General features: G+C 59.7%; 55 protein-coding genes and 2 pseudogenes (1 of these 57 running past the window's edge). 33 read left to right on the top strand and 24 right to left on the bottom strand.

Annotation, left to right across the window (positions count from 1 at the left end):
- The 9 genes from P6U27_RS37485 to P6U27_RS37445 all read left to right on the top strand — a co-directional run.
- Positions 1–85, top strand: partial view of an ABC transporter substrate-binding protein gene (locus P6U27_RS37485; RefSeq protein WP_407194661.1) — the end only. It extends 1,058 nt beyond the left edge of the window; 85 of the gene's 1,143 nt are visible here — the last part of the coding sequence; the start codon falls outside the window, past its left edge; its stop codon occupies positions 83–85.
- 48 nt (positions 86–133) lie between these two features.
- Positions 134–841 carry a CoA transferase subunit A gene (locus P6U27_RS37480; RefSeq protein WP_407123290.1) on the top strand — a complete coding sequence of 236 codons (708 nt, stop codon included), beginning with the start codon at positions 134–136 and terminating at the stop codon, positions 839–841.
- Between the two features lie 22 nt (positions 842–863).
- Positions 864–1,514, top strand: coding sequence for a 3-oxoacid CoA-transferase subunit B (locus P6U27_RS37475; RefSeq protein ID WP_407123291.1), 651 nt, complete (start codon positions 864–866; stop codon positions 1,512–1,514).
- A gap of 27 nt (positions 1,515–1,541) precedes the next feature.
- The gene (locus P6U27_RS37470) at positions 1,542–2,414 is read left to right on the top strand and encodes a branched-chain amino acid ABC transporter permease (RefSeq protein WP_407123292.1); all 873 of its coding nucleotides are present in this window, start codon (positions 1,542–1,544) and stop codon (positions 2,412–2,414) included.
- Positions 2,411–3,379: a branched-chain amino acid ABC transporter permease gene (locus tag P6U27_RS37465; RefSeq protein WP_407123293.1), complete on the top strand. Its 969-nt coding sequence runs from the start codon at positions 2,411–2,413 to the stop codon at positions 3,377–3,379. The genes P6U27_RS37470 and P6U27_RS37465 overlap by 4 nt, the downstream gene beginning before the upstream one ends.
- Entirely contained in the window at positions 3,380–4,144 is a 765-nt protein-coding gene (locus tag P6U27_RS37460; RefSeq protein WP_407123294.1) for an ABC transporter ATP-binding protein, read from the top strand.
- A gap of 1 nt (position 4,145) precedes the next feature.
- The gene (locus P6U27_RS37455) at positions 4,146–5,468 is read left to right on the top strand and encodes an ATP-binding cassette domain-containing protein (protein WP_407194660.1); all 1,323 of its coding nucleotides are present in this window, start codon (positions 4,146–4,148) and stop codon (positions 5,466–5,468) included.
- Positions 5,469–5,598: 130 nt separating this feature from the next.
- Complete coding sequence (locus P6U27_RS37450; protein WP_407123296.1) at positions 5,599–6,960, top strand: MmgE/PrpD family protein; 1,362 nt, start codon at positions 5,599–5,601, stop codon at positions 6,958–6,960.
- Between the two features lie 28 nt (positions 6,961–6,988).
- Positions 6,989–8,152 carry an acetyl-CoA acetyltransferase gene (locus P6U27_RS37445; RefSeq protein WP_407194697.1) on the top strand — a complete coding sequence of 388 codons (1,164 nt, stop codon included), beginning with the start codon at positions 6,989–6,991 and terminating at the stop codon, positions 8,150–8,152.
- A 16-nt stretch (positions 8,153–8,168) separates the two neighbouring features.
- Here P6U27_RS37445 and P6U27_RS37440 read toward each other — a convergent pair whose 3' ends face one another.
- Entirely contained in the window at positions 8,169–8,453 is a 285-nt protein-coding gene (locus P6U27_RS37440; RefSeq protein WP_407123297.1) for an oxidoreductase C-terminal domain-containing protein, read from the bottom strand.
- Between the two features lie 143 nt (positions 8,454–8,596).
- Between P6U27_RS37440 and P6U27_RS37435 the strand changes: the two genes are divergently transcribed.
- The 9 genes from P6U27_RS37435 to P6U27_RS37395 all read left to right on the top strand — a co-directional run bounded on the left by P6U27_RS37435 (position 8,597) and on the right by P6U27_RS37395 (position 17,401).
- The gene (locus P6U27_RS37435; RefSeq protein ID WP_407194659.1) at positions 8,597–8,737 is read left to right on the top strand and encodes a hypothetical protein; all 141 of its coding nucleotides are present in this window, start codon (positions 8,597–8,599) and stop codon (positions 8,735–8,737) included.
- A gap of 182 nt (positions 8,738–8,919) precedes the next feature.
- Complete coding sequence (locus P6U27_RS37430; RefSeq protein ID WP_407194658.1) at positions 8,920–9,720, top strand: IclR family transcriptional regulator; 801 nt, start codon at positions 8,920–8,922, stop codon at positions 9,718–9,720.
- A 727-nt stretch (positions 9,721–10,447) separates the two neighbouring features.
- Positions 10,448–11,224, top strand: coding sequence for a crotonase/enoyl-CoA hydratase family protein (locus P6U27_RS37425; RefSeq protein WP_407123299.1), 777 nt, complete (start codon positions 10,448–10,450; stop codon positions 11,222–11,224).
- Positions 11,225–12,121, top strand: coding sequence for an SDR family NAD(P)-dependent oxidoreductase (locus P6U27_RS37420; RefSeq protein ID WP_407123300.1), 897 nt, complete (start codon positions 11,225–11,227; stop codon positions 12,119–12,121).
- Between the two features lie 60 nt (positions 12,122–12,181).
- Positions 12,182–13,741 (top strand): class I adenylate-forming enzyme family protein, encoded by a 1,560-nt coding sequence (locus P6U27_RS37415; protein ID WP_407194657.1) that lies wholly within the window; start codon positions 12,182–12,184, stop codon positions 13,739–13,741.
- A gap of 40 nt (positions 13,742–13,781) precedes the next feature.
- Positions 13,782–14,075 carry a hypothetical protein gene (locus P6U27_RS37410; RefSeq protein ID WP_407123302.1) on the top strand — a complete coding sequence of 98 codons (294 nt, stop codon included), beginning with the start codon at positions 13,782–13,784 and terminating at the stop codon, positions 14,073–14,075.
- A 48-nt stretch (positions 14,076–14,123) separates the two neighbouring features.
- Positions 14,124–15,242 (top strand): thiolase family protein, encoded by a 1,119-nt coding sequence (locus P6U27_RS37405; protein ID WP_407194656.1) that lies wholly within the window; start codon positions 14,124–14,126, stop codon positions 15,240–15,242.
- A 54-nt stretch (positions 15,243–15,296) separates the two neighbouring features.
- Complete coding sequence (locus P6U27_RS37400) at positions 15,297–16,049, top strand: metal-dependent hydrolase (RefSeq protein WP_407123304.1); 753 nt, start codon at positions 15,297–15,299, stop codon at positions 16,047–16,049.
- Positions 16,050–16,417: 368 nt separating this feature from the next.
- Positions 16,418–17,401 (top strand): hypothetical protein, encoded by a 984-nt coding sequence (locus tag P6U27_RS37395; RefSeq protein ID WP_407123305.1) that lies wholly within the window; start codon positions 16,418–16,420, stop codon positions 17,399–17,401.
- Positions 17,402–17,946: 545 nt separating this feature from the next.
- Here the strand turns inward: P6U27_RS37395 and P6U27_RS37390 are convergent.
- The gene (locus P6U27_RS37390; RefSeq protein WP_407194655.1) at positions 17,947–18,570 is read right to left on the bottom strand and encodes a TetR/AcrR family transcriptional regulator; all 624 of its coding nucleotides are present in this window, start codon (positions 18,568–18,570) and stop codon (positions 17,947–17,949) included.
- A gap of 959 nt (positions 18,571–19,529) precedes the next feature.
- Between P6U27_RS37390 and P6U27_RS37385 the strand changes: the two genes are divergently transcribed.
- The 5 genes from P6U27_RS37385 (at position 19,530) to P6U27_RS37365 (ending at position 24,465) form a co-directional block, all read left to right on the top strand.
- On the top strand, positions 19,530–20,327 hold the full coding sequence (locus P6U27_RS37385) for an ABC transporter ATP-binding protein (RefSeq protein WP_407194654.1): 798 nt from the start codon (positions 19,530–19,532) through the stop codon (positions 20,325–20,327).
- Complete coding sequence (locus tag P6U27_RS37380; protein WP_407194653.1) at positions 20,324–21,037, top strand: ABC transporter ATP-binding protein; 714 nt, start codon at positions 20,324–20,326, stop codon at positions 21,035–21,037. Before P6U27_RS37385 ends, P6U27_RS37380 begins: the two co-directional genes overlap by 4 nt.
- Positions 21,038–21,048: 11 nt before the next feature.
- Entirely contained in the window at positions 21,049–21,927 is an 879-nt protein-coding gene (locus P6U27_RS37375; RefSeq protein WP_407194652.1) for a branched-chain amino acid ABC transporter permease, read from the top strand.
- A gap of 2 nt (positions 21,928–21,929) precedes the next feature.
- Complete coding sequence (locus P6U27_RS37370) at positions 21,930–22,946, top strand: branched-chain amino acid ABC transporter permease (RefSeq protein ID WP_407194696.1); 1,017 nt, start codon at positions 21,930–21,932, stop codon at positions 22,944–22,946.
- A 289-nt stretch (positions 22,947–23,235) separates the two neighbouring features.
- A complete protein-coding gene (locus tag P6U27_RS37365) occupies positions 23,236–24,465 on the top strand; it encodes an ABC transporter substrate-binding protein (RefSeq protein WP_407123311.1) in 1,230 nt (409 codons plus the stop codon).
- Between the two features lie 44 nt (positions 24,466–24,509).
- Here the strand turns inward: P6U27_RS37365 and P6U27_RS37360 are convergent, their stop codons facing one another.
- From P6U27_RS37360 to P6U27_RS37340, 5 genes are all read right to left on the bottom strand, one after another.
- Entirely contained in the window at positions 24,510–24,764 is a 255-nt protein-coding gene (locus P6U27_RS37360; protein WP_407123312.1) for a hypothetical protein, read from the bottom strand.
- A gap of 805 nt (positions 24,765–25,569) precedes the next feature.
- A complete protein-coding gene (locus P6U27_RS37355; protein ID WP_407123313.1) occupies positions 25,570–26,415 on the bottom strand; it encodes a 4Fe-4S dicluster domain-containing protein in 846 nt (281 codons plus the stop codon).
- Positions 26,416–26,430: 15 nt separating this feature from the next.
- Entirely contained in the window at positions 26,431–29,460 is a 3,030-nt protein-coding gene (locus tag P6U27_RS37350) for a molybdopterin-dependent oxidoreductase (protein ID WP_407194651.1), read from the bottom strand.
- Positions 29,461–29,594: 134 nt separating this feature from the next.
- On the bottom strand, positions 29,595–29,837 hold the full coding sequence (locus P6U27_RS37345; protein WP_407194650.1) for a hypothetical protein: 243 nt from the start codon (positions 29,835–29,837) through the stop codon (positions 29,595–29,597).
- Between the two features lie 138 nt (positions 29,838–29,975).
- Positions 29,976–30,980, bottom strand: coding sequence for a VOC family protein (locus tag P6U27_RS37340; RefSeq protein ID WP_407123516.1), 1,005 nt, complete (start codon positions 30,978–30,980; stop codon positions 29,976–29,978).
- Positions 30,981–31,144: 164 nt separating this feature from the next.
- Here P6U27_RS37340 and P6U27_RS37335 point away from each other — a divergent pair, with 164 nt between their 5' ends.
- From P6U27_RS37335 to P6U27_RS37320, 4 genes are all read left to right on the top strand, one after another.
- Positions 31,145–32,320 carry an ABC transporter substrate-binding protein gene (locus P6U27_RS37335; RefSeq protein ID WP_407194649.1) on the top strand — a complete coding sequence of 392 codons (1,176 nt, stop codon included), beginning with the start codon at positions 31,145–31,147 and terminating at the stop codon, positions 32,318–32,320.
- A 54-nt stretch (positions 32,321–32,374) separates the two neighbouring features.
- On the top strand, positions 32,375–34,117 hold the full coding sequence (locus P6U27_RS37330) for a thiamine pyrophosphate-binding protein (protein ID WP_407194648.1): 1,743 nt from the start codon (positions 32,375–32,377) through the stop codon (positions 34,115–34,117).
- A 460-nt stretch (positions 34,118–34,577) separates the two neighbouring features.
- Complete coding sequence (locus P6U27_RS37325) at positions 34,578–35,102, top strand: flavin reductase family protein (RefSeq protein ID WP_407123317.1); 525 nt, start codon at positions 34,578–34,580, stop codon at positions 35,100–35,102.
- Positions 35,103–35,112: 10 nt separating this feature from the next.
- Positions 35,113–35,436, top strand: coding sequence for a hypothetical protein (locus P6U27_RS37320; protein WP_407123318.1), 324 nt, complete (start codon positions 35,113–35,115; stop codon positions 35,434–35,436).
- 618 nt (positions 35,437–36,054) lie between these two features.
- Here the strand turns inward: P6U27_RS37320 and P6U27_RS37315 are convergent.
- A complete protein-coding gene (locus P6U27_RS37315; protein ID WP_407123319.1) occupies positions 36,055–37,218 on the bottom strand; it encodes an LLM class flavin-dependent oxidoreductase in 1,164 nt (387 codons plus the stop codon).
- Positions 37,219–37,867: 649 nt separating this feature from the next.
- Here P6U27_RS37315 and P6U27_RS37310 point away from each other — a divergent pair.
- Positions 37,868–38,731 (top strand): alpha/beta fold hydrolase, encoded by an 864-nt coding sequence (locus tag P6U27_RS37310; RefSeq protein ID WP_407123320.1) that lies wholly within the window; start codon positions 37,868–37,870, stop codon positions 38,729–38,731.
- A gap of 197 nt (positions 38,732–38,928) precedes the next feature.
- On the opposite strand, the gene P6U27_RS37305 is transcribed toward P6U27_RS37310, so the two are convergent.
- The 9 genes from P6U27_RS37305 to mdcA form a co-directional block, all read right to left on the bottom strand.
- Complete coding sequence (locus P6U27_RS37305) at positions 38,929–39,807, bottom strand: LuxR C-terminal-related transcriptional regulator (protein ID WP_407123321.1); 879 nt, start codon at positions 39,805–39,807, stop codon at positions 38,929–38,931.
- A 1,046-nt stretch (positions 39,808–40,853) separates the two neighbouring features.
- Positions 40,854–41,240, bottom strand: a complete 387-nt coding sequence (locus tag P6U27_RS37300) for a RidA family protein (protein ID WP_407123322.1) — start codon at positions 41,238–41,240, stop codon at positions 40,854–40,856.
- A 775-nt stretch (positions 41,241–42,015) separates the two neighbouring features.
- Positions 42,016–42,957: an acyltransferase domain-containing protein gene (locus P6U27_RS37295; protein ID WP_407194647.1), complete on the bottom strand. Its 942-nt coding sequence runs from the start codon at positions 42,955–42,957 to the stop codon at positions 42,016–42,018.
- The gene (gene mdcB / locus P6U27_RS37290; RefSeq protein ID WP_407123324.1) at positions 42,957–43,805 is read right to left on the bottom strand and encodes a triphosphoribosyl-dephospho-CoA synthase MdcB; all 849 of its coding nucleotides are present in this window, start codon (positions 43,803–43,805) and stop codon (positions 42,957–42,959) included. The genes P6U27_RS37295 and mdcB overlap by 1 nt, the downstream gene beginning before the upstream one ends.
- Positions 43,802–44,449, bottom strand: a complete 648-nt coding sequence (gene mdcG, locus P6U27_RS37285; RefSeq protein WP_407123325.1) for a malonate decarboxylase holo-[acyl-carrier-protein] synthase — start codon at positions 44,447–44,449, stop codon at positions 43,802–43,804. Before mdcG ends, mdcB begins: the two co-directional genes overlap by 4 nt.
- The gene (gene mdcE, locus P6U27_RS37280; protein ID WP_407123326.1) at positions 44,442–45,182 is read right to left on the bottom strand and encodes a biotin-independent malonate decarboxylase subunit gamma; all 741 of its coding nucleotides are present in this window, start codon (positions 45,180–45,182) and stop codon (positions 44,442–44,444) included. Before mdcE ends, mdcG begins: the two co-directional genes overlap by 8 nt.
- Positions 45,169–46,083, bottom strand: coding sequence for a biotin-independent malonate decarboxylase subunit beta (locus P6U27_RS37275; protein WP_407194646.1), 915 nt, complete (start codon positions 46,081–46,083; stop codon positions 45,169–45,171). The genes mdcE and P6U27_RS37275 overlap by 14 nt, the downstream gene beginning before the upstream one ends.
- A complete protein-coding gene (gene mdcC / locus P6U27_RS37270; protein ID WP_407194645.1) occupies positions 46,080–46,397 on the bottom strand; it encodes a malonate decarboxylase acyl carrier protein in 318 nt (105 codons plus the stop codon). Before mdcC ends, P6U27_RS37275 begins: the two co-directional genes overlap by 4 nt.
- Positions 46,398–46,404: 7 nt before the next feature.
- On the bottom strand, positions 46,405–48,051 hold the full coding sequence (gene mdcA / locus P6U27_RS37265; protein ID WP_407194644.1) for a malonate decarboxylase subunit alpha: 1,647 nt from the start codon (positions 48,049–48,051) through the stop codon (positions 46,405–46,407).
- Positions 48,052–48,244: 193 nt separating this feature from the next.
- Between mdcA and madL the strand changes: the two genes are divergently transcribed.
- The 3 genes from madL to P6U27_RS37250 are packed head-to-tail and all read left to right on the top strand — an operon-like array spanning position 48,245 to position 50,157.
- A complete protein-coding gene (madL, locus tag P6U27_RS37260) occupies positions 48,245–48,679 on the top strand; it encodes a malonate transporter subunit MadL (protein WP_407123330.1) in 435 nt (144 codons plus the stop codon).
- Complete coding sequence (madM, locus tag P6U27_RS37255) at positions 48,676–49,440, top strand: malonate transporter subunit MadM (RefSeq protein ID WP_407123331.1); 765 nt, start codon at positions 48,676–48,678, stop codon at positions 49,438–49,440. Before madL ends, madM begins: the two co-directional genes overlap by 4 nt.
- Positions 49,441–50,157 carry a GntR family transcriptional regulator gene (locus P6U27_RS37250; RefSeq protein WP_407123332.1) on the top strand — a complete coding sequence of 239 codons (717 nt, stop codon included), beginning with the start codon at positions 49,441–49,443 and terminating at the stop codon, positions 50,155–50,157.
- 257 nt (positions 50,158–50,414) lie between these two features.
- Here the strand turns inward: P6U27_RS37250 and P6U27_RS37245 are convergent, their stop codons facing one another.
- Together P6U27_RS37245 and P6U27_RS37240 are read right to left on the bottom strand one after the other, a co-directional pair.
- On the bottom strand, positions 50,415–50,948 hold the full coding sequence (locus tag P6U27_RS37245) for a LysR substrate-binding domain-containing protein (RefSeq protein WP_407194643.1): 534 nt from the start codon (positions 50,946–50,948) through the stop codon (positions 50,415–50,417).
- A 7-nt stretch (positions 50,949–50,955) separates the two neighbouring features.
- Complete coding sequence (locus P6U27_RS37240) at positions 50,956–51,348, bottom strand: LysR family transcriptional regulator (RefSeq protein WP_407194642.1); 393 nt, start codon at positions 51,346–51,348, stop codon at positions 50,956–50,958.
- Between the two features lie 2 nt (positions 51,349–51,350).
- Between P6U27_RS37240 and P6U27_RS37235 the strand changes: the two are divergent.
- Positions 51,351–51,532: pseudogene (locus tag P6U27_RS37235) on the top strand (acyl-CoA dehydrogenase family protein); the annotation flags it as partial.
- Between the two features lie 138 nt (positions 51,533–51,670).
- On the opposite strand, the pseudogene P6U27_RS37230 reads toward P6U27_RS37235, so the two are convergent.
- From P6U27_RS37230 to P6U27_RS37215, 4 genes and pseudogenes are all read right to left on the bottom strand, one after another.
- A pseudogene (locus P6U27_RS37230) lies at positions 51,671–51,964 on the bottom strand (LysR family transcriptional regulator); the annotation flags it as partial.
- 24 nt (positions 51,965–51,988) lie between these two features.
- Positions 51,989–52,312 (bottom strand): 2Fe-2S iron-sulfur cluster-binding protein, encoded by a 324-nt coding sequence (locus P6U27_RS37225; RefSeq protein WP_407123335.1) that lies wholly within the window; start codon positions 52,310–52,312, stop codon positions 51,989–51,991.
- Positions 52,313–52,318: 6 nt separating this feature from the next.
- Positions 52,319–53,548 carry a cytochrome P450 gene (locus tag P6U27_RS37220; protein ID WP_407123336.1) on the bottom strand — a complete coding sequence of 410 codons (1,230 nt, stop codon included), beginning with the start codon at positions 53,546–53,548 and terminating at the stop codon, positions 52,319–52,321.
- A 227-nt stretch (positions 53,549–53,775) separates the two neighbouring features.
- Entirely contained in the window at positions 53,776–54,345 is a 570-nt protein-coding gene (locus P6U27_RS37215; protein WP_407194641.1) for a MarR family winged helix-turn-helix transcriptional regulator, read from the bottom strand.
- Positions 54,346–54,482: 137 nt separating this feature from the next.
- Between P6U27_RS37215 and P6U27_RS37210 the strand changes: the two genes are divergently transcribed.
- The gene (locus P6U27_RS37210; protein WP_407123338.1) at positions 54,483–55,649 is read left to right on the top strand and encodes an ABC transporter substrate-binding protein; all 1,167 of its coding nucleotides are present in this window, start codon (positions 54,483–54,485) and stop codon (positions 55,647–55,649) included.
- 155 nt (positions 55,650–55,804) lie between these two features.
- Here P6U27_RS37210 and P6U27_RS37205 read toward each other — a convergent pair whose 3' ends face one another.
- Positions 55,805–56,209: a transporter gene (locus tag P6U27_RS37205; protein WP_407123517.1), complete on the bottom strand. Its 405-nt coding sequence runs from the start codon at positions 56,207–56,209 to the stop codon at positions 55,805–55,807.
- Positions 56,210–56,438 lie beyond the last annotated feature (229 nt).

Raw genomic sequence — 56,438 nt, 5'->3', positions numbered from 1 at the left:
GTCCTCGAAAGATCATCTGGGGCTCGATTCGACCGCCTTTCGAATGCTCAAGGTGAGCTCGGGAACGTGGAGTCTGGCGGACTGAACAATCGTCGTTCGGAACGTCTTATCGGAATATGCGGATTGGTGCTCGATGGGAAAAGTATTCAAGAATGCACGCGACGCCGTTGAGGGGTTGATCAAGGAAGGCGCAACGCTGATGGCAGGCGGCTTCGGGCTCTGCGGGGTCCCGGGGGCACTCATCGAGGCAGTGAAGGAAACCGGAGCGAAGAACCTCACGGTCATTTCCAACAATGCTGGCGTGGACGGCGTGGGGCTCGGCATCCTGCTAGAGACAAGACAGATCAGAAAGATGATTTCCTCTTACGTGGGCGAGAACAAGCGTTTCGCCCAACAGTATCTTTCGGGTGAGCTGGAGCTCGAATTCAATCCGCAAGGGACACTTGCGGAGCGAATTCGCGCGGGAGGGGCCGGAATTCCGGCGTTCTACACCAAGACCGGAGTGGGTACTGTCATTGCCGACGGCAAGGAAGTCCGCGAGTTCGGCGGCGAGAAGTATCTGATGGAGCTGGGGCTCCGCGCCGATGTTTCGCTCATCCATGCGTGGAAGGCGGACACTGAAGGAAACCTCGTCTACCGCAAGACAGCTCGCAACTTCAATCCGATGATGGCGACGGCCGGTAGCGTGACCATCGTCCAGGTCGAGCACCTCCTTCAGCCGGGAGAACTCGATCCCGATTCAATCCACACGCCGGGAATCTATGTCGACCGCATCGTTCATATTCCGAACGTCGCTAAGCATATAGAGCAACGTACTGTGCGCAAACGGCCGAGCGCCTAGCCACCGACGGAACGGAGATCAAATGCCCTGGACTCGCGACCAGATAGCCGCCCGTGCCGCCAAGGAGCTGCACCAAGGTATGTATGTCAATCTGGGTATCGGCATTCCCACGCTCGTACCGAACTTCATCCCAGCCGGAATGAAGGTACAGTTGCAGAGCGAAAACGGCATGCTGGGAATGGGACCGTTTCCCTACGAAGGAGACGAAGACGCCGACGTGATCAATGCCGGCAAGCAAACCATCACTGAACTTACGACGACCAGCTATTTCTCGTCGGCGGAATCTTTCGCCATGATCCGCGGCGGGCACATTGACCTGTCCATCCTCGGGGCCCTTCAGGTGGCGCAGAACGGAGACCTCGCGAACTGGGCCATTCCCGGCAAGATCGTCAAGGGAATGGGAGGGGCGATGGATCTGGTGGCAGGCGTGAGGAAAGTCATCGTGGTGATGGAACACGTGAGCAAGGACGGCCCAAAGCTGCTCCGCGATTGCGGTCTACCTCTTACGGGATCGAGGGTCGTGGATATGGTCATCACCGACCTTGCTGTCTTCGAGATCGACAAGATCGGCTCGAACGGCATGGGTCTCATTGAGATCGCTGATGGAGTGAATCTCGACGAGATTAAGAGCAAGACCGAGGCGCCCTTCGACGTTCGCATCGCTGGCAACTGAACGCGGCACATCGCGAAAAGGACGTCAATGTCTCAATTCTTGCAGTTCGTATCTTCTGGACTGACAGTGGGCGCGATCTATGCACTCGCCGCGCTCGGCTTTTCGATCATCTACAACGCCTCGGGCGTGATCAATTTCGCCCAGGGCGAGTTCATGATGATGGGTGGCATCGTAGGCGCATTCTTGACGGCTGCAGGCATCCCGCTGCCGCTCGCAGCGCTCTTGAGCGTCTTGGTTATCGCACTCGTCGGCCTTCTCGTCGAAAAACTCGTCGTCGAACCTGCGAGCGGCGCGGATGTCGTCAGTCTCATCATCATAACGCTTGGAGTTGCGATGATATTGCGAGGCATCATCCAGGTGACGTTCGGCAAGGCCAATCACTCCCTGCCTGCATTCTCCGGAGACAAGCCTATCGCGGTCTTTGGAGCGACCATTCTGCCGCAGAGCATCTGGATCCTCTGCGTTTCCGCGGTTCTGGTGGTGGGACTAGGTGTCTTCTTCGGTCGTACGCGTATCGGCAAAGGCATGCTGGCCGCGGCATATAATCGGCTTGCCGCTGAGCTCGTCGGCATCGACACCCGCACCGTCTTGATGCTGAGCTTCGTTCTATCGGCGGCGATCGGCGCCATCGGCGGCATTCTTGTCGCCCCTATTGCGACGACCTCCTACGATTCGGGCGGAATGCTCGGATTGAAAGGGTTCGTCGCGGCAACGCTGGGCGGCCTTGGTAGCGGGGCGGGTGCTGTCCTGGGCGGGCTGTTGCTGGGCCTCCTCGAGGCGATGACCGCCGGCTACGCGTCGTCAGCATACAAGGATGCGGTCTCATTCGTTCTCGCGCTCTTGATCCTTGGGCTCAGGCCGCAGGGTTTGCTCGGTGCCAGACAGACGGATCGGGTATGAGTACAAGCGATTCCTTGCCGGACGTTCTCCTGCCGCGGAGCAGAGCTCCGGGGCTTCTGGCCGCGACGATCGTTCTCCTGCTTTTGCCGGCGTTCTTGCCGAACGCGTTCTATCTGGACGTCGCGATCCGGATCGCGATCAACGCGGTGCTTGCCATCACGCTGAACCTGCTGATTGGTTACACGGGCCAGATCAGTCTCGGTCATGCGGGCTTCGTAGGTATCGGGGCCTACGGGTCGGCCATTCTGACGTCCCGTTGGGACGTGCACCCCAGCCTGGCCCTCGTGGTCGCAGCGATAGCTGCGGGCCTGCTTGCCTGGGTCGTTGCTGGCCTGATCTTGCGCTTCAAGGGCCACTATCTGGCGATGGCGACGCTCGGTCTGGGCATCATCATCTCGATCGTCATCACGAACGAGACCGCCTTGACCGGCGGTCCGGACGGAATGTCGGTCGGCGACTTCGTGGTATTGGATTGGCGCCCCTTCGGCGAAGGGCAATGGTACTGGATATTTGCCGTTTTGCTCGTCGCGACGATCGCACTTGCCCAGAACCTCGTCGACTCGCCGGCAGGACGGGCCCTCCAGGCTTTGCACGGTTCGGAGGTCGCGGCGCGAGCAATGGGTATCGACACAGCCAGTTTTAAGACGCGCGTCTTCGTTCTGTCGACGTCGTACGCCGCCGTCATCGGAAGTCTCTTGGCGCACTACTTGGGCTTCATCACGCCCGGGCTAGCCGCCTTCCCGCATTCGGTCGAGCTCGTCACAATGGTTGTGGTCGGAGGCATGGCATCGGTCTGGGGAGCCGTGTTCGGGGCCGTGCTGCTGAGCCTTCTCCCCCAGCTTCTCGCAAGCTTCGAAGGATGGGAGACCATTACGTTCGGCGTCATCCTCGTCGCGACGATGATCTTTCTGCCGCGCGGGATCGTACCGAGCCTTGCGGACCTGTTCGGGCGCCGGAGAGCCTGAATGCTCAAGGTATCGCATCTATCGAAAAGCTTCGGCGGCGTCCATGCGATCGAGGACGTCTCCTTCGAGATTCCGCAGGGGGGCGTCTACGCCGTCATCGGACCGAACGGCGCAGGCAAGACGACGTTGTTCAATCTGATCACCGGCCTTTACGTTCCGTCGGCTGGATCGATCGCTCTCGCGGGCAAGGAGATTTCGGGCGTTTCGCCGAATATCCTCGCGAGCCGTGGCATGAGCCGCACGTTCCAGAATCTTCAGGTCTGCATGAATCTGAGCGCGATCGAGAATGTCATGGTGGGCGCCCATCTCAATCTCAACTCGAGCCTGCTTGCCGGCATGATCAGGTCGCCGGGGTTGCGGAGAGCCGATCGGTCCTGCCGGATGAAGGCGGCCGAGTTGCTCGCCTTCGTCGGCTGCGAGAAATTCGTCGCGGCTGATGCCAACGCGATGCCGTACGGGGCTCTGAAACGTCTCGAAATTGCCCGTGCGTTGGCGATGGAGCCGAAGATTCTGCTGCTCGACGAGCCTGCGGCCGGACTGAACCATACGGAAACGCACGAGATCGAGGAGCTTATTGTCAAGCTCGCAAAGTCCGGCATCACGGTCGTTCTCGTCGAACATGATATGAGACTCGTCATGAGCATCGCTGAATGCATACTGGTGCTCGACCACGGGAAGCGCCTCGCAGAGGGCACTCCCGACGAAATTCGTGTCAACCGTGATGTCATCGCGGCCTACCTCGGCAGCGAAGTGGGCGAGAGCTGAGATGCGGTCGCTTGACATCAGCCGGAGCGAGCATCGCACGATGTGGCAGCTTGCCACGGCGCTTTCGATGCTCGGCACGCGCCTCAGCGAGAACTGGGACACGCATGATCTGCATACGGTCGAGCTCATCCTCGACTATTTCGAGCAGTTTACCGAGCGTTTTCATCACCCCAAGGAAGACGACCATCTCTTTGCGCGGCTACGTCAGCGATCGAACGAGGCCGACGGCGTTCGTACGAAGCTCCATGACGAGCATGAGACAAGTCCCGAGCAGCTCGCTCGAATTCGCGCTCTGGTAAAGGCAGAGCCGGGGCCCCGGCGCGGGCAAGCTCTCGCGGAGTCGATCGAGAGTTTCCGCGCCCATCTCGACGCCCACATGAAGCTAGAGGAGGAGGGCACGTTCGCACTCGCGCGCAAGGTCCTCACGCCTGCCGACTGGGCTGAGATAGATGCGGCTTTCGAGTCCCATGCCGACCCGTTGACCCAGGCCGATGCTGCCGGCGAGATGGCTTTGCTGCGCCAACGCATCATCCAGCTCCTGCCCGCGCCCGAGGGGCTCGGCGGCGACGAGGACCCCGGGCCTGCCCACGCGAGTTTGACGGCTCCCCGTGCTGGCCGCGATCTTCTTCAAATACGGGACCTTCGCACCCGCTACGGCCGCATCCAGGTGCTTCATGGCATCTCCATCAGAGTAGGCGAGGGTGAACTCGTCGCCTTGGTGGGGGCCAACGGCGCCGGCAAGACGACGCTCTTGCGCTGCATTTCGGGTGTTCAGCCCACGAGCGCTGGTACGATCCTGTTCGGGAAAGAAGCGATCACTTCGACGAGGTCCGCCGCGCGAGTCCGGTCGGGGATCTGTCATTCGCCGGAAGGGCGACAAGTGTTCGGACCGATGTCGATCGAGGACAATCTGATCATGGGCGCCTACACGCGCCCATCTAAGGACATCGCCGCAGGACTGAGTGAGGTCTACGATCTCTTTCCGATTCTGCGCGAAAAGCGGGCTTTACCGGCGGGCACGCTGTCGGGCGGTCAGCAGCAGATGCTGGCGCTCGGCCGCGCCCTTATGGGTAGACCGAAATTGCTCTTGCTGGACGAACCGTCCATGGGATTGGCCCCGCTCATCGTAGAAGAAATCTTCCGGATCATCCGGACCTTGAAGCAGAGTGGCATGACCATCCTTCTGGTCGAGCAGAATGCACGCGCGGCGCTTTCCATCGCTGACTACGCCTATGTGTTGGAAACCGGCAAAGTGACGCTGGAGGGACTCGGCCATGAGCTACTCGCGAACGACGATGTTCGTCGCGCTTACCTAGGCATGTGAGTTCTCCCCGCGGCCGGCAAGCGCTCGCGTGATGATTGGCGTGGGAAGGCAATGGAAGCGAGTACATCGGGCGGATAGCGAGGGCCGGCCTCTGTAGAACTCGCTTCTGAGGCGTGTAGGAGAAGGGCATATGAGCAGCGAACAGGCATTGGCTGATTTCGTCTTGAAGGCGAGCTTCGAGGAATTTTCGGACAGCGCTCGTACGATCGTGAAGCAGATCGTGCTTGCCGTGATCGGCACGGGAATGGCCGGCGCTTCCGAGCAGGGTTGCCGCGAAGTCCAAAAGTATGTTCTAGAGGCGGGTGGCAAGAGCGAAGCCACGGTCTTTTTCACAGGCGCCAAAGTCCCGGCGCGTGCGGCCGCGTTCGCCAACGGAGTCATCTGTCGCGCACTCGACTATTGCGACGCAATGGCGCCGGGTCTGCACATGGGCTCTTCGATCGTGCCCGTAGCGTTCGCCATGGCCGAAAGCATCGGTGGTTGCAGCGGACGCGATCTGCTCGCAGCGATCGCGGTGGGCGCCGAGATCGGATCGCGCTTCAATCTGTCGGAAGCGGAGTACCATGGTTTCGATCCCACCGGCGTTGCCGGTGTGTTTGCAGCAACGGCGACCGCATGTCGAATAAGGCGGCTCCCGCCTCACGAGACGCTTCATGCACTCGCGTTGGCGTTCAATCGCGCGGGCGGCAGCTTCCAGAGCAATGTCGACGGTTCGCTCGCCGTGCGGGTCATCCAAGGATGGGTGGCCGAGTCCGGAGTGCTTTGTGCCGACTTGGCTGCCGTCGGCATCACCGGCCCGAAGAACTTCCTGAATGGCGTCTATGGCTATCGCCGGCTTTTCGCCGGCGACGCAACAGACGACCGTTTTACACACGCGCTAGGCGAGGAGTTCCGCCTCGAGCGGACCGTCTTCAAGCAGTTTCCGAGCTGCGGTCTGACGCAAGGCATCACGCAACTGACTCTCGAGGCCGTTCAGAGGCACGGCGTCCGTGCAGATCACGTGAGATCGATCTCGGTCCGGGTGCCGCCCTATGCCCATAAGCTGGTCGGCCATCAGTTCGTCGTGGGCGAGAACCCGCGCGTCAACGCGCAGTTCAGCATACAGTTCTGCGTGGCGAACGCTTTGCTTCACGGCTCGTCGGAGCTCAGTCATTTCACGCCCGAGTCGGTTGGCCGGGATGAGATCGTAAAGCTCGCACGGAATGTGGAGGTGCGAGTGGACCCGACGCTGGATGCCCGAGGACATACCGCAGTGGATCTCGACGTTACGACCGCGTCCGGCGAGTCCGTCAGCTTGAAACTGGATCACCCGGACGGATTTCCGGACAGTCCATTGAGCGCGGCGGCACACCAGCGCCGGTTCGAAGACTGCGTACGTTATTCTCCGGTCAAGAACGCGGAGGCGAGGGGCCAGGCGATCGCCCGAATGATCGAGAATCTTGAAGAGCTCGGCGATGTCCGGCACCTCGTCGGCCTGCTCGCCGCCAACTGATCGCGAGTTCAATCGAAAGGACGCATACATGGACGCTTATCTTATCGGATGGTCGCACACCGCATTCGGCAAGCTCACGGAAGATACGCTTGAGTCCCTTTTGGTCCGGGCCGTCAAGGAAGCTGTCGCCTCCGCGAAAGTGGATTTTGGCGCCATCGACGAGATCTTCGTGGGAAACTTCGGCGCCGGGTTCGTTCCCCAGGGATTCCCTGCGTCGCTGGCGCTGCAGGCTGATCCGGCTTTGCAGTTCAAGCCGGCGACGAGGGTCGAAAACGCATGCGCCACAGGATCCGCAGCTATCCTGCAAGGCATCCGCGCAATCGAGTCCGGAGCCGCACGCCTCGTCCTCGTCGTAGGAGCCGAAAAGATGACGTCGGCTTCCGCTGAAGAAGTCAACCGCGGCCTGATCAGCGCGAGCTACGTGGCCGCGGAAGCAGGAGCCGGGTCGTTCGCGGGGCTCTTCGGCCAGATCGCAAACAACTATTTCCAGAGGTTCGGTGATCAGTCGGACGCGCTCGCGCGCATCGCTGCCAAGAACCATCGCAACGGCGCAGCCAATCCGCTCGCCCACATGCAGAAGGATCTCGGCTACGAATTCTGCAGGACGGTGAGCGACAAGAATCCGCTGGTCGCCGGTCCCTTGCGCAGGACGGATTGCTCGATGGTATCCGACGGCGCGGCGGCCCTGCTGATCGCCTGTCCCGATATTGCGCGCCAGGCCGAGAAATCGGTTCGGATCCGATCGCTGGTTCAAGTGAACGACTTCCTCCCGATGAACCGGCGCGACATGACGCGTCTGGAGGGATGTTCGAAGGCTTGGCGAATGGCCCTGGATAGAGCCGGGCTACAGCTCATGGATCTCTCGTTCGTGGAGACTCACGACTGCTTCACGATTGCGGAGCTAATGGAGTACGAAGCCATGGGCTTGGCGAACCCGGGGGAGGGAGCGCGCGTCGTGTTGGATGGTGTGACGGAGCCCGGAGGCAGGTTGCCGGTCAACCTGTCCGGAGGCCTGAAGGCCAAGGGACACCCGATCGGAGCTACCGGAGTTTCCATGCACGTCATGGCCGCGATGCAGCTCGCCGGCGAATATCCCGGTGTCAAAGCGCGAGATCCCCGGATCGGCGGCGTATTCAACATGGGAGGCAGCGGCGTCGCGAACTACGTTTCGATCCTCGAAAGAGAGAGCTGAAATCGGTAGGGCGCCCTCAACTGGCCGCGGCGGTCAGCCGCAGGGCCGCCTTCAGGTCGAAGGTTATGTCTCCTGCTTCTTCAGGGGTGATCGCGCAGCCGGACTCCAAGAGCCTTCTGGCGGCGATGTGGTCGCCAGGCCGGTTCACCGATTCATCGCATCGCAGCGTTCCATCGGCGAAGCCGAATACCGAAAAAGCCGATGTTTTGGGATCGTCGCGTGAGACACACGTATCGCAGCCTCGCACGAGCCCGGCGATCTGAAGCTTGAGGCTGCCCTGGTTGCTCCAGAACCACGGCAAGCTATGGAAGGGCGCCGGCTTCCCGACCAGCCTGCGCGCTACGCATTTGACTTGGTCAGTGGCGTTCTGAACCGATCCCAGCCGGATCGTCGCGCGTGCGAAAGATTAGGGCGCGGGGCGCAATCGAGTGTGAGGTGACTCACATGTTTGCCGACGAAACACACGTCACCGTGCCGTGCACTTCAACCGCACGTTGGCGCAATGGCTCCATAGCTGATTACCGCGTGTTTATCGATCTTGAACCGGTGCGAGCGATCGAATCGAGCCTCTCCACACAGCGATAGCCACATCCAATAGGCTTACTGCAGCGAGAAGGCTGCCTCTGCTATAAGAAAAGAGCGCGCTGCCGAGCCAAGCGCCACTGGAGCGCCGTCCGCGCGACAAGCGGGCCAAACTTTTCAACTGGCAGAATCTCGTTCGACGGCATAAAACTCCCCAGGATATCAATAAGTTGGGGCGCTGGCGAATGAGTAGCAAGAAACGTCAAACCGGTGGTCGGCATCATGAGCCTTTGGGCGTCAATTCAATCGAAACCGGAATGCTCCTGTTGGAGGCGCTTGCTGCATCTTCTCGCCCACAGAATCTGAAGGCATTGTCTGCGTCCACTCGCATGCCGGCCCCTAAGGCGCATCGCTATCTCGTAAGCTTCATGCGGACCAAATTCGTCGAGCGCGAACCGAACGGAGCATACCGTTTGGGGCCGGCGGCATTGCGGGTTGGCATGTCCGCGCTTGGAAGCCTTAATATCGTGCGGCTGGCGGGGCAGGAATTGTCCAGCCTTCGTGACGAACTTGGCGTCACGGTGGGCCTAGCAGTCTGGGGTACGCATGGCCCATCGTACGTTTTAGTCGAGGAGGGAAGCAAGGCTGTTACTGTGAATGCCAAACCGGGAAGTGTTTTGCCGATTTTCGAATCAGCGACAGGTCGAGTCTTTGCAACCTTCTCAAGTGATAAGAACGTGCTTCAATTTGTTGATTGGCAGTTGAAAAGCCTTCCCCACTCCGCTCGGAAGCAATTCGAATCGATAAAGAAAGAGACCAGGGCCAACGGCGTTGCCCGCTCATTAAGCGAGTACGCGCAAGGAATCGACGGCATCAGCGCGCCTGTTTTTGACCATCAGCAACAACTCGTCGCTGCCATTACGGTCATCGGCGCACGAGGGGAGTACGACACTGCTATTAACGGACTTCCGGTGACGTCACTCTTACATACAACTCGGCGTCTGTCAGCGAACCTTGGCTATGTGAGACCAGATTCGGCTGATTGACCAACAGTCGGACAGCCCGGCTACATATTAGCGATTTGGCGAGCGCCCCATTCGTACGAATGCACCGGTTGTGAGCGCCTTCTGAACAATTCACCGCCCGGATCTGAATACATGGGGAACAGGCTGAGGCATGGCGGCGCCCAGACTTCAAGTGTTCACTATTGCGGACTATGCGGCGGGTGTACGTGCCTTTGGCTTCTGGGGTTGAGCAGGTTGAAAATCCCCTTGGCGTCCTTCCGGCATTGCGGCCTGTGCGCGAGGCCGGGAGGCCTTCCTTGGCTAGGGGATCCTATCGCGAAAGATCGCCGCGCCCCTGGCGCTTCGAAGAGCTTCCCGGCATCCGCCTAAGGGAGTTTGCGAGCAAAGCGATCTTTATGAGGTGGCAAGTATGAAATTCCGTACTTTGTATCCCACGACGCAACTAGGCCGAGAAGCTCCCGCGCTTAAGAGGCCGCGCGGAAGAGTCTGGGCGCTTTTAATACCGAAGCAGCTGGCGAGTATGTTCTCCTGGCTATTTCGCAAGAAGTCGCCGCGCCCCCAGCGCTTTGAAGAGATTCTCAGCCAGAGAGTTGCGAGAATAGCAATCTCCACGAGGCTCATCGGCCAAAGATGAAATTCCGCTATTCGTAATTTCGTCACGTAATCATTTTCCGATTATATACTTGTCGATTGATCAACAATGAAGTAGGGTGAACAGAGAAGCCTAAGCGCCTTTAGGGGAGGCAACGTGGAAGAGTCTGGGTCGCTCTTAGTACTGGAGCAGCCGCGCGAGCATATTCTCGTCGTCACCATCAATCGCTACAGCCGGCGAAATGCCTTCGACGGTGCGACCGCGCGTGCAATGGAAGCGGCGATGGATGCCTACGATGGCGATGACAAGCTGCGGGCAGCCGTAATCACGGGCTCCGGGGGGGTATTCTGCTCGGGTCAAGACCTGATCGCGGCGGCGAAGGGCGATCTCGCCGAATCGCCGCGACGAGGTGGCTTCGGAATCATGAGGGAGCGGCCGAAGAAGCCGGTCATTGCGGCGGTTGAAGGGCACGCCCTCGCCGGCGGCCTCGAATTATGCCTGGCCTGCGATCTCATCGTATCGTCGCGGACTGCGACGATGGGGTTGCCCGAAGTCACTAGAGGATTGGCTGCCTTAGGCGGCGGGCTAGCCCGGCTGCCGAAGCGGCTTCCATATCACGTCGCTATGGAATTGGCGCTTATCGGTGAAGCTTGGCCGGCAGCCGAATTGCACCGGCTTGGGCTCGTGAACAGACTAGCGGAGCCAGGCAAGGCACTCGAGCTTGCGATCGATCTCGCGGAAAGGCTAGTGGCCAACGGTCCATTATCCGTCGCTGCCGGCGTTCAAATTGTCCGACAAGCTGCGGACTGGCCAGATGCGGAATTCTGGGAGCGGCAGCGAAAATATCTCGACCCAGTCATAAATTCAGAGGATCGCGCCGAAGGGCTGCGCGCCTTTGCCGAGAAGCGTAAGCCTGTCTGGAAGGGGTACTAAGTGCAGCCGAGTCCAACTCTCAAATCGAGCCTTCTGGAAGATCAGGTTGCCGTTGTCACGGGAGCCGGTCAAGGCATCGGCAGAGCCGTCGCCCACACGCTCGCCGCAAACGGGGCGCGCGTCTGCTTGGCGGATGTTGACGCCTCGGCCGTTGAAGCGGAGGCCGCGAATATCGGCGTCTTCGCGACTTCATTTGTGGGCGACTTGGTTGAGCCGGGCGTCCCGGATCTGCTCATTAAGCACGCAATCGACGCGTTCGGACGACTCGATATCATCGTCAATGCTGCTGGATATTATTGGAATTCCGTCGTTGAGAAAATGACGGATGAGCAGTTTCAATCCATGTTGGATATCCACGTCGTGGCGCCATTTCGCATTTGCCGTGCGGCAGCGCCCTACATGTGTGAACCCGCAAAGACCGAAGCAGCCACCGGCATAGAGCGATTTCGCAAAATCGTCAACGTCTCCGCGATCGCGGCAACTTTCGGCTCCTTCGGAGGGACGAACTATGCGACGGCGAAGGGGGCTTTGAACGGCTTCACCAAGTCGCTGGCGCTGGAGTGGGGGCGCTTCAAGATCAACGTCAACGCCGTCGCGTTTGGCGCGATCCAAACGCGTTTCGGCGCTCCGCTGACTGCTGCTCAAACTGTGAAGACTGGCGGTCGAGAAATCGCGCTGGGATTCAACGAAAAAACGAGCCAACGGCACGGCATTGCCCAGCAGTACGATCCCGCAAAAGTATACGAGCCCCGGCCGATCTCGTCCAACTTGGTGGGTCGAACAGGAACAGTCCAAGAGGCTGCAGATGCAATCTTCTGGCTTTCATCGCCCTTGGCCAACTACGTCACCGGTCAGATCGTGACCGTCAGCGGAGGCGAGCGCGGCGGGCTTTGCTAATCGGCTGCGTTCAATCCACGGCTCGTATTTGGCAGGGCTGCGTCGGAATTGGGGTACATCATGGCAATAGGGAAGCCTCCTTTTTCTCCCGAAGATCTCTCTACGATCGTTGCGTGCGAGGGAGGTCGAACACTTAGCTTCGCGGAATGGGAAGAACAGGCTGGTCGGCTTGCGGCGGGCCTCTCGGACCAGGGAATAGGTGCTGGTGATCGCGTAGCCGTCCGTATGCACAATAGGCTCGAGTGGCTGGTTACGAATCTTGCCCTCGCAAAGCTCCGCGCCGTTCATGTCGCCATTAACTACCGGCTGACCGCAACGGAGATGAAGGACATATTCAACGACTGCGGAGTCGTCGCGCTTGTTTGCGATGACGATGACCCAGCATCGCTGCGGGAGATGTGCCTGGCGCTGCACTTACGTGCAACGGTTTGCTTGGGCGACACGAAGCGCTTTGGCATTGCGTATTCTGACCTCCTTGCCTCAACGAAGCGGGTCACAGAGGAAGCGCGCGACTTTGCGCAGATGATCATCTACTCGTCGGGGACGACGGGCACCCCCAAGGGAACCCTGCGCACGCCTCCGCGGGACCTGCGGATCGCTGCAGAATACGCCAATTCCGTAAACTTCAACGGCGCGGCTGGAGGGCCAGGAGACCGAGCGCTGGTCAATCTCCCACTTCATCACGGTGTCGGGCCCGCGTTCACGCGGATAGCCCTGTCCACTGGCGGGATGGTTGTCTTTCAGCGCAAGTTCGATCCCGAACAAACGCTCGCCCTTATCGCATCCAAGCAGATCACGCACTGGGGCAGCGTGCCGACCATGATCCGCCGCGTGCTCAACCTGCCCGACGCAATTCTGCGTAAGTATGACGTAAGTTCGCTCAAGTGCTTGCAGTTTGGTGGCGCCCCGGCTGGGCCTGAGTTGAAGTTGCGGGCAACGGAGGTGTTTGGCGAGTGCCTGTATGAAAGCTACGGCACCGTCGAGGCCGGCATGATTGCTGGTGCCACGCCCCTGGAGCAACGCAAACGTCCCGGAACGGCTGGCCGCGCGTTCAAACACGTGTCCATCCGGATCGTAGATCAAGACGGCCGTGCATTGCCGCCGGGGCAAAATGGCGAAATTCGTGTTCACACGCCTTCGATCATTACCGGCTACATCGGCAAGGGCAAGCTGGGCTCGGATAAGATCGACGCTGACGGCTACTATCGGACGGGAGACGTCGGCTATCTCGATGAGGAAGGCTATTTGTTCATCACAGATCGCCTCACGGACATGATCATTGCTGGAGGAAGCAATGTTTACCCTGCCGAAATCGAACGCGCACTGTCGCTGCATCCGGCGGTGGCTTTGGCTGCGGTGATCGGCGTCCCGCATATGGACCTAGGAGAGCAGCCCGTTGCTTACGTTGAACTTAAGCAGGGGGCTGCGGCGAGCGAGAGCGAATTGATAGCCTTCTGCGAGGGACAATTGGCAAAGTACAAGTGGCCGCGCCGCATCTTCATGTTGCCGGAGATTCCGGTGAACACCGGCGGAAAACTTATCAAGAAAGATCTTCGCAAACTCTGGATGGATCATCAGCAACAGGACCGAACCGCAATCGGAGCTCAACGCAGCCATTAATGACAGTGCTGTTGGTATACGCATCGTCGTTGGAGGACATATGAGTATCGCAACCCTGCACGCCTCGCACGATCCCGCGACCGGTGCGGTTTACTACCCTCCGCGCCGCTTTGCCGCCGACGGAAGCCTTAGGGAGTGCGAGTCTCTGGAGATCGCGGCCGAGGGCGTCCTTGTAGCGTGGACCGAATATCTGGACACCGTGTACGGGCTACTTCGGCTGCCGATCGGGATCGAATTGGAAGTCGTACTTCAAGAACCTCCAAAGGCCGCAGGCGGCCATTTCATCGGAGTACGTGCCGAGAACGGGCGCCTCTTTTTTGAGAAGTCGACCTAGGAAGGCGGCACACTTTTGCGTCAGAGGCAGACGGCGGACGGAGAGTTTATGACTGACGTTTATGTGGTAGGCGTTGGGATGACCAACTTTGGTCGGCATGAAGTCGGCTCGGGTAAACGTCTGGCTGTCGAGGCCTCGTTGAGGGCCCTTGGCGACGCTGGACTGACATTCGATAAGATCGACGCAGTCTATGCGGGCACAGCTCACCCTCTCAGTCCGCGCGGTGTCTTCGTGGCCGAGGAACTGGGACTGACCGGCGTTCCTGTCCAGCATCTATCGAATGCATCGGCGACGGGCCTTTGCGTTGCGCATGAAGCAATCAGCGCAATCATGTCGGGGCGGGCGGAGACCGTCTTGGCGATCGGATATGATTGTCCTGACACAGAGATGTCGACCCTCAGCGTAATCGCAAACGAACGACAGGCGCCGCCAATTGTCCCGTTCGCCCTTCTCGCCGCGCGGCGGCTGCAAACCGGCGCCGCCGGCGAGCAACATCTCGCGGCGATTGCGGCGAAGAACTGGAACTACGCTCGAAACAACCCTCATGCGGCGCGTCGTGCTAGCGAGCCTGTGACGGCCGAAAAGGTTATTCGGAGCAAGATGGCAGCCGCCCCGCTGACGGCGATGATGTGCACCACTTGGAGTGAGGGCGCCGCTGCCGCAGTGTTCTGCTCCGGCTCGGCGTTGAAGCGGACGCAGTCCGTTCCCATACGGGCCGTCGCCAGCGTGTTCCGCACGACATCGCACGAGGGGGGGCGCGGTGGAGCGCTTGAAGAACAGATGGCCGCAGCCCGATTGGTTGGCACAACGGCGCTGTCAAAGGCTGGATTGCGCCCTGCCGACGTGGACATCGTCCAAGTTCACGATGCTTTCGCTATCGAAGAGATGTTGTACTACGAGTCGCTCGGCTTCTCGGATCCCGACGAGACCCATTTGCTTATCGAACGTGGTGCGTTTGGTCCCAGCTCAAAACAACGGTTTGGCCTTCCCGAGTTCTCGACCGATGGCGGTTTGATAGCGCGAGGGCACCCTGGCGGACCGACGGGACTCGCCCAAATCTGGGAAACTGCTCGACGACTGCGTCAAGCGAACTCCGACCGTGTCGGCCTATGCCATCTCATCGGCCTCGGAGGATTATCCATTGGGCAGGTGTATGCAAGAGACTGAGCGTGAGGAACGCTCATCCGGAAAATCGTTTCTGAAGTTAGGTGGAGAGATCGCATGGATATCACCTGGTTTGGACATTCAAACTTTCGTATCGCATTTTCCGATGCGGTCGTCTTGATCGATCCGTTCTTTTCCGGAAATTCTCTATTTGCAGGAAATCTCGAAGCGGCGATTGACGGCGTTACCCACGTTCTTGTGACGCACGGTCATGCCGATCACGTGGGCGACACCATACCAATTGCCGACAAGACCAATGCCCTCGTCATCGCAGGTTACGAACTAGGAAACTGGCTCGCTGCCAACGGCGTGAAAAGAACCGACCTCTTGAATGTCGGAGGCACGATCGACGCGGGTGGGTTTCAGGTGACCGCAACGCGCGCCTATCACTCATCAGCTGAACTCGCAGTGACGATGCTGGCTCTTGCTGGTCGAACAACTTCACAACTGTCCGATCTTGGCGTTTCCATAAGCTTTGGCAATCCCAACGGGTTCGTTATTCGCTCAAAGGGGCAGCCAACAGTATATCACATGGGCGACACCGATGTGTTTTCGGATATGTCGCTTATCAATGAACTGTACAAGCCGGATGTTGTGATCGTTCCCGTCGGGGACCGCTTCACGATGGGTGCGGAGGGGGCCGCTTTAGCGGTGTGTCGCTATCTCAAGCCGCGCATCGCCATACCGTGTCACTATGGTGGATTCCCGATCCTCGAACAGACACCTGCCCGCTTCGTCGAAGCCGTTGCGCGACAGGATCCGCGTATCAAGGTCATCGTTCCGAAGGTCGGTGACGTCGTTCACGCCTAAGTAGTACAGGCCAGTTTGCAGATGGTGAGCCCGAAAAGATCACAAAAAATTGGTCGGGCTTTTCAAGGGGGAGGGAGGACGAGCATGCAAATCGAATGAGCAAACTCGCCGCGAAGGACCGATTTGTCAAAGACACTTAGTGCTTGAACTCTGGTGCTCGGAAGCGCGCGGCGGCATGTAGCCAGGGACTGCTACGTACAACATCCAACTTTCAGATCTATTCAATGTTCACGTCCCGCAGTGACCTCACTGCGGAAACGGATACGTCATGCTCGGGCTGCAAATGCACCAGAGCGTCCACAACATAGTAAAACGGGGAAAAGGAAATGCATCATAGATGGCTCCATGCATCGATAGCAGTGGCTCTCGTGGGGATGCTGCAATCAGTAGAAACTGTTTCAGCAGCGGACGTTCCACAGCCGCCGGTCAAAGTTATTCCGCCGAAGAAAGCGGCCAATCCGTTCCCATTCTTCTTCATCAATGACAATCGCCTTACATTCGCCTACGCGCCCGACGGAGCGTCTCCAGGCTTTCCCGGTCGAACGCCAGAAATGACATTTGCCTTCACCCATTTCGACGCGTGGAATTACGGAACCAATCTGATCAATGTGGGGCTTGTGAAATATTCGCAACATGCCCCGGCGTCCCCCTGCACGGTCTCCTATCAGGGATGTGCCGGATCAGTTCTCGACTATGCATCAATTCGAAGCACATTCGGGTTCAACGAGATCTTCGACACCAAACTCTTTACAGCGGCGCCGCTGAGAAACGTTTCGCTTGAGGTGGGCGCCGACCGTGGAATGCGAGATGTCGCATCTGCGCTGAACGTGACGGCGGTCACCGCTGGCCTCCAGTTCGCGTTTGATCTGCCGTACAAAGGCTTCCTGAATGTGGCGCCTCTGGTTTACAAGGAATGGATCTATTCTGGGACCATAACGCCGTTTGGACCATTCCGGCCCGGGGTGCCCGATGGCGTGCTGGAATTCCGCCCGACCTGGGCGGTCGAAGCAAATTACTACATGGATCTTGGCTTTCTACCAGAAACGATTCCGCTGGCGGTAAGCGGCCGTATGCTGATCATCGGCGAAATGGGCTCCGGTTATCCTGCCGGCGCTCTTCCATCCAAAATCTTCGTACCGTCGGCGACGCAAATTTACACCGAGCCGGTCCGACTAACTCTCGATGCCAGCAAACTGCTCTGGGGCAAAACTTACTCGCACGCCTTGGATCTGTGGGTCGCTTACAAGTGGAACCAGAATGTCCTAGGTCTCAACCATGAAACAAGTCCGTCATGTATAGGGGGCGCTTGTACAGCTTCGACGGTATACACGGGCGTGACTGTCAAGTTCTAATGGCCCGTCAGCACGCCTCCAACATTCTTGGATTCCTCCCAAACTTGAATCTCCGGCATGCCCGCCGGAGATTTCCTCTTCTCGCGTGCGCGGAGCAGGGCGGAAGATGGTCAACTCAAGGCCGGTGGTCGTGAATTGCGATCACTTAACGAGATCAATGCGGAGATAAACCATTTCGCGGCTTGTCCATGAGTAGTTGGCTTGATCGCTAATAGCCGACTCGGCGAGCAGCTTGCGGTAGCTGGAAGCGAACCAGGTCGGGCGAAGGAATTACAGGTCGACCAATGCAACAGGCGAAATTCGGCGCTAAGCGTAGGTTTTTCAGGTTACCTCCCGCTGTCGTCGGGGTGCGCAATCACCTGGTCTCCGGTACGTCGATCGTTCAACGAAATAGCGATGAGGACAGATGCGTTCCAAGTTGGACGGATTTCTGGTTCGGGAAGATCTCCGTGCGGCCGACGCCTTGTGATCCTATTGGCGAAAAGCACGTAAAGCCGAGCCGCACACTTTTCACGTCCGACCCGAAATGAGTGCTTGACCTTAGATCAGCGCTTTTTCGCGAGACGGACAGGAGCGTCAATTTGTGAGCGGATCATCGACTGTGCCATACGGATGACGGCTTGCAGGTCTATCGAATCAGGGTCCGCCAGCCATTGTAAGGCGACGCCGCGTAATATCCCCTCGATCACGACCGCTAGGCTTTGCACATCGACTTTTTGGGCTGAAGCGGACGCAGCCAATTCGGCATTGATAGATTCAATGATACCCGCCCGAATAACCGCGTTTGTCTCGGCAACAGCTGGTCTGAGGCCCGGGGTGGCTGTGACGGCTTCAACCAAAATGGTCAGCATGGCTCGTGCATTGGCGTCGTCGTCATGAAGCATCTTGAGCAGACCTAGAACCGACTCCGGCGCGCGCTTACCTTTGTTCGGGGGGAACAATCGTTCGGTCATCTCCTCCCTGATCGTCGAGACCACCGAACGCATGCAAGCTTCTTTCGAGCCGAAATGATGGCCTACCAAAGCGCGGCTCAGCTTCGCTTCCTTGCCGATCTCAACTAACGAAGCCTTTGCATAGCCGCGCGTGCTCAATAGTCTAATCGCTGCCTGCACGAGCCGAGACCGGGATTCAGCGCTCCTCTCAGCTTGCGTTCTTCTTTCTTTCAACATTCCCGCTTTCGTCCCATCCATTGTCTGATTTAACGAGCCAACCCGCGTGATCGATGAATCTCGTTCTAGGCGAAACCATCTCTGAAAACCATATTAGCTGCCCAGGATATTTGGCACAAACGGCACTACTGGTCAGCCACTATGCACTTCGCGATAACGCGATCCGACATCTTGGATCGTCCTTCGTCTCACTTCCAAAGCCTGATTCGGCTGGTAGCTCTACCGTGGACACAAGGGCAGAAACAATGTGGCGCAACCAGTGTGCGGCGATGCCGGAGAGATGGGAGGCCCGCATGAGATGGCAGATCAAGTGTCGCATCCAGTCGTTCTGGAATTCCCGCTAGTCGGAAATATGCTTGTACGAGACGTTCGGCGCATTCACCGGTGGGGCCCCGCGTCCGGCCGATCGATGCTCTTGACCCTTGCGGGTGGCTTGGAAACCACTCGTGTACGTCAATGTGTTGCTCAATGAGCTCATTGGAGCCAATGAATGCGATAGAGCCGTCCGAGGTTGGGCAAAGATTATAGGACGCTGCGGCCACTTGCGGTCGCGAGCCACTGGGCGCCAGGAACTTGCTGATTGACTGACAAGTAAATCTGATAGAGAATAGATTGTTCATAAAGCTAAAAACAACGAACGGAGGTCGCTCAATGTACAGCTCAAAAGCCAATACGTGGCGGTCAAGTACGACAGGTTCGCAATCATTTGGCCTCGAAGAGCACGTGCACGGCTGGCTTTAGTCTGCAAGTTGTCGTTGAGCCGCCTCGCGACCGCTCGATCATTGATCAATAATGTGGGGAAGTGCCTAAAGCGAGGTGCACTGCGTAGCTGTGTCGTTGCCGAAACAGCGTGAAAGGAAGCGGGCGAGGGGAGGGCTTTCGTTGAACCTGAAACGCATGGGGCCGTGCACCCGCGCGGGTTTCTTGTTCTCACCGCCCGAGCACGCAGACGAGACGAGATGACGCGGGCACAGCTGGTGCAGGGGACATCGCCTTTGCTCGCGGTTCGCGACGTCAGCGTCGTGTTCGGCGGCATCGTCGCGCTCAACGGTGTGTCCTTTGACATGCACAAGGGCCAGATCCTCGGATTGATCGGCCCCAACGGTGCCGGCAAGACCACGCTCTTCAACTGTCTCTCGCGGCTCTACCAGCCGTCGTCCGGCGACATCCTGATGGAGGGCGCGAGCATCCTGTCGCGGCCGCCGCACCGGATCGCCGAGATCGGCATCGGCCGCACCTTCCAGAACGTGGCGCTGTTTCCAAACCTGTCGGTGAGGGACAATGTCCGCGTCGGCACCCATGCCCGCACCTCCTCTGACATCATCAGCGACTCGCTGCGCCTCGCCTGGATCCGCCGCAGCGAAACCGACATGAACAAGAAGGTGCACGAGATCCTCAGCTATCTCGATCTCGAGGACGTCGCCCACACCACTGTCTCCGGCCTGCCGTTCGGCACGCAGAAGCGCGTGGAGCTGGCGCGGGCGCTCGCGGCCGATCCGAAGATCCTGCTGCTGGACGAGCCCGCCGGCGGCCTCAACCACGAGGAAGTCTACGTGCTCGGCGACCTGATCCGCCGCATTCGCGACGAGCGCCACATGACCGTGCTGCTGGTCGAGCACCATATGGGCCTCGTGATGTCGATCGCCGACCACGTCGTTGCGCTGAATTTCGGCAAGAAGCTCGCCGAAGGCACCCCCGCCCAGGTGCAGGCGGACCCCGACGTCATCAAGGCCTATCTCGGGAGCAAGGACCAATGACTGTTCTGCTCGACGTCAAGGACCTGCGCGCCTATTACGGCCAGGTCCAGGCGCTCCACGGCCTGTCCTTCTCGCTCAACGAGGGCTCGCTGACGACGCTGCTCGGGGCCAACGGCGCCGGCAAGACCACGACGCTGCGGGCGATCTGCAACATGGTGCGCTCCACCGGCGGCATCGAGTTCGACGGCAAGCCGCTGAACAACCGCTCGACCGAGAGCATCGTGCGGTTCGGCATCGCCCATGTGCCGCAGGGCCGCGGCACCTTCACCAACATGACGGTGGAGGAGAACCTGCAGCTCGGCGCCATCACCCGCAAGGACGGCGCCGGCATCGTCTCCGACATCGAACGCATGTATGGGCATTTCCCGGTGCTCAAGCAGCGGCATACCCAACAGGCCGGCACGCTCTCCGGCGGCGAGCAGCAGATGCTCGCGGTCGCCCGTGCGCTGATGCTGCGGCCGCGCCTGATGCTGCTGGACGAGCCGTCCTTCGGCCTTGCACCCTTGGTCGTGCGCGATCTCTTCCGCATCCTCGGCAAGATCAACCGCGAGGACAAGGTGTCGATCCTGGTGGTCGAGCAGAACGCCCAGCTCGCGCTCGAGCTGGCCGACCAGGCCTATGTGATCGAGACCGGACGTATCGTGATGTCGGGCAAGGCCAAGGACATCGCGAACAACGAAGAGATCCGCAAATCCTATCTGGGTTACTAGGAGCCGGCACGATGGAGCTTTTCACCAACCAGGTGCTGGCCGGAATCGCCACGGGTGCGATCTATGCCTGCATGGCGCTGGCCGTGGTCATGATCTACCAGGCGATCGACCATCTCAACTTCGCGCAGGGCGAGATGGCGATGTTCTCGACCTTCATCTCCTGGCAATTGATGCAATGGGGCGTGCCCTATTGGGGCGCCTTCGTCATCACGCTGGCCTTTTCCTTCGTCGCCGGCATCGCCATCGAGCGCATCCTGTTCAAGCCGCTGGCCAAGGCCCCGGTGCTGACCAACGTCGCGGGCTTCATCGCGCTGTTTGCGATCATCAACTCCTCGGCCGGCCTGATCTGGGACTTCACCATCAAGCAGTACCCGACCCCGTTCGGCTCCTCGCCGTTCCTGGGCAGCCAGCTGATCTCGACCCATCAGGCCGGCATGATCGGCGTCACCGTGCTGCTGCTGCTCGGGCTCTACTTCTTCTTCCAATACACCAGGATCGGCCTTGCCATGCGCGCCGCCGCCTCGGTGCCTGAATCGGCCCGCCTGGTCGGCATCAATACGAGCTGGATGATCGCGCTCGGTTGGGGCATGGCGACTGCGATCGGCTCAATCGCCGGCATGCTGATCGCGCCTGTCGTGTTCCTCGAACCCAACATGATGGGCGGCGTCCTGATCTACGGCTTTGCCGCGGCGGTGCTCGGCGGGCTGACCAGCCCGTTCGGCGCGGTGGTCGGCGGCTTCCTCGTCGGCATCTTCGAGAACCTTGCCGGCACTTACATCCCCGGCGTCGGCAACGAGCTGAAGCTCCCGATCGCGCTCGCGCTGATCATCTCCGTCCTGGTCGTCAAACCCGCCGGCCTGTTTGGCCGGCACATCGTCAAGCGAGTTTGATCATGAGCGCTGCAGAAGAAGTCGTTGCAGAAGGCCACCAGGCGGTCGAGGCCGTGCCGAAACGCGCCATGACGCTCGGCACCGGCACCTCGCTGGTGGTGCTCGCCGCGCTGCTGGTCGCCCCCGTCTTCGTCAAGAACTTCATCATCTTCCAGATGACGATGCTGCTGATCTACGGCCTGGCGGTGCTGGCGCTCAACATCCTCACCGGCGGCTCGGGCCAGTTCTCGCTTGGCCAGAGCGCGTTCTATGCCGTGGGCGCCTACGCAACCGCGATACTGATGGATCGTTACGAGCTGCACTATGTTCTCTGTCTACCTGTCGTAGCCGTATTTTGCTTTCTGTTCGGCTTCCTGTTTGGTCGGCCAGCGCTGCGACTGTCTGGCATTTACGTAGCATTGGCGACTTTCGCCCTCGCGACAGCCATGCCGCAGCTTCTCAAACTCAACGCACTCGAAAACTGGACGGGAGGTGTTCAGGGCCTCGTTGTGACGAAGCCGAACGCACCGTTTGGCTTGACGATTTCGCAGGATCTTTGGTTCTACTACGTCACGCTGGTCGTCGCCATTGCAATCTATGTGCTCTCGTCAAACCTGTTGCGCTCCCGCTCGGGCCGGGCCTTCATGGCCCTCCGCGACAACGATATTGCCGCTTCCGCCATGGGCGTCGACGTCGCACTCTACAAGACGCTGGCGTTCGGCATTTCTGCCGCGATCACGGGTATCGCCGGCGGCCTCGGAGCGATCACGATTCAATTTGTGGCACCGGATTCCTACACGATTAACTTCGCAATCTCGCTGTTCCTAGGGATGGTCGTCGGCGGCGTAGGCTGGTTGCCCGGCTCCCTTGTTGGAAGCGCCTTCATCGTATTCGTCCCAAACATCGCGGAGAGCATCTCCAAGGGACTCTCGGGCGCGACATTCGGCATCATCTTGTTCCTAATCATTTTCCTGATCCCGCACGGAGCCAAGCAGATTGCTTTTCTCGCTTGGCGTTGGGCCGACAATCTCCGCGGGTGAGCGGCGAGCGGATCTTTATTCTCGATGAGAGGCATGACGATTTGTTTGGATCCCTTTCCGCCCGCCGAGCCCCGAATGCGGTCAAATGATGTGCCGGAGGAGCGCAAGAGGAATGGAGTTGGCGCGACAAGTCAGTGCAGCAAGCGGCCTGATATTGGGGAACATCACAAAGTCAGTCGGTGAACCACGATTAAGCGCAGCACCGAGTCCGCATCCGAGCGGAGAACACCGGTACTAATTGTCGCCGCGGCGTGCGGCATTGAAAAGCTTGGAATATGGGAGGCAGCTCATGAGGATTGGTCTGATGCAACTCGTTAGGGGAGGAATGCTATTAGGTGCCATCGCGATCGGTGTGGCACACGTCCATGCAATCCAGGCGGCGGAACAGTATGGTCCAGGATACACAGAAACAGAGATTCGCCTGGGAAACTTGATGCCTTATAGCGGACCCGTATCAAGCCTTTCGGCGATAGGGAAAACCGCTGCGGCCTACTTCGAAATGATCAACAAGCAGGGGGGCGTGAATCATCGCCTGATCAAGTTTATCTCCTACGATGATGCTTATAGTCCTCCCAAGGCGGTCGAACAGGTTCGTCGGCTGGTGGAGAACGACGACGTCCTCGCGCTTTTTCAGAGTCTCGGGACACCCACAAATGCTGCGATCCAGAAGTATCTGAATGCGAAGAAAATTCCGCAGCTCTTCGTCGCGACCGGCGCCTCCAGGTTCAATGACCCTAAGGCGTACCCCTGGACTACGGGCTTTACTCCCACGATTGAAGCGGAAGCAGCCTTCTATGGGAAGTTCATTCGTGAAACCCGACCCGACGCAAAAGTGGCAATAATCTATCAAAACGACGATTCGGGTCGTGAGGCGATCAGAGGTCTCGAAATCGGATTGGAGGATGTCGGTTCCGAAAAGATTGCTGCGAGAATTTCGTACGAACCGACAGATCCTGTCATGGATTCACAAGTCGTTAGAGCAAAAGCCTCAGGCGCAAACGTGCTCGTAGCGTTTGGAACGCCAAAGGCCGGAGCCCAGGTTATCCGTAAGGTTGCCGAACTCGGATGGAAACCGCTCTTCATCGTTTCGAGCTCGCAAACGAATATTGCAACAGTGCTTCAGCCGGCCGGACTCGATAACGCCAAGGATATTTTCTCGATAACATATACCAAAGATCCCACCGATCCGACCTGGAAGGACGACCCAGATGTCGCCGAGTTCCGCGAATTTATGACGAAGTACAATCCCGACGTAGACTTGGCGAATCCGAGCGCCGTGATGGGATATATGGCGGCGCAAACGATGGTTTACGTCCTGAAGCAGTGCGGTGACGACCTCAGTCGGTCGAACGTGTTGAAGCAAGCCACAACTATAAGGGATTTCTCGCCAGGACTTCTCCTGCCCGGGCTGAAGGTAAATACGTCGCCGAACAACTACGTAGGCATTCGCGAATTTCGAATAGAACAATTTGATGGAGCGCGCTGGCAATTGCGAGATCCAAGATCTTCGCCTCTGTGACCGGCAGCCGATGCGCTACTTGCCGTGGCTCGCGGCCCGACGAATTATGAGGCGCTGTCTGAAGTGCGCATTTCGTATGTCCTTCGAATCGCGAGCGTCGCATCTGATATCCAGTCGATGACCTTGCCTGTGATCTGGTGAGCTACATCGACGATACGCTTGGCGCTTTGATGTTTAAACCTTGCAGCAAGCGTTCCGCCGCACCAATCTGGTGCGGCGTGTGGATGTTTCAGTGTGCAGCACGACGGGATGCGGTAGTTGTCGTGATCTAGGCTACCGCAAGACTTGGTCTTGTTCATCGTGCGACCCGGTTTCCAGGCCTGTCCGTAGATTCGGCGACGCTTGACCGAAGGGCCGCTCTCAAGAGCGGGTACCTCAAATCGAAGGGGTTTGACCCAAGAGGATCAAAAATGCCTGCGGGATCGACTGACACTCTGTTCCCCCTTACGCCCGCCCCATCCAACAAGCTCGGCATCTGCGGCTTGAAATCGAGGGCCACGAGACCGGATCTCTGCTCTTAATTGAGCTCCGCACTTGTCCGCGGTCGATCTTCTCTCCCGGCTGGCAGCGCATGCGCCCGCTCAGTTCAGTGGCCGTCAGCGGCGTATGGTGCAGCGGTTGGTGACGAATTGGCGATCAAAGGCCCCTCGAGAGCTCATCAGAAGCACAGAAACCATACTATCGGTCCAAGCTTCGTGGCTCGGTCTGTAGATGCCACGGGTTGCTTCGCCGAATCACCGGAAGCCGCTCGCTCGCTACGGCGCTCTGGAGGGCGCGCTTCGCGAGCGTGCTCGGAGCCGCGGCGTCCAACTTCGGCGACAGCTGGGGCGCTTCGGTAACATTGTTAACTGAGGCAATGCGAGGGGCCGTTTTCCATGGCACGCGACGGGTGGCACCAGCGGATCTATTCCCAACTACACGCAAAAGACATGTTGTGGCCCGGTGGGTTTCGACATTCGAGGTCGACATTGATCAAATGGCTCGTTTGACTGTGGTCTCAGCGCCCGGATACCCAAGAGAAGGCGTAAGAGCAAAAGTCCGAATTTTCGGCAAGGCTATCGCTCTCAGCCGGGCAAAAACACAATGGCAGGTGATAGTTGCGGCCTAGGTCGTTTCAGCCAACTGGATTACGCCAAGATAGAGACTCTGTTCGAGCTTGAATCGTCGTGATACAACGTCACTGTCTCCCAAACACAAGACTAATTCAGCGGGACTGGGATTTAGATTTTGAATCTTGAAGTCTCCGAACACATCGGATTCAGTTTGGCCAACCAAGACGCCCTCTTTCAGCAGACGCACAGGCACGCCCGGCTTGCATTCCTCCACGCCCCCGACGTTTTGCACGATAGTCCCTCCCACAAACGCTGACGTAAATCGCTTCAAGTTTTGGTACAGGACACGAGGGCGCGACTTCAGGGCCGGCCGCAGATCGGACACGGTCCCGGTTGCAAGTAGGCTTTCGTATTCCTGATCAGACATTTTGAGCGCGCGCATAGCTCCTGTTGGACACGCTTGCGCTGCCCTGGGCGCGGTCCACCCCTGATCAATCAGATGCGCATCAAAGTTCCAGTGTTGAGGCACCTCCTCAATCTCGTTCCAATGAATGGCTCCATAAGGGCAGGCCTCCACCATACTCTTGCATCCGCGGCTTAGGTCTGGATCAATCAATACGATCCCGTCGGGCCGTCTCCGTACGGCTCCCGGCGGAGCAGCCGCAGCACAAGGAGGATCAGCACAGTGCTGGCACATGACGGCGAGATAGGCGACGTCGACCATATCTCCTTGCCCGCGCTCATTTGTGTGTATTTCTATCCACGCATGGCCGTTAGCGGCCATAGCGGCGGAATAACCGGGAAAGCTATTTCCGACGTGCTCATCTTGCGTAGCGAGCCGGCAGTTATTGCAGTTCGTGCATCGCCCGACGTCAAATAAAAGCGTCCACTTGTCCATGGCAAATATCCTGAGTCATCGGCAAACGGTTGATTCAGCGAATGCAGCCTCAATCTCGGCCAGGTCGCACCGTTCAATGTCAACTAGGCACGCACTGGCGGCAATAGAGTGCGAATTTGCGATCATGGGGCGCTTCGACGTCAGCGTATTGAGCGAACCGCCGCGGTCAATGATACCTGCCTGGCTTACAATCGGCTCGTAGCGCGCCGATGATTCGTAGCCATGGACCATGCCGCGTCCCAGCCGCGCCGTCGGAACAGCGACGCAGATAACGCTACCTCGGTCATTATAGACGCGGACCAAATCATTTTCCTGGATGCCGCGTTCGATCGCATCACTGATGTTGATCCTCAACACCAAGTAATAAGAATTGCCGACCTTTCTGCGGTGATCCCTCACTCCATTGAGAAAGCCACTCTTGCCATCGTTATGCGAGTGGAAGCTGAAGCGTGGATGGGGCGTGATCAGCTGAAACGGATAACGTTCATGCCGCTCGGAATGATAACCTTCCCACGAGCGCTGATACTTGAGAATCGGTGAACGCTCCTCGTCGTGAGGATCGTACGTTGCAAGACTCTGACATTCGAACTCGAATTTCCCGCTCTGAGTCTGAAAGCCGTTTCTGAATTGTCCGGCATATTCGCTTGCAAGCGGAGAAGGCTCAGGTGTGTCCTTTGGACGTCCCTCATAGAACCATCTGAACGCGACCGGAGGCCGGTGTTCGGGGCTGGGTGGCGGAACGACATAGTAACCGCGCTTTAGGAACCTTCGCCACGTTATCTTCTTGGACAAGTCGGACGCCTCGAACATGCGTTGGACCCAGCCGAGTTCATCCATGCCTTCGGAGAAGAGGGCACCTAAGCCGAGTTTCCTGGACAACGCATAGAAAATTTCATAGTCGGATCGCGATTCACCCAGGGGCTCTATGCATTTGTGCTGGAGCGTGATCACTCGATGGTTGACTTGGGCATGGCCGTGATGTCCATATCCAGCCATGTTGGCCCACTCACTGATGTCCCAACGTTCGAAGCTGGTGCAGGCAGGGAGAATGATGTCAGCGAAGCGGCTCTCCCCCTCATTCCAGATTGATTGATTGACGACGAACTCCAGGTTGGGAGAACGATACATCTCAACGTAGCGATTGCTTCCGGACATAGTCCCGAAATTGGAGCTCCCGTATTTGTAGATCATTCGGATCGGAGAAGCGCCTGGTGCTGGATAGCGAATTTTGGCGAACTGCCCGCCGATCGACCGCCCATCGCGGGGGAAACCTTCTGCCTTCCCCGTAAGTATAGCCTCGGGCAACTGCATTCTGGGCACTTGCTGCTGCACCGAATTCATCGTCGGCAGATGAGGCATGCGCTGATACAGCGCGATGGCTGCGCCCGTATTAGTCAAGTCCCCAGAGATGCCGCCGTCCGCGTATCCCGGGAACCAAAAGGTGTGGTCGATAGGCGTTCCAAACTGAAGGTTTCCGAAATTGACCCCCTCGCGTCCAAAGCCTTGTAGGGCAAGAAGGCAAACCATCGAACGCGCCCATTGCACACCTGTCGGTGCCCGTCCGGCACCTCCAAAGCCGTTACCCCAACCACCAGCTGCGAGATATGTGCGCTTGCGCCCCCATTCTCGCGCCAAGGCGCGAACGGTTCGCGCTGGCACGCCGGTCTCTTCCTGCTGCCACTCGGGAGACTTTGCGACACCGTCCGTGTAACCGAGGATGTAATCCTTCCAGGTTTCGAACCCCTCGGTACGACGACGCACGAAATCCCTATCGTAGAGGCCTTCCTGTATCCAAATGTAAGCGATTGCGAGTGCCATCGCCGTGTCAGTGCCTGGCCGGGGCGAGATCCACTTTCCGCCAAGGAAGGCGGCGGTGTTGTTGAGGTAGGGGTCGATGTGGACGGTCGGGATACCAAGCTCTCGGATCCAAAGTCGCCGAACTGTTCCCTCCTGCCCACCGTAAAGGCCGTTCGTAGCCTCCGGATCGCTCGACCAAAAGACCACCATCTCCGCGTGCTTAAGTAGATCCTCTACAGTGCTGTAGGGCTCCGCTGTTCCCAGGCGCATGCTTTGGCCCCAATGATGCATCGCGCCCCAAAACCAGCCCTCCCAACTGTCTGGATTGTGATTGACTTTGGTATGGCCGACTAGGTTCGCAAAACGATAGAGGCTGCTGAGCCAGTATCCAATATTTCCCCAATTGTGGTGTGCGGGATGATTAAAAGTGATTGCACTGGGACCATGCGCAGACTTCAGGCGGATGATCTCTGATGTAACAATATTGAGCGCTTCATCCCACGAGATACGCTCGTATCCAGACAGTCCGCGTTTACCGGGATTGCGTTCGCCATGTGGATCAAAATCAATACGCTTCATCGGATGAAGCAGGCGATCGGGGGAATAGACGAGTGACTTCCAGGTCAAGGTATGAGGCGAAATCGTTGCCTGCCTGGGCGGCACGAAACGCTTCCCGCGCGCTTCGATAGCCCACGATGGGCCGTCTTCAGCCGTGAGATCGATGGGCGTGATACGCACGATTCGCCCGTCTCGTACCCAGACGTGGCAAGGTCCACCATTGGTCATGGAAGTGAAGCGACGCGATCCATCCATCATTGCCTCGCCAACAGGCCAAGGAACCCGCGCCGCGGCCATGATCAATTGCACAAACCAGCAGGCAAACTCCTCCGGCCCATCCAGGGTCAGTTGGAAGTTCTTTTGGGCGTTAACCTGTTCCAGCCAATTGATAGGCGGCATCATCAGTCTGGCCCCGAGTGAGGCGGTCTCAAGCGTTAACACCGCGTCAGGATTTGCATGGAGTCCTGCATGCGTCCGGACATCCTTTCCGGAAAAGACGAAATAGCGTGCTACGCGGCCGTCCCTTGTTCGGATCTGCGCAATGCCCTTCTTTTCCCGAGTTCGCGCTCTGAAACTGCGATCGACTGCCGAGCGGCTGCGGAACAGCAAGGAGAGCGCGCGGAGGATCGCGCTAAACTTGATCTCATCTAACGCACCGGCTGCCCGGCTAAATCCGCCTCCCGCTGTCATTGGTGGCACCGCCTCTAGTTACTCAGGATGTAATCCGATTATGGATCGTGAAATCGGCTAAGGATGTCAAGGGTGGTGGCTCCCATCTTCTGGTCGGGGACAGGTGCGCTAAGAACAATGTCTGGGGGGACGCGTCAAACCATGAAGACGATGGCATCGGCGGCGAGTTCGATGAGCCCTGATGGACAGGGCGGCGTAGTTTCTATCTCAAACAGAAAAGGGCCTGCTGACGGCTTCGGCCAAGACGTGACACCTGCACATAGCGCGCTTGTTTGGCGCGCGAGCATCGACCGGTAAGCGCACCAATTTTTGACGCCCAGAGCCAATTGGTCGAGGCCGTAAGCATTGTTGATGTGGTGGGGAATATAGTCGTTCAAATGACAGCGGGCCCGCAACATCGCTTTTCAATGTGATGCGCCGCCTCTCCCACAGCTTGGGGCGCAGCCCAAAGATTAGCCAGTCAGTTCAGAAGAGCGACCTCCCACCCTCGGCACGAACGCGGGGAATTAGGCCGTTCAACTTCGTTCTTCGAGGAGTGTTTTATCGACCCAGGGACAAACCCCTGGGCTGAGCCGATAATTGCCGTCCATGACGTTAACCGGGTGACGTATACCGTCACGCGCAGCCTGCATTCGCATCTCGCGCGCCTCGGCCTGGCGTTCGGGCGGCAGCCATGTTCTCTCATGGCCCCACAAGCTGGGTCCCTCGGGGACTTCTCCGCCTGTCCAGTCAGGGTCGACGATCCGTCCACCCCACCCATACTCCACCATGAACCGTGAAGGGCTGAAGGAGTAGAACGAAGTCATGTAGTCATTGCTGTGCCGACCGAAAGTTGCGCCGATGCCCTCAGGTTGCGTGAGCTGAATGTCATAGGCTTGGCCTACATCGTCCAGATTGAACAACTCCATCATGATGTGGTGTATTCCGTTTGTGCCGGTCTCTAGCAGCGCCAAACTGTGATGTCGCTGATTGACATGAAAGAAGTAAATCCGAAATGGGCGTGTGAAATAGTCACTGAGCTTAAAGCCCAGGAGATCTCGATAAAACGGGATCACCGCGTCAAGCCGATCGACGCTTAGCACGATGTGGCCCATTCCCAACGCTCCAGTCACAAAGCCGGACAAATTTCTTCCAGGTACGAAATTGTCTTCGGCGACCTGCGGTCCGTAAAACGCTTCCAGCCGGTTTCCAACGGGATCACTGAATTCGATTAGTCCCGTGACGAACCGCTGCATCGCCAAGCTCTTGCTCCCCATGCGAACGGTCACGCCGGCGTTATCCAGACGCGCAGCAAGATGATTTAAGGCAGTCGCATCCGCAACTTCCCAACCGAAGAAGTCAAGCCCTTCGCCGCTTGTCTCATTAACGATGAGCCGCTGACGGCGATCATCCATCCGAAAAGCGCGGGTTGATCGACTCCGGTCAACTTCCTGTAAGCCCAGGAGATTGAGCGCATACGACGACCAGTTTTCGAGTTGTTGTGACCGAATCCCGACGTAGCCAAGTCCAGTAAGCGCCATAGCGAATGCTTTCGTTGGTCCCTGCCGTTCGCGTCCCTCCATTCGGAAACGCGATGCCGGTCATTTAGGGGGTTGACGTAAAAATTATATATAGCGTAATTGGATTACGGATTTGAGTCAACGATGCCTTTCTTTGAGATGAGCCGCAGTTTCGGATCAAGCGAATGAAAATCATTGCTCTCGCAGCAGCCTTAGCAATCATCGGCGGCCCGGTGTCTGCAGGCCAATCATCTATCAAGATCGGAATTCTTAATGATCAGAACGGTCCGTTTGCCGACTTAGGCGGCCCGGGGACCGTCCTGGCGGCCCGAATGGCGGTTCAGGACTTTGGCAACAGCGTTCTTGGAAGACCCATCGAAGTCGTCACGGCCGATACACAAAACAAACCTGACAATGCAGCGAGCATCGCCGCTCGCTGGATCGACGTCCAGGCCGTCGATGTCATTGCGGGCGTTCCCGTCACTTCCGTCGCGCTCGCAGTAAAGAATGTCACCGAGCGGAAGGGGCGGATCTTGTTGGCCACTGAACCGGCGTCAACTGAGATCACCTCCGATTGCCCCAAATATACTGTGCATTGGATGGACAATACCGATGCGCTTGCGTCTGGGACTGTTGCAGCAGTTGTAAAGGATGGCGGAAAGAAATGGTTCTTTCTCACCGCGGATTTTGCATTCGGCGCGACGATGGAAAGCGCCGCTCGCAAAAAGATCGCTGAGCTTGGAGCCCAGGTTGTTGGCGAGGTAAGATATCCTGTCGGAACTTTTGATTTTGCTTCATTCCTACTTGTTGCGGCAAACTCCCCAGCTGATGTGGTGGGCGTGACAAGCGTTGGGGCGGACACAGCTAACGCGGTTCGCCAAGCCGCCGAATTTGGTTTGTCGAGCTACGGCAAGAAGGTCATCGTATTTCTCACGTTCCTAACTGAGATCAACGCGATCGGCCTTGATCACGCGCAAGGCGCGTATGTTACGACCGGCCTTTACTGGGACGAGAATGACGCCACACGCAGTTGGTCAAAGAGATACTTTGCCAAGATGTCGAAGATGCCCACGCAGGCGCAAATGAACACTTATGCGGCCATCATGCATTACCTCAATTCCGTCAAACAGGTGGGATCCGACGATCCACTCAAGGTTATGGGGGCCATGCGCGCAAGCCCTGCCGACTATTTTGGAAAGCGGGCCTCGGTTCGAAAAGACGGGCGCGTGCTGTACGATCTCCAATTGTTTCGGATCAAGGCTCCTCGTGAGTCAAAGTATCCCTGGGATTATCTCCGGCCGGTCCGGACCATCAACGCGGACGAAGCCTTCGGTGATGGACCTCCAGGTTGCAGAGAGTGACGACATGGCGTTGTCAAGCCTGTCGCTGTTTGTCTTAATATGAGGAGTGCCGAAATGGCTGGAGAGTTGCCGACCTCTGATAGATCTATTGCCGCCGACCCCGGTCCTGAGCTCAGCAACGCCGAAGTCGTAGCTCGAACAATCGAGGCTTACGGCGCGAAACACCTGTTTACCCTGACAGGGCATCCGCAAGATCCACTTGCTGCCTTGTCCGAAGCCAAGCAGACCAAGGTCGTGCTCGCGCGCAGCGAGAGATCTGCCGTTTTTATGGCTGATGGCTATGCAAGGTTCAGTCGAAAGCCGACGTTCACTTACGCTCAATTCGGACCCGGCGTCACCGCTACGGTCGGCGGCCTGTCGGACCCATACTGGGGTAAGAGCCCAGTCGTCAGCCTGAGCAGTTCGGTGTCCACTCTGACACGAGGTCGGTTCGCCTATCAAGAGATTGACCAGGCCGCCTGCGTCGCTCCCGTTACGAAATGGCATGGCGAGGTTGCTGAGGCAAAGCGCATACCGGACATGATAACGCGCGCCGTAATCGAGGCCATCAGCGGAATACCTGGTCCGACACATCTCGACATTCCTGCGAACATCCTGCAGGGCAAGTTCCCCGGAAAGCCTGATTTGCGTGCCGCAAAGCGCTTTCTCGAGTTTCCCGCGTTTGCCGTTGCACCGTCGACCGCAAGTGTTGAGGCAGCCATTCGACTTCTTGTGGCGGCGAAACGTCCGGTAATTTTGGCAGGGGGCGGGGTTGTTCTGGCAAACGCGCATCATGAACTCACGGAGCTTGCCGAACTTCTCTCGATTCCTGTCCTGACAACGATACCCGGGAAGTCGGCTATCCGAGGCACCCATCCTCTCTGTATAGGTGTAGCGGGCGTGTATTCGCGTAAGGTGGCAAATGACGTTCTTGCGGAAGCGGACGTTGTGCTGGCGATTGGCACCAAGCTCGGCGTCATGGGCACAGCGGATTTCACTTTGCCGACCCAAGGCACGAAAATCATTCACGTCGATCTCGATGCACGGACGTTGGGCCGAACGTTTGTCGATGAGGAATTATCGATCGTCGCGGACGCCAAATCCGCTCTCCAAATGCTCATTGAAGCCGCGAGATCCACTCCAGGCAAGGAATGGACGTTGGGTGCTCAGGCGCGATTGCAGACGTGGCAGCAAGAGTTTGCGAGGCTGGCAAGCGTCCAGATGATAGACGGTGCTATCAACCCGCGCTTTCTCATCAAGCAGTTAGACGATTTCCTCTCGGAGACCGATATTGTGGTGGCTGACACCGGCTTCGCCGCAGCCTGGGCCGGTGCATTGCTCGATCAGAAAGGCGTGGGGGACGTCTTCTACCGAGCCGCTGGCTCACTAGGGTGGGCGTTCCCCGCGGCCATCGGGACACAAATAGCAGCCGGCTCGTCTCGGCGGGTCGTGTGCCTAACCGGCGACGGCGGCTTGGGGTATCATCTCAGTGACCTGGAGACGGCGCTGCGCGCCAACGTACCGACCATCACGGTAGTGTTGAACAACTCCTCCCTGGGCTTCGAATATATGGGTCATAAATTGCGGCACGGACACGTTGAGGATGATCTTCATCAGTTCCGTACAACCGACTACGCAGCAATCGCGCGCGCCTTTGGTGCGTTTGGCGAACGAGTGGAGAACCCGGCTGATATCACACCGGCGCTTCGCCGCGCATCGGAGTCGGGAAAACCGGCGATCTTGGACGTGGCGATTTCGAGGGAAATTGCTGCTCCGACCCGTCGGTTCGAAGTCTTTGAGGGAATTCGACCGATATAGTTTCAGGTACTTAGGTTGTCCCGGATCTTACATCGGATTGTCGAATGCGGCCTAAGCTTTTGGTGCGCGCCACGGCGAAGTTGTGACGCACCCGAATATCGCCGGCAAACAGCAAGCCGGCGACCCCGAAGGCGGAGGCACGACCACGCATGTCCGCATCCGAAGCGACACAAGATAGGATGCGTCGAAATCCAGGTCTGTTTTGACGGGACGGCAAGCAAGTTCGGATCGCCTTCAGCGCGCGATCATCACTTGGTGTCGTCCCTGAAGGTGGGGACAGCGCCAGTCGAGACACTATCTTATAGTGGTCCTCGGCGGGACTGCCGGAAGCGGGGGTGGGAATATCGGGCCGCGCTCGAGGGTCTTCCTTCCCCAGTTTCGGCGCGGACAGCACGCGAGCGCCAGTGCCCTTCGGCACGAACGTGGGCTACGACTTCGAATGATTGGGGGAGGAGGACACATGGACTCCATTGACTACAAAGCGGGCATGCGTAGGCTCGCCGGGACCGTCTGCGTGGTGACCACCGACCGGTCATCGGAGGACCCCGCGCCTCCAGCGGCGCCGGGTGGGCTTGGCGGGCTGACGTCCACGGCCGTGTGCAGTCTCAGCGCCGACCCGCCGCGGCTGCTCTGTTGCGTAAATCAGAACAGCAATACGGCCGCCGCCATACGGGCCAACGGCGTTTTTGCGGTCAACGTGCTCGCAGAAGAAGACGAGGAGGTCGCCAGGCAGTTCGCAACGGGTCTCCCAGCGCACCTGAAGTTCAAGGCAGGGGCATGGCGAGTCGGGCTGACCGGCGCGCCTGTGCTGTCCACGGCATCGGCAGTATTTGACTGCCGCGTGCGTCGGATTACCGAAGAAGGCAGTCACTTGCTCGTCATCGGTGACGTTGCCGCGGTGCACGCGGCCGGAAACGGCAAGCCGCTACTCTACGCCCATGGCGCCTATGGCCGCTTGGCGCATGTATCTGCCCTGGTCGGCTGACGAGTCCTAGATGGACGATGCGGCCGTGACGAATGCTCCGGAAGGCGCCCTTCCGTTGCTGGCGACTAGGTGCCCACTCCGAAATCAACCTATTCCATCCGAAGTTCAGTTCTGCTCTGGCGCAAGCTGGACGATGCATGCAGCCTTGAGGAATTCGGAATGGTGTGCTTCCCAGCACGTGTTGTTGGCCTCAAATGGCGTCGCGGTTCAGACGGCCGACGAGCGTTGCGACGAGCGCGCGCTTCGTGATTTAATCAAAGCGCTGCTGATGAAGCCTTTTAGCCTTTTGACGGCTCAAGCGACGCAGAATCCGCGCCAACAAACTCAACCGTGAGGCCGCGTCCATCCTGAGGGCACCGGCGATCGGCGCGGAATCAGTGCCATGAATAAGTCCGGCTCGCAGCCGCGGACCGGCATCGACACGGCGGTTGCGCTGACCGGCGAGATGTCGTGCGGCTGGCCACGGTCGAGGGCGCCTTCAGGGCGGTGAAGGGTGAAGGCACAGGCTGAACCGATCATCCCGGCGGTTTGGAACGAGTCCGAGCGGCTAGCCGCTCCGGTCCATGATGTCAGGCGGTAACGTCGCCCACGAACTTCTCTCCATCCCAGCGTGTGCTGCCAGCGCACTCCAGAGCCCCTTTCTTCTGTGCCTTTCGGCCAATCGCGATGAGCGCCATTGATCTCACTCCCCGACGTCTCCGGTGTCACCGGCAATCTGCACGACAACCTGAGCTGGGGCATAGCGAGCAACTAGGGCGCGCGGGTCGATCGGTCAATCTGGTTCAGATCGAAAACGGAGACGGTCCCTGTGTGGCGCGCCACACGTCTGATGGACAACGGCCGCAGAGATTTGGCAAGCTCGCGGTGGACGCGCGTCCACGCGTTTGTCGTAATGTGGTCGAACTGGATAGAGATAAGGCGGCCAGGCGCTTTCGCTTGACCGCCTCGATCTCTAGGCGGACGCCGCCAGACCCTTGGATGGGATGAAATCAGGAAGGACGTCGGCCGACTTGAGGATCGGGATCACTTTCTTCCAGAGTTCGGTGTGGTGCGACAACTGCTCTCGATTCAGAGCCACGGACTCGTAAACCGCGATGTTGGCGGCGCCCGTCTTACGGCATTGCTCGATGATGATCTCGGCAACGGTCTTCGGAGAACCGAAGATGTACTCTTCAGGCGAGATCCTCTCTGCCAGGGAAGGCGCGGGCTTAGGCGAAGATCCTGCGCTTGGAATGAATTGGGCGTCTTTGACCCCGGAGGCGATCCCTTCTTTTGTGGGCAGCTGACCGCCGATTCTCTCCAAAACCTTGGCGACCGGCTCCTCATACATTTTGTGCAGGATCTTCGCGGCGACCTCCGAGCATTCGCTGTGCAAGGCTGCGGCTTCGGCATCCGTATCCCAGATCATGACCTGACGCCGGATCAGTATGTCGTCAGGCGTGGCCGGGTGGTTTTCGGCCGCCATCGCCTCGCGATAGGTCTCGCAGAGGCGAGCCAAGCCTTCCGTCGACTGGAAGCCTAGAGCCAGCTTGGCGTTGCGCTTCGCGATCGAGACGACCGATGATTCAGTCTGGGCCGTCGCCCACTCGCGCCGGTAGCTGACCTTCCTGGGGCGCGGCATGGACAATACGTCCTCATAATTGAAATGGTCGCCGTGGAAGGTGACGTGCTTGTTTTGCTTGGCCAACTCGATGAAGCGGGCGGCTTCCGCATGCATCGCCCTGACGTCCTGAGGTGCGATGCCAAGAAACGCGAACTCCGGAGGTATGCCCACTGCGCTGCCGATTTCCAGGCGGCCATGCGTCAGATAGTCGAGCATGGCTAGCTCTTCGGCAAGTCGATGCGGCTGGTGCATGGCGAAGACGTTCCCCAACACGCCCAGCCGCAGCCGCTTCGTCCGCTGAGCCACCGCGGCGACCAGGAGGTTGGGGCAGGGGGAAAGCGTATTGACGAAGTGATGCTCGCTGAAGAACACGCCATCGAAGCCAGCGTCTTCCAAATCGACAAGATGATCAATGTTCTTGTCGAAGGTTTCTTGAACGACGCCTTCGTCTTCGTAGTCGGAATTAAGGCCGTTTCGGACACTCCAGAACTCGAACTGCCACGTCTTGATCATATTCTCGGAACCTCTGTCATCGCGAGCGTCAACCGGCTCTGATTTGTGACGATACCCAAGCGCGCCGGCGGCCACCCGCCGGTGAACGGTATCCAAGCGAGACTAGCGCGCACAATTGGGCCAAAGCCTTGATAGGACCCACCATCTCGGCATCCGTACTGAGGTATATTCCGCATACCGTCCCTGCCCTGTCTGTCCTCCTCCAGGGGGACATCCGAGTGTCCGAGCAACGGAAGCGCATGCGCATGGGTGGGACACTTGCTCGATACGGCTGGCCAAACCCGTCGGTGGCGCATCCTGAGGCGAACACGCTCGAGTTGGCCCGGGAGGCTCCGGCCGGGTCCCCGCGGATGGGGACAGAAGCCTCAATGGGGTCCCACTATTAAGGGGCTCAGCGTGGCCGCGGCGGAAGCGAGGCGCGAGCTGGGCAGCGGGCCGAAAGACCTCGCTACGAACCTAAGTTGGAACGTCTGGTCGAGCTCATTCGCATTCCGGCGAGTCGACTCGGCGAATTCGCAAACCAAAGCGTCGGCCGGAGCTTTATCGTTGACGGCGGCGTGCATCATTCGAATCTTGTGGACGCCGTCTGCAAACCGAGGCGGCGGAGCGGGCGGCACGACTTGACGGATGAGATGAACGGAGCTCTGACATGGACTTTGTAACCGAGACCATCGCCAGGTCCGACCAGCGCGCCATTTCCGTGGACGTTTTCCGTCCGGCCGCGAACGGCGCCGGCGCGACTGTGATCCTTCTTCACGGCGGCGGCTGGAGGTTCGGGGACCGTTCGGCTATGCATGGCTATGCGCGGTTGCTGGCCGAGAAGGGCTTCCTGGCCATCGCCGCGCAGTATGGCCTCCTTCCCGATGTCCGCTGGCCTGGCCAGCTTGAGGACGTCCGCGCCGTGATCCGCTGGGTTAAGGCCAATGCGCCTCGCCTGAACGTCGATCCGGCCAAAGTAGCAACGATCGGCTTTTCAGCCGGCGGCCACCTCGCGTTGTTGGCCGCAGGGACCAGCGACGGATCCGGCTACGAGCAAGTCCTTGGCAACGGGGCCGGCACGTCCGTGGCTGCGGTGGTTTCGTGCTTTGCTCCGCCGAGCCTGACATCCCGTGACTGGCAGGGTCGCCCACCTCAGGTCGACATGCTCCTGGACGGCGGGGGCGAGGAGAGGGCGCGCGCGCTCAGCCCGATCACCTACGTCAACCCGGCCTTTCCCACGCCGTTCCTTCTGGCCGGCGCTGCCGACATTGGGCTTCCTGTGACCGCGACGTTGGGCCTATACGCGGCGTTGAGCGAAGCTGGAGTCCATCCTGAACTGCACATCCTGCACGCCCAGAACCACGAATTTTCGGCGCTGCCGAGCATGATCGGTGGCTTCGTCGACGAGGTAGCGTTCTTCCTGCGCCGCGTGGTTGTCGAGCCCGAGCACTTCGCTGAGGAGGACCGGCGCCTGAACCTCTTCTCCCAACCCGAAAGGCTCAAGGCGTTGCTCGCGGGAAAACCGGCCGTCTGAAGCGCCCTCGACCTGTTCATCGCGCGAACAGATGCAAGAGCTTTCCGGCTTCGGCTCGAGCCTCAAGCGTTTAGGCCCCCGTCTGCGCCGTGTCAGCTACCGGCGAACATTCCAGGCGGTCCGCCAGTCGCGCAAGCCGACCTCAACAACACGCGTCCTGTCTCGCGCGCAGCGATCGAGACAAGCGGAAAGTGCACCTAGTGCCCCAGCGCACCCCGTTTGCGACGCCCATTGAAGGCGCCCGCCATCTGCAACCCGTGCCGCATGCTCCATTCATGCAGATACCACACGAGCAGTTCGCGTTGGCTGCCGATCGACAAGCGCTGATAGGCGCGCTTGCGATAGGTCATTGCCGTTTCCTCGCTGATGCATAGGTCGAGGGCCATTCCGGCGCTCGAAATGCCGTAAAGGATGCGAGCGCAAACCTCGACCTCGCGCCGGGGCAGCTTGATCGAACTCGCTTGCAACGTGGCTTCGATCTCGGACAGCGACGTCAGCGCGAGCGAGGAGTCGATTTCGTCCGACCTCGTCCTCACATGTCGATCAAGAATCGAGAATAGCGTGCCCGCAAACTGCTGGAGGCACTGCAGTTCTTGCGAAGTAATCTCGCCCTGTTCCTCCCGGCGCAAGATGCTCAAGCCGAGTTCCTGGTCCTCCATGCGGCCGCAGAGCAGGATGCGTTCGCCCACATTGGTAACGCCGTAGATCCGATCCCGCAGTTCGGCTTCGGGCATTTTCGCAGTCGTGATATGGCCGAGCGAGTAGCCGTGCGGCCCGATCGCCTTGCGCGTCGCAGCGAGGAAGGAGTCGCCGCGCCAATAGTCTTCGGTCAAATATTGCGACAGCTGGCGATGAGACGTGTCCGTGCCGTCACGGCTGACGGCGACCACCAGTGACGCAGATTCCTTGGTGATGCTGGACAACGAGCAGTGTTGCGCATCGCATGCCACGGCAAGCAGCCCGAGCAGCTCCTGCCCGAATTGCGCCTTACCGATCGCGGAGATCACGTGGGGCAGCTGGTTCAAGGTTACGGTCAACAGTTCCTGGTGCGCCAGGGTAGCATCGCGCCGGACCATCGCATCTCCATCCCGACGGGTCGCAATCTAAATCACGTCCCCCCAGATGGGGACATGCGTCGGACTCCGCCCTGGTATCCTAGCCAAGCCGCCGGTTTCGCTCAAGCGGGCGACAGGTTTTGGCGCTGTGCACCCCCTAGCGGCAACGGGGACGCTCCTGACATGCCGAACGGTCGCTCCATCGTGCTGGAACGTCGACAGGGAGGGGCCGCAGCGGAGGGCTTTTGGTTCGAATCTCAGCGGCTTCTCGAGATCGAAAAAGGCGATGGGACGATCGTGGATTGAGCGAGTTTTCCCGAGCAGCCCAATGGGGCGGCCCGAACTTGAACCCGGCACGCCGTGCCGGGTTCACTTTTTTACGCTGATGGACGCGGGGGGATCGATCTCTTGCTCGCAAGCCCGGCCCTTTAGGGACCGCTTTAGGCCATCACCGATGCCGGCCATACAAGCGCGTGATTAACCGAACGCGCCTCGTGGGCCGTATTAGATGTTATCCCATCGGATCTTAGGAAGGGTTTTGGTGATCGGGCGCCACGGGTAGATTAGGCGCAGGTCTCGCCACGATATTTTAATGAACCAGCCAGCTCAGGTGTCTCAACCGGAGCAGATCAGATGTGGTGATAGGCGACGATCCAGATCAGGGAATCCAAGACGGCCGGCCCGCTGCCGACGAGACCGCTACAATTCGTGTCTAGTTCCTCGCGAAACCCGTTAGCGAAGCTTGGCTGCAAACGTCCATCAAAGTTTGGCTCCCGAGTTTCACCGCGATGCCGATCATGGTGATCGGACCGGACCACGTCGCGACGGTGCTCTTCCCGCGATCCTGGCGCACAAATTTCCATTGAAACTATTGCGGGCAGCGGTGCGGATCCCGGGATACCGAGAGAGCCTGCATGGCCTGCGTCGTTTCACTTGGACCCTGTTTGCGGGAGATAGTCTCGGAAGTCCGAGATCGATCGCACGCAGCCCTCGCGGATGATGTTTGAGTAGCGCGGCCATCCCGGGACGGGACGGCTTTACGCCATTGCCAATGGCGCCCGCAGAGATCAGCCGTCGTGGCCGATCACCGCAAGGATTTCGCACTCGATTAGCTTTCCCTGTTCAAGAGGGCGGTTGAGTGTCAGGCGTGCCGGCCTTGCATCGGGATCGGGGAACATCGCAACCCACACCTTGTTGATCTTTTCGCGGAGCATGCGATCCTCGACCCAAATCGTAATCCTCACGATGTCGCCGAGATGCCCGCCGGCCGCTTCGACGACCGCCTTGACGCCCGCAAACATGATGTTGCATTGCGCATCGAAAGATGGGGGGAAAGAGCCGGTCGCCGGATCACGCCCCGTGATCAGACTGGATGCCAGCAAATTTCCCACGATGCTTGCGGAAGGGATAGGGTTGGTGTGCGCGGCGTCCGGAGCGTGAATGCTTCGACTCATGAAAGTACTCCTTGTCTTCTACTGAGGCATAATTAACCTGTTAACAAACTGAGACCAAGAGGACTGGTGCCACAGGCGATGTTTGTAAGGATGGCGATCGATCCGGAGGCCGCCAAGACAGGTGTCGGTAGAGGAGAGCTTGCACAGCAAGTGTTAGGTCTTGTCCTCGTCGGGGGGCACAAGGTCTTCTAGAAGATTGAGGAGCAGCTCGACTTTCTGACGTCCCAGTCGGCGGTCGAGCTCTCGATCGGTGGCGCGGCCCTCGGTTGAACCTGGTGGATAAGATCGTGTCACTTTTTTGGGGTGATCGAGCGTAGCGAGACTCTGCATTATACGGGGCAGACTAGGAGCGGGAGCAGAACCGCCGAATCCACTGAAGGCTTCTTCCTGCTGGTCCCTGGTCCCGATAAGGCCCGCGATACACCGCAGCGTAAGCTCGGTGGGAGCCGGGCGAGTTATATTTGATGGTTGAGATGCTCGGGGAAGCCCTAATAGTCGCGGACCATCCCGGGAAGGCGCCGAAAATTCCCTCGTCTGCGGTGAGGCGTTGCTAAGGCGATCCGACGTCGGCCAGAAGGCCGCCGCTGACACAGCGAACTATGCGTTGGGGGACTAACCCTTTTTCATTGCGCCCGCTCCAAGCGACAGTGCTTCCATAAGCGCTTGAGCATAGATTGCCTCCTGCGTGCTTCCGCCAAGCATTTGGCGCGACGCGGCGGCTTGGTGACACTTTCGTAGCGATCAATAGCAAAATTGGCGGACGGCGGCCGCTCGGCTATGTTTGATCGCGCGCCGGCTGCTCGGAACTGACCCAACTCCGCAGACCCTGCACAGTACGAAATCCATCGGCTGCGTAGCAGCGGAGGTCCGGAAGAAAGGCCTGCGTCATCTCGGCGAGCGCATGTCCCGGACCGAGGTCCAGGACCCTGCTGACGCCCAGCTCCGCCAGGGTCTCCAGCGTCGCCGACCAGTCGATGGGGTGCGCGACCTGGCGGGCGAGCTTCGCTGTTGCATCGTTCGCGGAGAAGATGCGCTCGCCGTCACCTCCGGCGAGCAGGACTCGCTGGCTTCCGACCGGAAAGCGCCTGCTGGCGTCGAGCGCGTGTTGCAACGGTTTGCAGGCGCCCGCAAGCCGTGAGGTGTGCGAGGCGATTTTCACGGCGAGAAGGCCGCTGCGCGCGGCGCCTTGTCGCATGGCCTCCTGGCAGAGGTCGATCACGTCCTGCTCCGAGCCTCCGAGCACGACAAGACGTTCGGGGTTCCTGATCGCGATCTCGCAGCGGTATGTTTCGAGCAGGCGTTCGAGGGTGCTCTGATCGAGGCCGCGGACATAGCCGAGGCGACCATCCGGTCCCGCGGCGTCTTCCATCAGGCGGGCGCGCACATCCGTGAGACGCAAGGCTTCATCGGCTGCCCATATTCCTGCAACGCTCCAGGCCGCCATCTCGCCGACGCTGTAGCCCGCGACGGCGGTTTGCTCCGTCAGCAGGTCGGCAATGCAGGCGTGAATCGCGAGGGCCGATGTGACGGTCAGGATCTGGCTGGAATGATTCGCGGTCAGTTCGTCCGCACTGCGAGACCTGACGAACTCCCGGGGATCTTCACCGAGACAAGCCGTCGCCGCTACGAAAACCGGCTCTGCGGCCGGCTGGTCCGCGACAACATCAAAAATCTTGTCCGACAGCGTACCTTGTCCGCCGCAGAGCAGGGCAAGCATCAGAAATCCAGTCGATCGATGAACAGGGTCATGGCAAGCAGGTCAGCCGAGCCGCCGGGGCTCAGATTGCGCGCCACGAACGCGTGATGAATGTCCGCCGCGCGCCTGCGCCATTCCGGATGCCCGACGCTGCCCGCAGCGAGGAAGGCTGCCGCGCTGTCTTGCGCAAAGCGCAAGCCCTCCGCGCCGCCCCGGTGCAGCAGGTTGGTGTCGGTGACCTCAGTGATCAGCCTCATGCAGGTCTGAACGCGCACGGCTTCCTCGTCATGGGAGGCAAGCTTGCGCGCCGCATGTAGCGCGGGCAGGGCGATGTCATAGACCGACCGAAAGCCATCGGCAGCTTCCGCCCTGGCGCCGCCGGCGCCATAGCGCCGCGCGGCCACGGCGCCGTGGCTGCGAAGTGATGCCGGGCCGGAAAGGATGTCTTCGCCCCAACGTTCCGAAACCAGCCTGCCCAGCGGTTTGCTGATGCCGACGACGTTGCGATATCCGGCCGCGGCGCAGAGCAAACCCAGTCCGAAGATCGCGCCGCGATGGGTGTTCACACCTGAGGTCGCCGCCAGCATCGCGCGCTCCGCCGCAACCCCGATCGCGCGCAACCGCTCCATGCCGGCGCCCTCCGCGCCCGCGGCCGCGAGCTCGCCGAAGAACGGCGCCAGCGTTTCGGCGCTCCGGCGGAGGAGGGGGGCGTCCATGTCGCGATGCGAGCCGTTATCGACATGGCTGACCAGCCCCGGCTTCGGATAGGTCTCGACTTCGAGCTTGAGACAAAGCGATGCAAGATGACCGAGCTGCTCCGCACGGAGCGCGCGTTGCCGCGGCGCCTGCCATCTCAGCGCAAGGTTCATGATGCGGCGCCCGACAGAAACGCCGCGCGCGTGATGTTCGCGACGCCGGCCGGACTCTTTACAAGGACTTCGTCCTCGTCGGCGCCGGTCAGCTCCCGCCATTGCACGCCGCCGGCGGGCCCGGTGATCTCGCCGTCCACCCGCATCGGCGCCTGCTTGGCAATCCCGGCAATGTCGAACGGCAGAGCGTTCGCTTCTCTCGCTGATGACAGCGGCCACAGCAGGTCGAGGTCCGACCCCTCAGTCAGATAGGGAAGGCCGGTGAGGTGCTGCCAGGCCAGGCTGCCGAACGTGCGCGTCTCCGGCATAAGCTGAAGCAGCAGGTCGATCGTTGTGCGCCAGTGCGCAGGCGCTGCCGCGGCGGCGTCGGCCAACAAGGGGGGCGGGGCGGATGCGACGATGTCGGTTGCGGCGAGCGAGACCGCAATGCGTCGTTTGCCGTGGCTGGGCGGCAGTGGCAGGCCGAGCGGAATTAGTCCGGCGACGTCGCTGCATCCAGGCCGGCGCACGATGAGGGGACGGCCGGCGTGAACCCAGCCTGCGACCATCGGCTCGCCGGCAAGCTCAGGATAGCGGTTCATCACCGCGGTCCATCCGGATGCCGAAGCCTTCACCATGCTGTGGCGCGCGAGGGTTTTATCCATGTTGCGCGTCCTGATGTGCGGCCGCTGCGAGAGCGACCACGCGATCGGCGATCTCGGCTGCCTTGCGCCGGCCGCCACGCGCGGCGCCGAGACGGCTGCGATCGTCCTGTCTCTGCGGCCGACGCAGCACGGCGGCAAGCTGCGGCGCCAAGGGAGCGCTGTCGTCCCAGACGACATGAATGCCGCCCGTCATCACCATGTTGTCGAGCCCGGGCGCGAACACCGGCGTCGCTTCGGCCTTAGCCTTCAGCACATCGATCGACAGCTTGGTGACCCGCGCCATCGACGGCAGATCCATCACCGCGGGATGCGCGCCGGGAAGGGCCACCAGCGTGCCGGTGGCAAGCGCGGTGGCGATAAACGCGCCGGCCGCGCTGCCGCCATAGAGCAGGCCGACGGTGCGGTGTCCTTCGGCTTCCGCCAGCAGCAGCGCCTTGGCGAGATGCGACAGATACTCGCTGAGGCCAAGCAACTCATCGCGCTTGCTCATGCGCTGACTGGCGGAATCGACCAGAACCAGGATCGGCGCCCGATCGCCTGATTTCACGATCTCGATCACACGGCCCGCGAGCACGATCGCTTCGTCCACGCCGAGCGGCTCCCCTTGCGTGATGCCGAGCACATGGATCGGACCGCCGTCAGGCAGCGTCGCCTGTCCCGCGATCAGCACGCCCGTGGTTTCGATCTTGCGACCGTTCGGGAACAGGCTCGCCAGGATGTCATCGAGCGTCATCGGCGTTCTCCCTGTCGTTGGCGGCGCGAAGAAAGGCGCCGGTCGGAAGTGCGGGAACATCGGTCGGATCGTCGATGCCGAGCGTCTGCCAGATCTCGACGGCGTCCTCGGCCTCGCCGAAGCGCTGCAACCGTCGCTCGAGGCGCTTCTGTTCTGCTTCGAGAGTCGCCGCGTTGCAGCTTCGCTTGGTCCCAAGCGCTTCGATCGCGGCTTGCCGAAACGCCAGCGCCTCGTCGTCGACGAAAATGTCGGCGCCGCCGATCAAATAGCGGTTCTTGCCGCCCATGGTGCGCCAGACCAGCGCGCGGTCGCGCGAGTCGAATTCCTCGATACCCCTGTTGGTCTCGATCACTTCGGGGCCGCTGACGCTGAGCCGGCCCTGTTCGGAGATGATCAGGCGCGAGCAGGTGCCGGCGATCAGGCTGCCGCCGCCATAGCAGCCGGCGCGGCCGCCAATCAGGCCGACGACGTTAACCCCGGCGCGGCGCGCCTCGATCACGGCGCGCATGATCTCCGCGATCGCGAGCTCGCCCGCATTGGCTTCCTGAAGCCGCACGCCCCCGGTGTCGAACAGGATCACCACGTCCTGCCTGAGCGCGCGCGCCGCGCGCAACAGCCCGGTGAGCTTGGCGCCGTGGACTTCGCCGAAAGCGCCGCCCATGAAGCGTCCCTCCTGCGCGGCGACGAGCACCGGCGCGCCGTCCAGGCGCCCGCATCCGACGACGATGCCGTCATCGAACTGCTCCGGCAGGTCGAAGATCGCCAGATGCGGGCTGATCTCGCGTAGCTCAGGGCCGATGAATTCGGCAAAGCTGCCGGTGTCGACCAGCGCGTCGATGCGCTGCCGGGCGCTCGCCTCGTACCAGCTCAGCGCGACAGTGTTGGCTGTAACGGCTGTCATCGTTCCGGCTCCTCGATCTTGCGGACGCCTTGTGCGAGGCGGAGCGCAACCGTGTCGGGCCGGGCCCCGCCGTCATTGACGGAGATGCGCAAGCCGCCGGCCGAGCGGCGCGCGACGAAGTCGCGGACCACGGCGTCCCACACCGTGCCGAAGCCATGGGCCGCCGTTGCGATGTCGATGGTACAGACATCCGCCGGGAGGCTGCGCTCCAGCAGGACTTCGAGATTGCCTGACGCGACCACGCCTACGATCGCCTGCGTGCGGGTGCCGGCGGCGCGACTGGGCGCAGACAGTTTGAAGCTGAGCTTTTCCATGCAAACCTCACCAATTGCGGAAACGGCTGGGCGGGCGGTAGAGGCCGCCGGAGGCCAGCATGAGATCCTTGATCGAGCGGGCCGCGAGCAGATTGCGGTCGGCGTCGAGCGGATCGATGCCGAGATCTTCGGGACGCTGGATCACGCCGCGTTGCCTGAGCTGCTCGACCAGCTTCGTATCGCGCGCGCGGCCGATCTCGGTGTAGCCGGCAACGCCGCGGATGGCCTGCTCGCGCTCGTCCTTGCTGCGGCACATCAGGAGGTTGGCGATGCCTTCCTCGGTCACGAGGTGGGTGACGTCGTCCGAGTAGACCATCACCGGTGCCAGATCGAGCTTGAGCTCTCGCGCCAGATCGAGCGCATCGAGCCGCTCGACGAACAAAGGCGTGTTGCGCTCGCCAAAAGTCTCGCCGATCTGCACGACCAGCTTGCGGCCGCGGCGCAGCGCGGCGTTGGTATCAGGATCAGCTTCTGCGCCGGCCTTGAGCCAGGGCTCGCTCGGATGGCGGCGGCCGCGCGGATCGGATCCCATGTTGGGCGCACCACCAAAACCGGCGATGCGGCTGGTCGTCACCGTCGAGCTGTGGCCTTCGAGATCGATCTGTAGCGTCGATCCGATGAACATGTCGCAGGCATAGAGGCCGGCGGTCTGGCAAAACGCGCGGTTGGAGCGCAGCGATCCATCGGGTCCGGTGAAGAAGACATCGGAGCGCGCCGCGACGTAATCCTCCATGCCGACCTCCGATCCAAAGCAATGGATCTGCTCGACCCAGCCGGATTCGATCGCCGGAATCATCGTGGGATGCGGATTGAGCGCGAAATGGGTGCAGACCTTGCCCTTGAGGCCGAGCTTCTCGCCATAGGTCGGCAGCAGCAGCTCGATCGCGGCGGTGTTGAAGCCGATGCCGTGGTTGAGCCGGCGCACGCCGTAGGGCGCGTAGATGCCCTTGATGGCGAGCATCGCCGTCAGGATCTGGGTTTCGGTGATGGCGGCGGGATCGCGGGTGAAGAGCGGCTCGACATAGAAGGGCCTGTTAGCCTCGACCACGAAATGCACGAGGTCGCCGGGGATGTCGACGCGCGGCACCTTGTCGACGATCTCAGTGACCTGCGCCACGACGAGACCGTTCTTGTAGCTGGTCGCCTCAACGACGGTCGGCGTGTCCTCGGTGTTCGGTCCCGTATAGAGATTGCCATCCTTGTCGGCGCTGACAGCCGCGATCAGTGCGACGTTCGGCGTGAGATCGATGAAGTAGCGCGCGAACAGCTCGAGATAGGTATGGACGGCACCGAGCTCGATCTTGCCGCCGAACAGCATGCGCGCGATGCGCGCCGATTGTGGGCCCGAATACGAGAAGTCAAGTCGCCGCGCGATGCCCTTCTCAAAGATATCGAGATGAGCGGGCAGCACCACGCCCGACTGAACCATGTGCAGGTCATGAACATCCGCCTGATCGAGGCTGGCGAGCGCCGAGGCGAGGATGTCGGCCTGCTTCTGGTTGTCACCCTCCAGGCACACCCGGTCGCCTGACCGGATCACTGCCTTCAGAAATGCGGGGAGGCGGGGGATTGGGACGACCTTCCCCTCTGCGAACTGTCGGCCGGCCACAAGGCGCTCGCCGAGCGCGGCCTTTTGCATACCCCAATCGCTCATCCTGGCTCCTTGGCATGCCAAATTGGCTTTTACGCCTCCAAATGTATGCGTATTGCCTTCTGATGTCAATTAGTGTATGCATTTCCTACAAAGCGATCGAAATTCGCATACACAGGAGGAAATTTGACATGCGAATGCATACAGCTCGCCCACGCTTAGAAAGCCTTGGCCTCTCCCTTCTCGGGAGGCGCCCGTGACCGTTTCCGGCGTAGCGCTGCTCTCGATCTGCACGCTGTTGGGTGTCTTCCTGGGTGACCTGCTGGGCGTCGCCTTAGGCGTGAAGGCCAATGTCGGCGGCGTCGGCATTGCGATGATCTTTCTGATCGCGGCCCGGCTCTGGCTGGTGCGATGGAAGCTGCTTAGTCATGGTCTTAAGACCGGTGTTGAGTTTTGGGGCAGCTTCTACATCCCGATCGTCGTCGCCATGGCCGCACAGCAGAACGTAGTGGCTGCAGCAAAAGGCGGCCCAATCGTGATCATCGCAGGGATCGGTGCAGTTGCGGTGTGTTTTGCCCAGGTAGCCTTGATTGGCCGGCTCAGCGGCCGTGTCGAGACCATGGACGAAATCGAGGCGCGAGAGGCGCTCGAGGCAAATGAGCCCCATTTCAAGTCCGGGAGGATCGGATGACCATGTTATCTCACGTGCTCGCCGCAAACGCGCTGATCACCGCATTCGCCGCCGTCGGCATCCTGATGTGGATCTCCGGGGCGATCTCGAAATACCTCACCTTCGGCCGCATCCACGGCTCGGCGATCGCGATCATGCTGGGTCTCGTGCTGGCTTTTTTTGGAGGAGTTGTCACCGGCGGCGAAAAGGGCGTCGCCGACCTGCCGGCGCTGACCGGGATCGCTTTAATGGGAGGCGCGATGCTGCGGGACTTCGCCATCGTCGCCACCGCGTTCGAGGTCGACGTTGTTCACGCGCGCAAGGCCGGATTGATTGGTGCGGTCGCGCTCGGACTGGGAACGGTCGTTCCGTTCATTCTGGGCGTTTTCGTCGCGGCCGCCTTTGGCTACACCGACGCCGAATCGCTGACCACGATTGGCGCCGGAGCGGTCACCTACATCGTCGGGCCGGTCACTGGGGCCGCGATCGGCGCATCGTCGCCTGTCATTGCACTCTCGATCGCCACCGGTGTATTCAAGGCAGTGATCGTGATGATTGGCACCCCCTTCGTCGCGAAGATGATCGGCCTCAACAATCCGCGCAGCGCAATGGTCTTCGGCGGCTTGATGGGAACGGTCAGCGGCGTCTCCGGAGGGCTTGCGGCCACCGATCGGCGCCTGGTGCCATACGGCGCGCTGACTGCGACGTTTCACACGGGCCTTGGATGCCTGGTCGCGCCGTCCATCCTCTACTTCACGGTGCGCGCAATCATAGGAAGCTGAATGACAGGTCTGTTCAAAGTCGCAGCCGAAGCCGAAGACGATGGCGGCCTCCTCTCCGATCGCATCCGCAATGCGCTCACCGACGAGATTACGTCCGGTGCGCTCGTTGCCGGTTCGGCCTTGGAAGAGCAGCAGCTTGCCGACCGCTTCGGAGCTTCCCGCACGCCGGTGCGGGAGGCTCTACGGCAGCTCTCCGTTAGCGGATTGGTGGAGGTTCGGGGGCGTCGCGGGGTCGTGGTGGCTCGGATGACCCCCGAACGGATCATGGACATGTTCGAAACGAGCGCTGAGGTAGAGGCCATGTGTGTCCGCCTCGCGACCTATCGCATGACGCCGCTGGAGCGCAGCCGCCTGATCGAGCTGCACGAAGGTTCGCGGGCCATGGTCGAGGCTGGTGACGTCGATGCCTATGATGCCTTCAACCGAGTGTTCCACGAATGCATCTATAGCGCGACGCACAATTCGTTCATGGCCGAGCAGGCCCAGGACGTCCGTGCGCGGCTAAGCGCCTTCCGCCGCACGCAGTTGCGGCAGGGTGATCGCATCCGGAAGTCTCGCGACGAGCATGATGCCATCATGCAGGCAATCGCCGAAGGCGACGGCGAGACGGCCTCACGTCGGATGCGTGCGCATATGCTAAACGCCGCCGCAGCGCTGCGGCGTTATATCGAAGATCGCATCAGACCCGTTGAAGGGCCTGAGCCCGACAATCCCTAACAGTGGCAGTCTCGCGCATCGCTTGAAGCAATCAGGGCAGGTGCACGCCAAGGCGCATTTTCTCAATTCTACAATCTTAAGGAGATACAGATGGCTGATAGCAATTCCGCCGTGGCTGTCTATGACGTCCCGACCGAGTGGTCAAAGCGCGCTCCCGATTCCGGAAGAGATAATTGCACTTCTAAGGCGGGCGGTTTAGACGTGAGATGCGCAGGCAACTCCGTGAGCGCTGCCACGCGCGCCCCAGCGGGCTTGCATCAGCTCCGCCGATCCCTCCTTCGCATTTGGCCAGCCTCGCGAATACGACCAGGTGACTTTTCGCCCGAGTCCGCATTTCTCAGCTTCAGGAAATCGATTAAGGCACGCAGTGCCCCAGACATGTGCCGCTGTCTCGGGTAGTAGAGGAAGAATCCGGAGAGTGGCTGGCACCACTCGCCTAGTACGCGCACCAGGCGCCGGTTGCCGATATACTTCATCACCAAGCTCTCTGGAAGACAGGCGAGGCCCGCGCCCGCCAGACATGCCTTGAGCATCAGGTCGGTGTCGTTCAACGTAAGGGAACTCGCCACATCAACGTCAAACGGGCCCTGAGGCCCGTCAAAATGCCAGCGGTGAAGGGCCCCACTATTACTCCAGCGGTAGTTTATACACGAGTGATGTCGGTGGTCCTGCGGACTCTGCGGCCGCTCGCGGCCGGCGAAATATGAAGGCGCACCGACCACCGCGAAACGCAGGTGCGGCGTCAGCGGTACAGCAATCATGTCCCGCTGAACGTGTTCGCCGATACGCACTCCGGCGTCATAACCTGCCGCAACTACATCCGTCAGCGCGTCGTCGGTTCGAGATGAATATCTGGGTAGGCTTGACTAAGCGCCCGAATACCGGCGCCAGCACGATCTCCGCCGCGAATCGGGACAGGTTCAGGCGAACCCTTCCTGAGGGTCTGGAGTGGAAGGCCCCGACTTCGGTGACCGCAGTCTCGATCTCCCCAACCGCCGGAAACAGCCGATCGAAAAGGGCCTGCCCGGCTTGGGTCGGTGAAACGCTGCGCGTCGTGCGATTGAGGAGTCGTGCTCCGAGCCGGTGCTCCAATTCGCGAATGGTGTGGCTAAGGGCGGACGGTGACAGGCCGAGCCGCCTGGCGGCGCGCCGAAAGCTGCGTTCCTGCGCAACGGCCATGAAAGCGGTCAACTCTTGCCGTCCCGAACATGGCCTGCCAGATCGTCGACGGGCGATTCAGGCCCATGGCGGCGGAGGCACCAGTAACGATTTCGGGCTAGCGGCGGCCTATGCGACGGCGCGTCTGCTGCGGTTGGCAGACGGCCCCGACGAAGTTCATCGTAATCAGATTGCTAGGCTGGAACTACGCAAGTAGAGCGCCGTTCGATAGACGAGTGGTCCGATCCATAAAACGCCGCGCCGCTCGACGTGAAGAGAGAATGTGTGATGTGAAGAGAGAATGTGTGGAGACACCTCATCTCATGCGTTCGGCACGGACCTGAAAATCGGACTCTCAGGCGCCTTGTGTTCGCATGCGTTTCGCTTCTTCGAGCACGACCTTCCGCAGCCAGATGCTGCCGGGATCACTGTTGTGTAGCGCCGGACATTGGATCGCTTCGGTGAAGGCGGGAAGTGACATTGGCAATCCGACAATGCGCAGCGCCGTTGTCTTGGCGAAATATTGCGCCAAACGTCTGTGCATAGTTGCGATACGCTCGGTTCCCAGCAGGATCTGCGGGATCATGCTGAAGTTCTGCACGCCGACCTCTATCCAGCGTTTAATGCCGTGCTCGAGCAACAGCCGCTGCGAGGATCACAATAGGTGCCTGGCTCACGTCTGCCGCTCAGGTACGTTAATCACGATCTGGTCTAGATCGGCGCTCATTCTGATCTGACAGGAAAGGCGGCTGTTGGGCTTCCTTTCTGTCGCGGTGCATTCGAGCATCTCGTCCTCCACCGCGTCAACCGGAGGTAATCGATGAACGAAATCCTCGGCGACGTACACGTGGCAAGTTGCACACATGGCCGAACCACCACACTCGGCAACGATGCCATCGACGCCATTTGCTTTCGCGGCATGCATGACGCTCATACCCACAGGGGCCTCCACGTCGACAACTGAGCCATCGTAGGCATGATAGATGATTTTCGGCATGATCCCTCAAGCAGGAATGATACGTACTGGCAGACTGGAAAGGGAGCGGAGAGTGTTGTTGAGACGGCGAACTGGTTCGCCAATGATTTCGATCGCCTTGATGCGTTTGATCATCGCCGTCAGGACGACCTCGGCCTCCATTCGAGCGACCATCTGCCCGACACAGCCGTGGATGCCCGTTCCGAAACCCACATGGCCCGCCGTGGAGCGGGTGATGTCAAAATGCTCCGGTTTCTCCCATTTACGCGGATCCCGATTGGCCGAACCGAGGAAGAGCAGCACCTTGGATCCGTCTGGGATTGTGGTCCCTCCGATTTGCACGTCCCGAGTCGTCGTGCGGAAAAATGTTTGAACGGGAGATGCCCAACGCAGCAATTCGTCGAACGAAGGACGAATGAGTGTTGGGTTCGCTCGCAACTTTTGCCATTGCTCTGGATAGAGCGCGAAACCGTGAATGGATGAGCCGATACCAATGACCGTGGTGTCCAACCCTGCCGTTAGCATGGCGCGCACGAGCACTGGCGCCTCGTCAGGCTGAATCTCGCCGCGATCGAGGGCTTCATAGACTTGGGCGCCGAAGCTGCCTGGAGCCAGCAGATCGCGTGCACATTGAGCGTATATCCAGGAGACGACCGGTTCCGCCTCTTTGATCGACTCCAAAAATATCTCGTTGCGCGGTCCGAACGAGTTGAAGACCATGTTGCCGAAGGGCAGGAGGTTTTCACGCCCTTCCTGACCGATCCCAATGGCGTCCGGGAACGCCCAGACCGGGAATACACTCGCCAAGTCCTTGACAGCGTCGAACGTCTCTCGCTCCACGAGCTTGTCGACCAGCGTATCCGCTCTCTTCTGCCAGTCCTCACGAAGACGCCGCATGTTCGCGGGACTAAGTATCTTGCTCATCACTGCGCGGGTGCGCGTGTGGAGAGGGGGATCGACCTCGAGGAGCAGGCTGGGGGGACGCCAGGCCTTCTTCTTCCGAAAGTCATCTATGCCTACGCCCGCGGCGGACGAATAGGTCTGCCAGTCCTGCATGGCAGCGTACACCTCGGCGTAGCGTGCCATACCCCAGACTTGGTAGCGCTCGAGCCAGACTACTGGTCCGGCATCGCGAAGCTCTTCATGGAAGGGATACGGGTCGGTCAAAAACTCGCGCTCGAACGGGTCCACCCGAGAGACTGGGCACCTGACGCCTTGTTCTGAGCTGAGTTCGGCTTGCAACTGGGCCGTCGACATGCTCGTCCTCCCTTTTTCCTTCATCTTCATTAGGGAGGTGGCGCGGACAGCAGACGGCGAGAGCCGTTCCAGCTCGATGGCACTTCCTTCCCCGTCGCTGGCTTCTTGCCCAGCTGACGAGCAAATGCTACTGTCAGTCAGTTGGCATGTCAACTCACTTTGAGTGCACGTATGAAGAATGGCGTGGTTGACAGGGGACAGGGGAGTTGTCGCAGCCGTCCGGGGGCTCAGGATTCGGGCGGGATTTCGACATCCCCGTTCACGATGTCGATGCGCATAAGCATTTTCTTGAGCGCCCGGATGAGCACTTCGCGCTCTTCGGGGACGAGGTCAGCAGTCAGCCGTCTTTCTCTTTCAAATGCGACTTGAACCATCCTATCGTGCAGTGCGGATCCCTTATCCGTGAGAGCGACTTCCAAAAAGCGGCTGCGCAGTTTGCTGGAGCGAACGCGTAGCAATCCGCTGTCCTCGAGTGTTCGGATCGCGCGGCTGACGGCCGCCTTGTCGATCGCGATGACTTGGCAAATACGGTTCGGCGAGATCCAGGGCTGAACTGCGAGAAGAGCCATGCAACGCCATTCAATCACTCCGACTCCGAAGTGCTTCCGATAGATCTGCGACGAACCATTTGTGAATTTGTTCGAAAGCCACACCAGCAGGACCGGTATGTGTCGATCGAGGTCCAGCGTCAGCCGTCCGTCCACTCGACGGGATCCCTCCGGATCGCGAAGCTTCCTCACTTGTCCGCTCAGCCTCTTTTCAGGCCTTTCGATCTGCATTGCTGGTTTTCTTGCCATCTGGCCGCCTCGTCGAACGTCGACGCAATATTGCACGCCAGGTCGTAAGTCTCCCTGCGTTGTTTGACAACTCCCGGCATTGAGTTGATAATTCAACTCACAATCACGAGCACCGTAGAGTGCGCAGGAGGAAACAGATGTTGCAGTTCACCGGATTCGTTAGACCGATACTACCTTTGTGCATAGCGTTTGGATTGATTTCGCTACCTCACGTTGCGCCGGCCGCGGAAACTACAGTCAAGATTGGGGCGTTTTTGACGACTACAGGGCCCGCCGCCTACCTCGGCGAGCCTGCAAAAAAGACGATGGAGGCCGAGATCGCCCGCATCAATTCAGGCGGGGGGCTTCTCGGAAAGCAGCTCGAACTCGTTCTCTATGATGATGGAGGAGCTGCCGACAAGGCGGTCGGTCTCGCCAAGCGTCTTATCGACAACGATAAGGTAGATGCTTTGATTGCGGGAAGCACGACCGCAACCACCATGGCAGTCGCACCGCTCGCGGAAAAGATGGGGATGCCCTTTATTTCATTCGCGGGTGCCAGCGTAATCGTCAATCCCGTGCGAAAATGGGTATTCAAAGTCTCTCACACTGACAGAATGGCGGCCGAGAAGATCTTCGCCGATCTCAAGCGGCGTGGCCTGACCAAGGTCGCGCTTCTCTCGGAGGATTCAGGTTTCGGCAAAGCCGGACGCGATCAAATACTGGATGCAGCTTCAAAGTCCGGAATTCAGATCGTTGCCGACGAGATCTATGGAGCCAAGGATACGGACACCACGGTCCAGCTCACCAAGATCCGGGGCAATCCCGAAGCGCAAGCCTTATTGATCTGGGGGTTTGGTTCGGGAGCCGTAATCGCCGTCCGCAATTACAGGCAGCTCGATCTGCGGCTGCCAATGTATCAGTCGCACGGCGTCGCCTCTAAGGAGTTCATAACTATGACTGGCGCTGCTGGCGAAGGCATTCGCATTCCCGCAGCCGCCGGCATTGTAGCCGACAAGGTGGCTGCCACCGATCGTCAGAAATCCGTGGTAATGGATTATCAGCAGCGGTACGAAGCGCAATACAAGGAGCCCGTATCTGCGTTCGGCGTCAATGCGCTCGATGGGGTTCTTTTGTATGTCGATGCGGTTAAGCGTGCTGGGAGCTTCGATAAGGAGAAGGTCCGGGACGCGCTTGAGCAGACGCACGATCTTGTGGGAGCAAATGGCATCTTCAATATGAGCGAGAAAGACCACAATGGTCTGTCGTACAATTCTCTCAGACTTCTCGAAATCGAGAAGGGCGACTGGAAGATCGTCGATTGAGGCGCCGACCAACCCACACATAAATTCCTCCCGAGCGACCCAGTAGGGCCGCCGGAACTTAAACCCGGCACACACTGTGCCGGGTTTTCTTTTCCCGCAAGAGACCTTCAGATTTCAAATGAGCGACTTGCTCGGGAGCTCTCTGGCCTCTTTGACTATTTATGCAATCGCGGCATGACCGGCGCGGCCGGTTCGTCGGGGGCCCATATCCGGTAGTTCAGCTGAGCGAAAATCGAAAATCCTTTAGGCGCCATGGCGGAGTCAAATCCAGGAGGGCCCGCTGTGCCGCCTGACGCGGTCGACGAAGGCTCCTGAGTGCCCCAGACGTTTACGCTAACGGGCCCGAAGTCGTGGCCAACCAAACCGCCGACGGCCCAAACATTGTACCGGCTCACATTTGTAGCGAAGTTGTAGAACGAACTTGACCGATCGTTGGTCACCTGCTCGACGTAATAGGCGACAGGACCAATTGTCCATTTTCCGATTCTCTTCGTTGCAGTGAACTCCGCATGGAAAACGTCGCCGCTGCGATAATTTGTAATGCTGTTTGCCGTGTTGATTTCTTGGAATACGTTTGGCGGTTAGGTTCCAGCCATCCTTCAGGTAGGAGAAAACCAGATTGGGTTGGAAGGTCCACCATTGATTGCCGACGTTGGTGAGCCCGGCAGGTCCCTGTTGCGTACCCGTTGGCGCGTAAATTCCGAGACCTGCTTTGACGAAGAACCCGCTATCGCCGAGCCGCCAACTCATTCGCAAAGAATGCGTTATGCATTCCGGCAGGCGCGGCAT

The sequence above is a fragment of the Bradyrhizobium sp. STM 3566 genome (assembly GCF_045571445.1).
GTDB lineage: Bacteria > Pseudomonadota > Alphaproteobacteria > Rhizobiales > Xanthobacteraceae > Bradyrhizobium > Bradyrhizobium vignae.
This window is presented reverse-complemented; position numbering and strand designations above follow the sequence as displayed.

Excerpts from the sequence above, each read along its gene's own strand:
- P6U27_RS37480 (WP_407123290.1), top strand. The coding sequence starts at position 134 with ATGGGAAAAGTATTCAAGAATGCACGCGACGCCGTTGAGGGGTTGATC.
- P6U27_RS37475 (WP_407123291.1), top strand. The coding sequence starts at position 864 with ATGCCCTGGACTCGCGACCAGATAGCCGCCCGTGCCGCCAAGGAGCTG.
- P6U27_RS37470 (WP_407123292.1), top strand. The coding sequence starts at position 1,542 with ATGTCTCAATTCTTGCAGTTCGTATCTTCTGGACTGACAGTGGGCGCG.
- P6U27_RS37465 (WP_407123293.1), top strand. The coding sequence starts at position 2,411 with ATGAGTACAAGCGATTCCTTGCCGGACGTTCTCCTGCCGCGGAGCAGA.
- P6U27_RS37460 (WP_407123294.1), top strand. The coding sequence starts at position 3,380 with ATGCTCAAGGTATCGCATCTATCGAAAAGCTTCGGCGGCGTCCATGCG.
- P6U27_RS37455 (WP_407194660.1), top strand. The coding sequence starts at position 4,146 with ATGCGGTCGCTTGACATCAGCCGGAGCGAGCATCGCACGATGTGGCAG.
- P6U27_RS37450 (WP_407123296.1), top strand. The coding sequence starts at position 5,599 with ATGAGCAGCGAACAGGCATTGGCTGATTTCGTCTTGAAGGCGAGCTTC.
- P6U27_RS37445 (WP_407194697.1), top strand. The coding sequence starts at position 6,989 with ATGGACGCTTATCTTATCGGATGGTCGCACACCGCATTCGGCAAGCTC.
- P6U27_RS37435 (WP_407194659.1), top strand. The coding sequence starts at position 8,597 with ATGTTTGCCGACGAAACACACGTCACCGTGCCGTGCACTTCAACCGCA.
- P6U27_RS37430 (WP_407194658.1), top strand. The coding sequence starts at position 8,920 with ATGAGTAGCAAGAAACGTCAAACCGGTGGTCGGCATCATGAGCCTTTG.
- P6U27_RS37415 (WP_407194657.1), top strand. The coding sequence starts at position 12,182 with ATGGCAATAGGGAAGCCTCCTTTTTCTCCCGAAGATCTCTCTACGATC.
- P6U27_RS37410 (WP_407123302.1), top strand. The coding sequence starts at position 13,782 with ATGAGTATCGCAACCCTGCACGCCTCGCACGATCCCGCGACCGGTGCG.
- P6U27_RS37405 (WP_407194656.1), top strand. The coding sequence starts at position 14,124 with ATGACTGACGTTTATGTGGTAGGCGTTGGGATGACCAACTTTGGTCGG.
- P6U27_RS37400 (WP_407123304.1), top strand. The coding sequence starts at position 15,297 with ATGGATATCACCTGGTTTGGACATTCAAACTTTCGTATCGCATTTTCC.
- P6U27_RS37390 (WP_407194655.1), bottom strand. The coding sequence starts at position 18,570 with ATGTTGAAAGAAAGAAGAACGCAAGCTGAGAGGAGCGCTGAATCCCGG.
- P6U27_RS37385 (WP_407194654.1), top strand. The coding sequence starts at position 19,530 with ATGACGCGGGCACAGCTGGTGCAGGGGACATCGCCTTTGCTCGCGGTT.
- P6U27_RS37380 (WP_407194653.1), top strand. The coding sequence starts at position 20,324 with ATGACTGTTCTGCTCGACGTCAAGGACCTGCGCGCCTATTACGGCCAG.
- P6U27_RS37375 (WP_407194652.1), top strand. The coding sequence starts at position 21,049 with ATGGAGCTTTTCACCAACCAGGTGCTGGCCGGAATCGCCACGGGTGCG.
- P6U27_RS37370 (WP_407194696.1), top strand. The coding sequence starts at position 21,930 with ATGAGCGCTGCAGAAGAAGTCGTTGCAGAAGGCCACCAGGCGGTCGAG.
- P6U27_RS37365 (WP_407123311.1), top strand. The coding sequence starts at position 23,236 with ATGAGGATTGGTCTGATGCAACTCGTTAGGGGAGGAATGCTATTAGGT.
- P6U27_RS37360 (WP_407123312.1), bottom strand. The coding sequence starts at position 24,764 with ATGAACAAGACCAAGTCTTGCGGTAGCCTAGATCACGACAACTACCGC.
- P6U27_RS37355 (WP_407123313.1), bottom strand. The coding sequence starts at position 26,415 with ATGGACAAGTGGACGCTTTTATTTGACGTCGGGCGATGCACGAACTGC.
- P6U27_RS37350 (WP_407194651.1), bottom strand. The coding sequence starts at position 29,460 with ATGACAGCGGGAGGCGGATTTAGCCGGGCAGCCGGTGCGTTAGATGAG.
- P6U27_RS37340 (WP_407123516.1), bottom strand. The coding sequence starts at position 30,980 with ATGGCGCTTACTGGACTTGGCTACGTCGGGATTCGGTCACAACAACTC.
- P6U27_RS37335 (WP_407194649.1), top strand. The coding sequence starts at position 31,145 with ATGAAAATCATTGCTCTCGCAGCAGCCTTAGCAATCATCGGCGGCCCG.
- P6U27_RS37330 (WP_407194648.1), top strand. The coding sequence starts at position 32,375 with ATGGCTGGAGAGTTGCCGACCTCTGATAGATCTATTGCCGCCGACCCC.
- P6U27_RS37325 (WP_407123317.1), top strand. The coding sequence starts at position 34,578 with ATGGACTCCATTGACTACAAAGCGGGCATGCGTAGGCTCGCCGGGACC.
- P6U27_RS37320 (WP_407123318.1), top strand. The coding sequence starts at position 35,113 with ATGGACGATGCGGCCGTGACGAATGCTCCGGAAGGCGCCCTTCCGTTG.
- P6U27_RS37315 (WP_407123319.1), bottom strand. The coding sequence starts at position 37,218 with ATGATCAAGACGTGGCAGTTCGAGTTCTGGAGTGTCCGAAACGGCCTT.
- P6U27_RS37310 (WP_407123320.1), top strand. The coding sequence starts at position 37,868 with ATGGACTTTGTAACCGAGACCATCGCCAGGTCCGACCAGCGCGCCATT.
- P6U27_RS37305 (WP_407123321.1), bottom strand. The coding sequence starts at position 39,807 with ATGGTCCGGCGCGATGCTACCCTGGCGCACCAGGAACTGTTGACCGTA.
- P6U27_RS37300 (WP_407123322.1), bottom strand. The coding sequence starts at position 41,240 with ATGAGTCGAAGCATTCACGCTCCGGACGCCGCGCACACCAACCCTATC.
- P6U27_RS37295 (WP_407194647.1), bottom strand. The coding sequence starts at position 42,957 with ATGCTTGCCCTGCTCTGCGGCGGACAAGGTACGCTGTCGGACAAGATT.
- mdcB (WP_407123324.1), bottom strand. The coding sequence starts at position 43,805 with ATGAACCTTGCGCTGAGATGGCAGGCGCCGCGGCAACGCGCGCTCCGT.
- mdcG (WP_407123325.1), bottom strand. The coding sequence starts at position 44,449 with ATGGATAAAACCCTCGCGCGCCACAGCATGGTGAAGGCTTCGGCATCC.
- mdcE (WP_407123326.1), bottom strand. The coding sequence starts at position 45,182 with ATGACGCTCGATGACATCCTGGCGAGCCTGTTCCCGAACGGTCGCAAG.
- P6U27_RS37275 (WP_407194646.1), bottom strand. The coding sequence starts at position 46,083 with ATGACAGCCGTTACAGCCAACACTGTCGCGCTGAGCTGGTACGAGGCG.
- mdcC (WP_407194645.1), bottom strand. The coding sequence starts at position 46,397 with ATGGAAAAGCTCAGCTTCAAACTGTCTGCGCCCAGTCGCGCCGCCGGC.
- mdcA (WP_407194644.1), bottom strand. The coding sequence starts at position 48,051 with ATGAGCGATTGGGGTATGCAAAAGGCCGCGCTCGGCGAGCGCCTTGTG.
- madM (WP_407123331.1), top strand. The coding sequence starts at position 48,676 with ATGACCATGTTATCTCACGTGCTCGCCGCAAACGCGCTGATCACCGCA.
- P6U27_RS37250 (WP_407123332.1), top strand. The coding sequence starts at position 49,441 with ATGACAGGTCTGTTCAAAGTCGCAGCCGAAGCCGAAGACGATGGCGGC.
- P6U27_RS37225 (WP_407123335.1), bottom strand. The coding sequence starts at position 52,312 with ATGCCGAAAATCATCTATCATGCCTACGATGGCTCAGTTGTCGACGTG.
- P6U27_RS37220 (WP_407123336.1), bottom strand. The coding sequence starts at position 53,548 with ATGTCGACGGCCCAGTTGCAAGCCGAACTCAGCTCAGAACAAGGCGTC.
- P6U27_RS37215 (WP_407194641.1), bottom strand. The coding sequence starts at position 54,345 with ATGGCAAGAAAACCAGCAATGCAGATCGAAAGGCCTGAAAAGAGGCTG.
- P6U27_RS37210 (WP_407123338.1), top strand. The coding sequence starts at position 54,483 with ATGTTGCAGTTCACCGGATTCGTTAGACCGATACTACCTTTGTGCATA.